Here is a 54,688-nt window from a genome sequence, read left to right on the forward strand (position 1 = left end):
TACATGCTGCCCTGCCCGGCATCCGCGGCGATCTGGATCGCCTTCGGACTCGTACCGACGTACCCACGCTCCCAAAGCAGTTCCTGCGTACTCCGAATCAACCGCTCGACCGTCTCCACCTCGCAACTGTACCCACTCGTAGGTACAGCCGACCCGCTTCGCGCAGGAGGGCGCGAAGGGGGCTGACCGAATAGCTTCCCCCGCCGCCGGAGCGCTAGTCTCGGTCGCCATGAGCATCAGCGTCGCGATCGCCGTCATCACCTTCCGGCGACCTGACCTGCTGAAGGACCTGCTGGACAGCCTGATGAGTCAGGAACTGCCCGAGGACAGCGGCTTCGCCGTACGGATCGTCGTGGTCGACAACGACGCCGAGGGTTCGGCGGGCGAGGTGATCGCCGCGGCTGCCGCCGACGCGAAGTACCCGATCGAGACGGCGATCGAGCCGGAGCCGGGGATCCCGTTCGCCCGGGAGAAGTCGGTCCAGCTGGCCTGGGACGACGACGCGCTGATCTTCGTCGACGACGACGAGGTCGCCCCGCCCGGCTGGCTGGCGACCTTGCTCGGCGCGTGGGAGAAGACCCGCGCCGACGTGGTGACCGGCCCGGTGCAGGGGATCCTGCCCCCCGACGCCCCGGCCTGGAACCGCTACAGCGACGTGCACTCCTCGATGGGCAAGCACGCGACCGGCGACCTGCTGAACAAGGCATACACGAACAACACCCTCGTCGCCCAGCGCGTCTACCACTCGGTGACGCCGGCCTTCCACCCCGCCTTCCGCTACACCGGCTCGAGCGACCTGCACTTCTTCCTGCGGGTCAACCAAGCGGGCTACCGGATCGTCTGGTGCGAGGAGGCCCGCATCCAAGAGGACGTGCCGGCTTCGCGGACGACGCTGCGCTGGCTGTTCCGGCGCGCGTTCCGCTCCGGCAGCGGTGACACGATCAGCCGGCTGCTGATCCAGCCAGGCGCGGTCAGCTACCTGCGGGTGCTGGCCTATGCTCTGGCGCGGATCGCCTCGGCCTTCGTCTACGGCCTCGGCGGTCTGGTGACCTTCCGGAAGACCTATCTGCTGAAGGCGGTCCGCCGGTTCTTCTCGGGCGTCGGCAGCCTCGCGGGCATAGTAGGGATCAACCATGACGAGTACCGGGAACGGCACCGAGCAGACGGTGGCGACGCTGTGTCAGGCGATCTGGCAGGTGGAGCGGGAGCTGGAGCTGCTGAGCTGGCGGATCCAGAAGGCGCACCCGTGGCCGATCATCCGGATGCGCGTCTTCCATGAGCTGAGCAAGCGCTCCGGCATCCACGGCGAGCCACACCCGGTACGCCGTACGCGGGCCGACGAGCTCAGGCTGATCGGCAAGCACGTGACCGGCGTGGCCACCCGGAATCCCTTCCTGGCAGGCGGATCCGTCGACTCGCTGGTGGTTCCGCATCCGCGCAAGCCGGGCGGAATCGAGATCTACACCGACCGGCTCCGTACTGCGTTGGGCTCGTCGGCGCTCGTGCTCGACTCGGGCATCAACGGGACGCCGTTGCCGCGGAGTACGAATCTCGACTTCTTCACCTCCGCGGCCGGCGCCGTGCGAAGCCGGATCGTGGACGAGCGCAGCCGCAAGGTCGCGGACGCGCTGGAAGCCCTGACCGGAGTCAAGGTCCCGATCGCGGCGCTGGTCGCCCGCGAGGTGCCGAAGCACCTGCGCTTGCGGGCGCTCTATCGCACGTTGCTGAAGCGGCGTGGGATCAAGACCGTGTACGTCGTGGTCGCCTACTTCCATCAGCACATCGTCGGCGCGGCTCGCGATCTCGGGATCCGGGTGGTCGAGCTGCAGCACGGTGCGATCTCGCCGTTCCACCTGGGCTACAGCTATCCCGGACGGCCCGCGGTGGCGGACCAACCGGATGAGCTGTGGTGTTTCGGGTCGTACTGGACCGACGTCGCCGAGTTGCCCGCGGGGATGGCGACGGCGGTGGCAGGTGCGCCTTTCATCCAGCCGCTGTCGGATCCGGAGCTAGCGGCCAAGGAGTCGCAGCGCGTGGTTTTCCTATCCCAGGGGACGATCGGGCCGTCGCTTTTCGAGTTCGCTGCCTCGCTGGCGGAGGCGCGGCCGGAGTACGAGATCGTCTTCCGGCCGCACCCGAGTGAGCATGCGTCCGACTACTCGGCGCGATCCGGCGTACGGATCTCTTCCGGGCCGGGCGAGTCCACGTTGGGGCTGCTCGCGTCGGCCGGCTACCAGGTCGGCGTCGCGACGACGGCGCTCTTCGAGGGCATGGTGCTCGGCTGCCGCACCGTCGTCGCGCAACTGCCTGGCCACGAGTACCTGCAACCGGTCGTCGACCGGGGCGACGCAGTACTGGCCAACTCGCCCTCGGCTCTCGCGAGTCTGTTGCCTGTAGCACCTATTTGCCCGGATAGCACCGACTACTACGCCCCCGACAACCTCGCGGCCCTGCTCAAAGGGTAGTTCGGCTGATCTCTGCTTGCAGGAGCTTGGCGTTCGGGGCTATCTCGGCGTAGACCCCTGGATAGTTGGGCTCGGCGCAGCCCTCGCCCCAGGAGACGGTGGCGAGGAGACGGCCGTTGAGGACGAGCGGACCGCCGGAGTCGCCTTGGCACGAGTCACCGGTGCCGTCCAGGTAGCCGGCGCAGACGTTGGCGCTCGCGGCGTACCCGTAACCGACGTACTCCTTGTTCGCCAGGCAGACGGCATCACCGAGGTCGGGGGCCGCCAGCTTCTGCAAGGTGTCGTCAGGGCCGGTCTCAGCGGTGTCGCCCCAGCCGTAGACCGTCGGGACGACACCCTTGCGGTCGGCCTTCGGGTTGGTCTCCAACCGGATCACGGGTACGCCGGTCATCGGCTTGGCCAGCGTGAGGATCGCGAAGTCGTTCCGGTTGTTCGTCCGGCTGTAGCCCGGATGGATCCAGCTGCCGGTGATCCTCGAGGTTCGGCCGATCCTGCGATCGGTCAGGTCGGCACGACCCTGGACCGCGGTGTAGGTGCCGATCGGTTTGGTCATGCAATGTGCCGCCGTGATGATCTTGTCCGCCCGGACCAGCGCGCCACCACACCAGCGATTGGTCGCGGTCGCGGAGGTGGTGTTGGTCAACGCGATCGCCCACGGCGCCTCGGAGGTGCTCGTCAGCGTTCCGCCGATGATCAGCGGATGTTCCTGGGTCATGGTTGCTGCTGCCGCGCCCGCCGAAACAAGGACCAGTATGCCCGCGATCGCCGCTGCCCGAGTGAACATGCGCCGAACCTACTCCAGGTGATCTCCCGATCGCGGTAAGTCGTCCTGAGGAAGGCAGGGAGAAAATTGTCCGCCGGATGGGATGGGCCGGTGCCAGGTGGGGCAGACTGGGGGCAGGCTGCCGGGGCTGGGGGCGGCATATGTGGAGGGGACGAACATGATTGATTCCGAGGCCGTGCGGCTCGACGAGCCGGTGAAGGCGCTGCACCTCGAGGTCGCCGAGGCGATGTCCGAAGTGGCCGCCTCGCTGCAGGCACCGATGGACCTGGACAGCACGCTGGAGTTGATCACCCGCAGTGCCGCCGACACCATCCCCGGCATCGTGGAAGCGAGCATCTCGATCACCACCAGGGACGGCGAGATCCAGACGCTGGCGCCGACCGGTCCGCTGGTGAGCCGCGCCGACGCCCTCCAGTACGAACTGGGCGAGGGGCCTTGCCTGGACGCCGCGCTGGAGGAGCCGGTCGTCGTGGTCGAGGATCTCGCCACCGACAATCGCTGGCCGGACTTCGGCCCGAAGGCGGCGGCCCTCGGCTTCGGCTCGCAGGTCGCCTTCCAGTTCGAGGCCGCGCAGCCGAACGCACGCGGTGCGCTCAACCTGTACGCCGGTGAGCCGGGCGCGATCGACCAGGACTCGATCCAGCTCGGCAGCATGTTCGCCGCCCAGATCGCGGTCGCGCTGGGCTGGGCCCGGCAGGACCGGACGATGACCGAGGCGCTCGCCACCCGGAACGTGATCGGCCAGGCCGTCGGGATTCTGATGGAGCGCTACAAACTCGACTCGGAGCGCGCCTTCGCCTTCCTGGTCCGGCTGTCCCAGACCAGCAACACCAAGCTCCGTCAGATCGCCGACGCCGTGGTCGCCCAGGTCAACGAGAACGCCGAGCACTAGGGCCCGACCGGGCTGACCTCAGCCTGGGCCGCTGCCATAAGCAGTAATACTCAAGCGCTTTAGAAAGCTTCTCTGTAATACTCACCGTCGGCCCGATTTGCCGCGATGAGGAGCTTTCTTGTGAGGTTGTGGAAATTCGTTCTGCCCGTTGTGGTTCTTGCGACCGGGGTGACTCCTGCTCAAGGGGTCAGCGACCAGACGGTGTCGTACCGCGGATACCAGGTGACCGTGCCTGCCGGCTGGCCCGTGGTCGACCTGGCGAAAGACCCGACCGCGTGCGTCCGGTACGACCGCCCGGCTGTGTATCTGGGCACCAGCAAGTCGCAAGCCGACTGCCCGGCGCACCTGGCCGGTCGCAGTGAAGGAATCGTTCTCGAGCCGCTGACCAAGCCCGCGCGCTCCACTGATGGTGAGATCCAGGTCGCCTCGCAGGACGCCGGCGTACTGGCGACCGCGTACTACGCGCCTGGCGGCGAGCAGTCGGCTCGCAAGGTCCTCGGCACTGCCCGTGTGACCTCGAAGTCGTTCCGTACCGCGGTGGCTCCCAAGGCAGTCGCCGCGCCTTCCGTAGTCGCCACCGGCGCGATCACCGGCGCCGCCTTCGACGCCTGCACAGCCCCTAGCCAGACCACCATGAACGCGTGGGCCGGATCGGCCTACAAGGCGGCCGGCATCTACATCAGCGGCGGACTGCGCGCCTGCGCGCAGCCGAACCTCACCCCGGACTGGGTGGCCGCGAACTCCGCCAACTGGCAGTTCCTCCTGATCGACGTCGGTATGCAGGCGCCCTGCACCACCTTCTCGAGCAAGATGTCCGCAGACCCGGCCACTGCCCGCAGCCAGGGACGCACCGCAGCTGCCAATGCCATCACCGCGGCCGAGGCCCTCGGCTTTACCCAGCGCAGCGCGATCTACAGCGACATCGAGGCGTACCCCTCGACCGCCGCGTGCAAGGCGTCCGTACTGTCCTACCTGAGCGGCTGGACCATCGAGCTGAACAGCCGCGGCTACCTCGGTGGCGCGTACGTCGGTGCTGCCTCTGGCGGCATCGATCTGAACGCCGCGTACAACGACACGGCCTACACCCGGCCGGACAACCTCTGGTTCGCCCGCTGGAACAACCTGCAAGTGATCACCGACGACAAGTACATCTCCAACAATTACTGGACGAACAGCCAGCGCGTGCATCAGTACGCCGGTAACCAGTCAGAGACGATCAACGGCGTCACCATGAGCATCGACAAGAACTGGGTCAAGCTCACACCGCCGCCCGCGGCACTCACCAGCTTCACCGGCACCGGCGCGTACCTGTCCGCAAGCCTCCGCTGGCCAACACCGGCCGGCAGCCAGGTCGTAGTACGCCGCAATGTCGGCACGACCCCGCCCGCACTCCCGACTGTCGGAACTGCGGTCTACGCGGGAACAGCCAGCAGTGTGACAGCAACCGGACTCGGCAACGCGACCAGCCAAGCCTTCCGCGCCTGGGTGAAGGACAGCACCGGCAAGTTCGGCCCGCCGATCGACCTGCGTCTGACCGGTACCGGCTCGACCGTCGCCGCCAGCTCGTCGTCGATCGCGTACGGCGCCTCGGCAACCCTCTACAGCCGGGTGACCCGGGTGGACACCAAGGCCGGGCTCCCCGGCGTACAGATGTCGCTGTATGCGCGGGCCAAGAACGGCACCACCTTCGTCGAGGTCGCCAAGGCCACCTCGGATGCCAATGGCTCGGTCAGCGCAGTGGTCAAGCCGACGGTGTCCACTGTCTACGTGTGGGGCTACAACGGCTCGTCCACGATGCTGGGCTCACGGAGTGGCAACTACACCGTCGAGGTTCGCCCGACGATCACGGCGAACATCGGCTCCCCGTCGATCAAGCTGGGCGCGGCCACCGCGTTCTACGGCTACCTGCGGCCCCAGCACCCGGGCACCACTGTCTACCTGCAGCGGCTGACCGGGACCAGCTGGCCGACCGTGGCCACCACCAAACTGAACACGACCGGTAACTATGCGTTCAGCGTCAAGCCGACCGCTCGCGGCACCTTCAGCTACCGCGCCGTCTGGCTGGCCGACGCCGACCACGCCACCACGGTCAGCGTCACGAAGGTGCTCACAGTCGGCTGAGAAGGATCAAGGAGTAGCGCCGGCAGACCTCGGTGGAACGCCGAGGCTGCCGTAGCGCTCCATCCGTTGCCACCGGAGCCGCGAGCCTGCCAGTGCGGTGAAGACCGACTGAATGACCACGAGATACATCAGCTGCCGGTAGACGAGCTGCTGCAGCGGCAGGCTCCACAACGGTCCCCACTTCTCTCTGTCCAGCCAGAACGCGTAGACACCCATCCCGAACTGCAGAGCCAGGAACCCGGCCCACACCAGGCCGACCCGGACCGGGTCCAGGAAGACGAGTCCGTAGATGGCGAACACGTCCACCACCGGGGCCAGCAACGGCAGGAGAACCTGGAAGAGCAGCAGGTAGGTCAGGCCCCGGCGGCCGAGCTTGCCGGCCTGGCCGCCTTGGACCAGCGCGCCACGGTGCTTCCACATCGCCTGCAGCGTGCCGTAGCACCAGCGGTACCGCTGCCGCCACAGTGCGCCGAGCGAAGCAGGTGCCTCGGTCCAGGCTCGCGCGCGCTCCTCGTAGACGACCCGCCAGCCATCCCGGCACAGGGCCATCGTCAGGTCGGTGTCCTCGGCCAGGGTGACGTCGCTCAGTCCACCGATGCGATCGAGCGCGCTCCGCCGGAAACCGCCGACGGCGCCGGGGACGGTTGGCATGCACTCGGCCAGGTCGAACAGCCGCCGGTCGAGATTGAACCCGACGACGTACTCGATGTGCTGCCACCGGCCCAGCAGGCCACCGCGGTTGGCGACCTTCGCGTTGCCGGACACTGCTCCTACCGAAGGATCGGCGAACGGTTGTACCAGCATCCGGACCGCGTCCGGCTCGAACACGGTGTCGCCGTCCACCATCACCACGAGTTCGTACGACGACGCCTGCAGGCCGGTGTTCAGGGCGGCCGGCTTGCCCGCGTTCGCCTGCCGGATCACCCGTACGCCGGGCAGCCCCAGCGACTCCACCAGCTCCGCGGTGCCGTCCGTCGATCCGTCGTCGACGACGATCACCTCGATCGGGTGATCCGAGGCGACCAGCGAACGGACCGCCGCCTCGATCCCCGCGCTCTCGTTGTAGGCGGGCACGATGACGGTGATCGGCTCAGTCACCGGATCGCCCCACGACCAGTACCTCTCGCGCGCATGCCGCCGGGCTGCGATCACCGTGGTCAGCGCCCGGAGAACGCTCAGCCCGCCGGCGACGTACAGCAGCCAGGTGATCACGTCGAGTGTGCCGTCACTCATCCGCATCGCCCCGATCACGGCCAGCCCACGGCCGCGCTCGACGGCGCCTGCCGAATGCACCGGCTGGGGCAGGCCGACGGCATCGCTGACCGTGGCGAACTGGAATCCGCGAGCCTTCAGAGCCGGGATCAGTTTCTGCAACGCCGCCAAGGTCTGGCTCCGGTCGCCGCCGGCATCATGCATCAGCAGCACCTGCCCGGCGGTGCCGCGCGGTGTCGAGTTCGCGATCACGCGGGCCGTGCCGGGGCCGGCGCCAGTCCTCGCTGTCCTGCGTGGTCAGGACGGTCAGGTAGCCCGCGTCCCTGGCGTGCTTGATCGACGACCAGTCCGCATTGGTCAGCGCGTCGGGTTCGGACGAGTACGGCGGTCGCAGCAGTGGCGTACTGACCCCGGTGGCGCCGGCCAGAATCAGCTGGCTCTGCCGGAGCTCGAGGGAGCTCCGCCAGCCCGGCACGGTGCTCAGATTCGCGTGGGTGAAGGTGTGAACACCGATTTGGTGGCCCTCAGCAACGATTCGGCGAGCGAGCTCCGGGTGTGCGGCGACCTCGGCGCCGACCACGAAGAAGGTCGCCTTGACGTGCTGGGCGCGGAGCAGGTCGAGCACTTCCGGGGTCCAGGTGGGATCCGGCCCGTCGTCGAACGTGATCGCGATCGTTCTGGCCTTCGGCCGTACCGAGCGGACGTCCCCGGTGCCGGCATCGATCACCGGGCCACCTCTGGCGACGGCTGCCGGTACTGCGTTGTGCGGACCCTTGGCGACCGCCTCGCCGTCCGGTGTGGTGCCGTACAAGTGATGGGTGTAACCGTGCAACAGCAGCGCGCCTGACAGACAGGCGAGGAGGACGGTGAGCATCACCCAGTGGGTCCGCAGCGGGACCTGACGGGCCCGCCGGGCGACTCGGCGGCTCACGGCTTGGACGGCGACTTGGTGCGTCCGGGCGGCGCGGTCGGCTTCCCGTGCCCCGGTGTCTGCTCCGGCGGACCGGGGGTGATGGTGGGCGTGACGCTGCTGGTCGGCTGCGGCGTCGTGGTGGGCTGCGCCGTCGTGGTCGGCTGTGTCGAGGCCGGACCGGCGGGGGGCGGCTGGGTCGGGTGGTCCCCCGCCGTCGGCTCGGTGGAGGACCGGGCGGTCTCTCCGGGCTCAGGAGTCTCCACAGCCCGGATCGGCCCCGGCGTGACCCGTGGCGCGGGCTGGTGCTTGGCGGCCTCGGGCAGTGGGATCAAAGGTGTGTCCACCCGTGGCCCACCCAGCAGGCTGCTGGTCAGCAACACCAGATAGCCGACCGCCGGTACGGCGAGCCAGACCGCGGTTCGACGGATCCTGCGGTGACGCTGCCCGGTCGAGTCGACGAATACCGGACTGCGGGTGGAGGGCGACTTCACAAACGCGGGATCATACTCGGTTACTGCCAAGTCAGGCAGTCGTCAGCTGAGGGGTTCCCCGCGGCCGGCCTTCGCCGGTGAACTTTCGGGACGAAAACCCGCCGCGGTTCTTCGTGTGGGGGGAGGGGTGGCTACTGTCGTCGGGTGCAGAAATGGCCTGGTCGTCCCTATCCCCTCGGAGCCACGTATGACGGTTCCGGTACGAACTTCGCGTTGTTCTCGGAGGTTGCCGAGCAAGTCGATCTGGCGTTGATCGGTGATGACGGTTCCGAGCAGTTGATCCAGTTGACCGAGGTGGACGGGTTCGTCTGGCACGCGTATCTGCCCTCGGTCCAGCCGGGGCAGCGCTACGGCTACCGGGTCCATGGCCCGTACAGCCCGGCGGAGGGGCATCGGTGCAACCCGTCGAAGCTGCTGCTGGATCCGTATGCGAAGGCGATCGACGGGCAGGTCGATGCCGACGAGTCACTGTTCAGTTACCGGTTCGACAAGCCGGCCGAACTGAACACGATGGACAACCGTGGTCACACCATGTTGTCGGTGGTGACGAACCCGTTCTTCGACTGGGGCAACGACCGGCCGCCGGGCCACGACTATCACCAGACGGTGATCTACGAGGCTCATGTGAAGGGCCTGACCAAGACGCATCCGGGCCTGCCGGAGGAGATCCGCGGCACGTACGCCGGGATGGCGCATCCGGCGATCATCGATCACCTCAAGGACCTGGGGGTGACGGCGGTGGAGTTGATGCCGGTGCACCAGTTCGCCCAGGACGGTCATCTGCAGGAGAACGGCCTGTCGAACTATTGGGGCTACAACACGATCGGTTTCTTCGCCCCGCACAACGCCTACTCCTCGAACGGTACCCGCGGCCAGCAGGTGACCGAGTTCAAGACGATGGTGCAGGCGCTGCACGAGGCCGGCATCGAGGTGATCCTCGACGTGGTCTACAACCACACGGCCGAGGGCAACGAGATGGGCCCGACGCTGTCGTTCAAGGGGATCGACAACGCGGCGTACTACCGGCTGGTGGATTCGGACAGGTCGCACTACTACGACACCACCGGCACCGGGAACAGCCTGCTGATGCGGCACCCGCACGTGCTGCAGCTGATCATGGACTCGCTGCGCTACTGGGTGACCGAGATGCACGTGGACGGGTTCCGGTTCGACCTGGCCTCCACGCTGGCCCGCCAGTTCCACGAGGTGGACCGGCTGTCGGCGTTCTTCGACCTGGTCCAGCAGGACCCGGTGGTGAGCCAGGTGAAGCTGATCGCGGAGCCGTGGGACGTCGGTGACGGCGGCTACCAGGTGGGGAACTTCCCGCCGTTGTGGACGGAGTGGAACGGCAAGTACCGCGACACCGTGCGGGATTTCTGGCGCGGCGAGAAGTACACGCTGGCCGAGTTCGGGTCGCGGCTGACCGGCTCGTCGGACCTCTACCGCGACGACAGCCGCCGCCCGCTGGCGAGCATCAACTTCGTCACCGCGCACGACGGTTTCACCCTGCGTGACCTGGTCTCGTACAACGACAAGCACAATGACGCGAACCACGAGGGCGGCAACGACGGCGAGAACCACAACCGCTCTTGGAACTGCGGTGCCGAGGGCGAGACCGACGACGCCGAGGTGCGCAAGCTGCGGGCCAAGCAGCAGCGCAACTTCCTGACCACATTGATGATCTCGCAGGGTGTTCCGATGCTCGCGCACGGTGACGAGCTGGGCCGCAGCCAGTCGGGCAACAACAACGTCTACTGCCAAGACAACGAGCTCGCCTGGGTGAACTGGGACCTCACCGAGGAGCAGAAGGACCTGCTGGAGTTCACCGGCAGCCTGGTCCGGCTCCGCAACGACCACCCCGTACTGCGCCGGCGCAGATTCTTCCACGGCGACACGGGGGTCGACGGGCTGGGCGACCTGGTCTGGTTCACCCCGGCCGGGCAAGAGATGCAGGCCAACGACTGGAGCCGCGACGACGCCCGGGCTGTCGCGGTCTTCCTCAACGGCGACGCCATCTCCGAGCCCGACCCGCGCGGGGAGCCGGTGGTGGATGACTCGTTCCTGATCCTGCTCAACAGCAACTACGAAGCACAAGAGTTCCTGCTGCCGCCGAAGGAGTACGGCGAGGCATGGACGGTTGTGGTGGACACCATCCGCCCGACCGGCCGCGCCAACGAGGAGGAACACGCCGCCGGCAGCACGGTCCGGATCGAGGCCCACGGCACGCTGGTTTTGACCCGCCCGCGGCAGGGCACCGCATGACGGTGCCCTTTCCCACCCCACCCCACCACTCCGGTCACCCGCAGGCCACCTACCGACTGCAGCTTCACGCCGGGTTCGGGTTCGACGACGCCGCCGAGGTCGTCTCGTACCTGCACAATCTCGGGATCTCGCATGCCTACCTGTCCCCGATCCTGCAGGCCGCGCCCGGGTCCACGCACGGGTACGACGTGGTCGACCATTCCAGGTTGTCGGAGCAGGCCGGTGGTCGCGAGGCCTTCGACCGGCTGGCCGCGGCCCTGGCGGATCACCGGATGGGCGCGATCGCGGACGTAGTACCGAACCATGTCGCGGTGCCGACGCCCGCACGGCTGAACGCGGCGCTGTGGTCGGTACTGCGCGACGGCCCGACTTCGCCGTACGCGGAGTGGTTCGATGTCGACTGGGGTGCCGGGAACCAGCCGCTGCTGATGGCAGTGCTCGGGCAGCGCATCGGCAAGGTGCTCGCTGACGGTGAGCTGTCGGTCGATGGCGATGTACTGCGGTACTACGAGCACGAGTACCCGCTACGGCCTGGTACCGAGACGCTACCGATCGCCGAACTGGTCACCGAGCAGTGGTATCGCCTCGCGCACTGGCGGGTCGCAGACGAGGAGCTGAACTACCGGCGCTTCTTCGACGTCGACACGCTCGCTGCTGTCCGGGTGGAGAACCGCGAGGTCTTCGAGGCCACCCACGAGCTGCTGTTCGAGTTGCTGCACGAGGGGAAGCTCAACGGTTTCCGCATCGATCACCCGGACGGCCTGGCCGATCCGCGCGGCTATCTGCGCCGACTGGCCGAGCGCACGGGCGGTGCGTGGGTCGTGGTGGAGAAAATCCTCGAAGGCGACGAGGAGCTGCCTGGTGATTGGCCCTGCGCCGGCACTACCGGGTACGACGCTCTGCTGCGAGTCGGCGGGCTGTTCGTCGACCCGGCCGGAGCCGCTCCGCTCGCCGCGTTCCACTCGGAGCTGACTGGCGAGCCGGCCGACTTCGCCCCGGTGGTGGAGCAGGCCAAGCGCGAGGTGGTGCGGCACGGGCAGTACGCCGAGGTGCATCGGCTGGTGGAGCTGCTGGCCCGGATCTGCCAGGACGACGTCCGGCTGCGTGACCACACGCGGCGGGCCTTCCATGAGGTCGTCGTCGAGCTGCTGGTGAACTTCGACCGGTACCGCGCGTACGTAGTACCGGGTGAGCAGCCGCCGCCGACCGCGATACATGCACTGGATCACGCGGTCGAGCTGGCGCGGCGCAACCTGGACGACGAGCAGCAGGAGACGCTGGAGCTCGTGCGGGATCTCTTGCTGGGCAGGGAAGCCGGTACTGCGAGCCGGATCGACGAGGATGCCAGGCATGAGCTGATCGTCCGGTTCCAGCAGACCTGTGGACCCGTGATGGCGAAGGGGATCGAGGACACCGCGTTCTACCGGTGGTTCCGGCTCTCGTCGCTGAACGAGGTCGGTGGGGATCCCGCCCACTTCGGCGTCTCGCCGGAGGAGTTCCACGCGTACGCGGCCCGTCTGAACCAGCGCTGGCCGCGCACGATGACAACGCTTTCCACGCATGACACCAAGCGCTCCGAGGACGTTCGGGCCCGGCTGGCAGTGCTCTCGGAGCAGCCTGCCGCCTGGGCGGAGGCGGTGCGCTCGTGGCGATCACTGGCGGACGACCATCGCGATGCCAAGCTCGACGGCAGCACGGAGTACCTGGTCTGGCAGACGTTGTTCGGCACCTGGGACGACGGGCCGCTCGCCGAGGACCGGCTGCAGGCCTATCTGCAGAAGGCGATCCGCGAGGCGAAGCGCCATACGAGCTGGACGTCGGCGGACTCGGAGTACGAGGAGGCCGTCGCTGCCTTCGCGACGAGGGTCCTGGCTGACCAGGCGGTGCTGGAGTCCGTACGCCGGTTCGCTGACTCGCAGGCGGAGTACGTCAGGGCAGCCACGCTCGGGCAGAAGCTGGTGCAGCTCACGATGCCGGGTGTCCCAGATGTCTACCAGGGCAGCGAATTCGTGGATCTGTCGCTGGTCGACCCGGACAACCGCAGGCCGGTGGACTACTCGCAGCGGATCGCTCGACTGGCCCGGCTCGACGACGGCGCTCGTCCTGATGGGCTGGCCGACGAGAAGCTACTGGTCACCTCACGAGCCTTGCGGTTGCGGCGGCAGGAGCCAGAGGCGTTCGCAGGGTCCTACAAGCCACTGCCGACCTCCAGTGGGCACGCTGTCGCGTTTGCTCGCGGGGACGCGACTGTGACGATCGCGACCCGGCTGCCGGTTGCTCTGCATCGGCTGGGCGGGTGGGGCGACAGCACCGTCGTACTGCCCGAAGGGAGCTGGCAGGACGTGTTAAGTGGGCGTCCGATGGGTAGTGGAGCGGCTCGGATTCACGAGCTGCTGGCAGACTTCCCGGTGGCGTTGCTGGCTAGGAGCTGACTTGCTGCACACCTTTACTGTCTGGGCTCCCGCCGCTTCGACGGTCTCGCTGGTCCTTGGCGCCGATTCGGTGCCGATGTTGGCGCGGCCAGCTGGCTGGTGGTCGGTTGAGGCCGAGGGTGGGCACGGGACGGACTACGCGTTCTCTGTCGACGGCAGCGACCCGATGCCAGATCCGCGGAGTCCCTGGCAGCCGGACGGCGTACACGGCTCCAGCAGGGTCTTCGACTCCAGCCGCTTCGCTTGGAGCGACGCGGACTGGGCCGGGCGAGACGCCCGGGGGGCTGTCTTCTACGAACTCCACCTGGGCACCTTCACCCCCGAGGGGACACTGGAAGCCGCTGCCGGCCACCTGGACTACTTGGTGGCGCTCGGTGTCGAGGTGGTGTCGCTGCTGCCGGTCGCTGCCTTCCCGGGGCGGCACGGCTGGGGGTACGACGGTGTGGACCTCTACGCCGTCCACGAGCCGTACGGCGGTCCCGAGGCGTTGCAGCGGTTCGTCGACCAGTGCCATGCGGTGGGGCTGGCCGTCTGCCTGGACGTCGTCTACAACCACCTCGGACCCAGCGGGAACTACCTGGACTCGTACGGGCCGTACTTCACCTCGCGGCACAGCACACCGTGGGGTCCGGCGGTCAACCTGGACGACGACGGCAGTCACGAAGTACGGCGGTGGATCTGCGACAACGCGCTGCGCTGGTTCCGCGAGTTCCACCTCGATGCTTTGCGGCTGGACGCAGTACACGCGCTGGTGGACGACAGTCCGACTCACCTGCTGGCGCAGCTGTCTCTCGAGGTGGCCTCATTGAGCAAGGAGCTGGGGCGGCCGCTGGGGCTGGTGGCTGAGTCGGACCTCAATGATCCGCAGACGGTCGAGCCGGTCGCTGACGGTGGGCTCGGGATGACGGCACAGTGGAGTGACGACTTCCACCACGCGCTGCACACGCTGCTGACCGGCGAGCGGGCCGGGTACTACGCGGACTTCGCGGAGCCTGATGTCTTCGCGAAGACGCTCACCCAGGTGTTCCTGCACGACGGGTCGTACTCGAGCTTCCGCGGTAAGGACTGGGGCCGCCCGGTGGATCCCGCACGGCACCGCGGCTCGGCGTTCCTCGCCTACACCTCGAACCATGACCAGGTGGGCAACCGCGCTCTCGGCGACCGGCCCGCGTTGACGCCGGGGCAGTTGGCGATCGGCGCCGCGCTGGTGCTCACCTCGCCGTACACGCCGATGCTTTTCATGGGGGAGGAGTGGGGCGCCTCCACGCCCTGGAGGTACTTCACCGACCACACCGAGCCCGAGTTGGCCGAGGCTGTGCGGAGCGGGCGGCGGCGGGAGTTCGCCGCGTACGGGTGGGACGCCGCGGAGATTCCCGATCCGCAGGATCCGGAGACCTGGCGGAGCTCGGTGCTGGACTGGACCGAGGTCGACGAACCGCCGCACGCGGAGTTGCTGCGCTGGTACCGCGACCTGGTGGCGTTGCGGGCGCGGAACGAGGACCTGCGCAACGACCGGCTGGACTCCGTCGGGGTGGTCGCGGGCGACGGTTGGCTGGTGGTCAGCCGGGGTTCGTTGCGGGTGGTGGTGAACCTGTCGGCGGAGACCACGGAGATCCCGCTGGACGGCGTACCGGCGTACGAGGTGATGTCGTTCGGCTCGACCGAGCTGGTCGCGGAGGGTGTTCGCCTCTCAGGTCACGGCGTCGCTGTCTTCGCGGTGTGAAGTAAAGCGTTTGAGATCTCGCCGAAACCCCTTTGTGGGTAGACAAGTCTGGACAAATGCGGACAAATCTGTCGGCTGAGTCCGGTTGTCGGTGGGTACTTGAAGAATCGCTTGTATTTCAGGTGCTTGGTGACGGACTGTGGACGAGGCATCGCAACTCGCGGGGGTAGACCGGGAGGACACCAATGGCAGTCGGAGGCGTCGACACCTACTACGACTACGAAGAAAAGCAGTGGAAGAGCAGGCGACTAGGAGGCGGCCCCATCCGCCGAGGCCCGGTCTGCCCAGCCCCCCGCGCAGCTGACCACCCACCGGTCGACCGCCGAGCCGCCGGCCGGGACCATAAGTCCCGAACCACCGATCCCACTCCAGCCTGACCTCACCCTGCTCGGCAGTCTGTCTACCAGTCCCGCCAGACCCGGCCAGCCGGCGTGCCGAGCGGGAGTACGGCTGTCCGAAGGGGATCAGCTGGCTCGGGCGAGTAGCCAGCCGGCCAGCGGGATGGCGGCGGGCCATACCCGCACAGGCCGACGAAGTCAGTTCTCCGGGGTCAGCAGGGACCAGTCGGTGGTGATCGGTAGGAGTGCGCCCTGCAGCCAGTGGGGGAGTTGGTCGTGGTGGTGGGGGTTACCGAGGATTCCGGAGGAGCCTAGGGGGACCGACCAGGCGCTGTTGGTGCGGTCGGCCAGGTCCCAGGCGTAGCGGGCGGCTGAGGAGCGGATGCACTGGTCGGTGAGTCCGGGGATGGGCGACGTCGACATCACGCAGTGGTGGTCACCGGACAGTGCGAGGTCGATCGGCTCCTCCGTCGGGGTGAAGAGCGGGCCGCGCAGGGCGTGCAGAGGAGTGAGTTGGTGGGTTTCGCCCCACGCCTTCCGGGGCTTGCTGTGGGCAACTTCTTCAAGGGCTTCCCGGGCGAGCCAGCGGATGTTGACGTCCGGGAGCAGATGGGTGGTGACCAGGCTCTCCAGCGCGGCGGCGACATGGGTGAGCGTGTCCATCCAAGGCTCGAAGAACTCGGGGCAATCGAGGTCGTTCTCGAGTACGGCCAGCGAGGGATGGTCGGCGAGGCGATGAATGAGCGCCTTGCGATAGGCCGCGTACGTTGAGGCGGTGGTGCTGTCGGCGTCCATCCGCTGGTCCCACGCCGTAAGCTCCGCACGCATTGAAGTTGCCTTTGGTGACAGATCTTCCAAGCCTGCAAGGAGATCCAGCAGCAGCGGAGCCGAGAGGAGCTTGGTGTCGCGGTGGATCAGCGGCATCTCGGCCGCGGTCCAGTCGGAGCGCGAGCTGACGAGCTGCCGGATCCGGTTGGATCGGTGCGGCGCGGCGAATTCCGTGCCCAGGGGCTCGGCCACCTCGCGAGCGTTCGCCATCACGGCGAACCCGTCAATGGTTGCCCGCGGCATCGGGTCGTGCCGGCCTTGCCATTCGTATTTCGGCTCCCAGGCCGGTACGACGCGGAGCTGGTTCTCCGGATCGCGCTTCGGCACCAGGCCGGCGGTCCGATGCAGCAGCCCACCCCCGGTGTCGGCCGCGAGAAGGACGTTGACCGGCTCCACCCAATCGCCGACCGCGGCGTCGATGTCGCCAACGGTGGTTGCTGCCAGCAACTTCGGAAGTACTTCGAAGCCCAGTCGCCCGGTGACCCGCGGCGGGTACCGCAGGCTGATCGCGTGCTCGCCCGGACCGCCGATGATGACCGGACCACGGTCGGTCTCGATCACCTCGACCTCGACCGATGCGGCCCCGGCGACCTCGATCACCTCGGTCTGTACGGAGGTCGCCCGCCATCCGTCCGGACCGAGTGCCTCGACGCCATCCTCGGTGCGCCGGAGCTGTTCGGCGTACAGGTCCTGGTAGTCGGCCATCGCGTTGGTGATCGCCCAGGCCACCTTGCCGGCGTGGCCGAAGTGCGCGATCCCGGGAATCCCCGCCACGGCCAGCCCAACCACGTCGTACTGCGGGCAGGCGAGCCGCACCTGCTGATAGATTCCCGGGCTCTCGATGTATCGATGCGGGTCGCCCGCGATCACCGGTGCACCGGTCGCGGTGTTGTCTCCAGCGATGAGCCAGCCGTTGCTCCCCGCGGTACTGGGGCCTTCGGTGTCGAACAGGTCGACGGCTGCGTCGCCGAGGTGGTGGACGACATGCTCGCGCCAAAGCTTGCTCGGGAATCCGGCGAACAGGACGTGGATCGCCAGCCAGTTGCCGAGCGGCGCCCACGGCTCCCACTCCTGCACGGTCAGCCCTGTCTTGGCGAACTCCGGGGCGCCCCCCGCGCCTGCCGGCATGCCTTCGTTGACGCCTGCAACGTACGCCGTGAGCCAGGCGCGCGTCTCGTCGTCGAGGTTGCGGTAGCAGCGCTCAGCGGTATCGGCAAGGCGCGCCTGACGGGCAAAGGAGTCCCAGCCGATCGCCTCGGTGCCTAGGAACGCCGCGCTGGTCCCGAGGAACCGCCGCCGATGCAACTCGATCTGCCACGCGCGATCGGTGGCCGCGTTCCGGCCTTGCAGGTGAGCCAGCTCCAGTGGATCGGCTGCTCTCAGGTGCGGCACGCCCCACGCATCCCGGAAGGTCTCGGCGCTCACTCAACATCCTCCGCTGGTCGGGGCCACCAACCTACCGTCGCGCTCCGGGCCCGGCACGGGGTTTACACCCTCGGGGACATGTGACGATGAGTCGTGAGCCAACAGATCCGAACCATCGACGTGACCGATGCCGAGACCGCGAAACAGCTGCTGACCGTCCAGCACCGCGCCTACGCGGTCGAGGCCGAACTGATCGGCTTCGACGGCATCCCGCCGCTCCACGAGGATCTCGCCGGCCTGATGGCGTCCACCGAACACTGGCTCGGCCGGTACGACGGCACCTCGCTGGTCGGCGCCGTCGCCTACGAGTTCCCCGACCCAGACACCGTCCTGATCAGCCGGCTCATCGTCGACCCGGCTCACGCCCGCCAGGGCCACGGCCGAGCCCTACTCGACCGCCTGGACGCCCTGGAACCCCGCCCAACCAGCCTGGTCTCCACAGGCACCAAGAACACCCCAGCGACTCAGCTCTACCTCTCCCGCGGCTACCAGGAAACCGAACGAATCACAGTCGCCCCCGGCGTACAGGTCACTCACTTCCGAAGGCTTCTAGAGCTCTGATCTTGTTCGTCACATCGGGCGTCGCGACCCTTGTAGGCCCCTTCAGAGTCCTCGCGGCTGCTGGCAAGCAACCCCGGGAGAATCCTCGGCGAAGCTCAGCTGCTACTGCGGGTGCGGAGCTGCTCGAAGCCGTAATACGCGGCCAGCAGGAACTGGACGAGCAAGGTCAGCGGCGCCGAGATGAAGGACAGGCCGATGCACGCGGCGTAGAACGCGGTGCCGATCGAATACCGCAGTACGGACTTGCGCTCCTCGGCCTTGGTCAGCTCGTGGTCGACCAGGTGCTTGCGGAGGACGTGCCACCAGATCGCGCTGAAGGCGATCGCCGCCAGGGTGAGGTTGGCGCTGTAGACGGCCGCCGCGACGTTCGCGTCGATCGAGTGCTCTCGCAGCTTCTCGGCGACCAGGTTGGTCGGGAACGGCAGCAGCGCGGTCCAGAGCAGCAGGAGGAGGTTCAGGAACATCAGCCCGCGGTCGGCCCGCTTGATCTGCTGGAACATCGAGTGGTGGTTGACCCACATGATGCCGAGGATCGCGAAGCTGGTCAGGTACGCACCGAACTGCGGCCACTCCTCGCGCAGGGCATGCCAGAGCTCGCCGTCGGGTGCTTCGGGAACGTGCAGTTCCAGCACCAGCAGGGTGATCGCGATCGCGAAGACGCCGTCACTGAACGCTTCGATCCGGTTGGTCTCCGCGAGGGCGGAATCGTTGGCCACGGCAGAGTTCTACACCGTCGGGGAGGTCCCGGCGACTGGTTTCGCCGCCGGCCGAACCGAGTACCGCGGCTGGGTCAGTGCGCCGGGTCTTCGTGCGCGGGGTCGTCCACCGGCTGCGCTGCCTCATCCGCCGGCCGGGCCGGCCGCCGCGGTGGGTTCGGCACCGGGCCCGCCGAGATCGCGCCGGGATGGTCGATTCCGTCGAGGCCGCCGTCGGTCAGGTCGATCCCTTCCTCGGCCAGCGTCTCGTCGATCTCGACCTCGTGCGCCTTGTGTCCGGGGTGCGGCAGTTCTGGCCTGTCGAAGCTCATGGTCATCCTCCTCGGTGGGCCCGGGGGACCCCAGGACACGCAAGCCTCAAGCTAGCCGCGTCCTGGTCGCCGCAACAGTCCCCTCGGGTCTCAGTAGGACTGAATTTCGACGAGAGTGCCGTCGGGGGCCCGGAGGTGGGCGGTGCGGAGAGTGGGGCCCCACTGGGGGCGGTCCTGGGCGGGCGCCAACACGCTTGCGCCGAACCTTTCGAAGACGGTGACCGCCGCGTCCACCGAGTCGACCTTGAAGACGAGCATCGCGCCGTCCTGGGACTCGGCCGCCACGTGGAGCGCGGTGGTGCCGATCGTTTCGGCCATCACCGCCTGGCCGTAGAGGACCAGCCCGGTCTGGCCGTCGATATCCCAGTTCGCGTACGCCGCCTCGGGGATCACCTTGACCGGCTGGATGTCGAACAGCTCGGCCAGTACGCCGCGGTAGAAGTCCACGGCGGCAGGGAAATCGCGAACCAGGAGGCGGGGGTACAGCGCGTCCATCGTCAGCTCCAGATTAGTGGGGATCTTCCAACCATTGGTGAGAGCCTACAATAGCGCGATGGAGACGCTGCTCGGGATGACCACGTTCGTGCTGCACAAGGTGGGAGTGGCCGGTCGTCGCGCGACCGCCGAGCGGCTGGCGATCAAGCCGGGGATCAGCCTCTGGCAACTGGCCGCATTGGCCGAGCTCGGCGACCAGGGTCCCGCGGCGCAGAACGAGTTGGCGGCCGGGCTGGCGGTCGATCCGAGTGACATGGTGCGCCTGATGGACGGCCTCCTGGCGGACGGCCTCGTCTCGCGCGACCGGGATCCGGCCGACCGCCGCCGGTACCGGATCTCGCTCACCCCGAGGGGGAAGAAGGCGCTGGCGACCGCGCGAACCGTAGTACGGGAGGTTGAAAAGGCAACTCTGCACCCGCTCACGGCGACCGAGCGGGCGACGTTGCACCGCCTGGTAACAAAGATCCACCAAGACTCCGCCAAACAGTAACGAAGAGCCGGAACGGGGCGCGGGGCCTGTTGGCTCTTCCGTTGAACCGGTTGTCGGTTGTAGACGTACTGCCCTATACGACGCCACCGAGGGGGTTGCGTCACAGAGGGGCGGAACCTGCGATGGACGCGAAGAGTGGCAGCACGGGTACTGCGGTCGTCGACGACGGTGCAGGAGCAGCGCGGGGGGCGCTGCTGCTGTTGGTGTTCGCGGTGGCAGGAGCGCTGGTCGCCTTGTCACTGGGGGTTTACGGGAAGGTGCATGAGCCGACCGGACGGCCGTTGGCGCTGCTGGTCGGGTTCACTTCACTGACACCCATGAAGGCGTGGCTGGCGACAGCGGCCGTAGTACTGGTGATCTTCCAGGTGGTGTCGGCCTTGTGGATGTACGGCCGGTTGCCGGTCAAGCGGCAGGCACCGGGATATCTGTCGCAGCTCCACCGGTGGAGTGGCTCCATCGCCTTCGTCGCGACCTTGCCGGTCGCCTACCACTGCTTGTGGAGCCTCGGCTACAGCACTTTCGATACCCGGACCGCACTGCATTCGCTGTTCGGCTGTGCCTTCTATGGCGCCTTCACGACCAAGATGCTCGCGCTGCGCGCCAACAAGATGCCCAACTGGGCGCTTCCGGTCTCCGGCGGTCTGTTGTTCTCCCTGCTGGTCGGAGCCTGGGCCACGGCCGCGCTCTGGTACTTCACCCAATCCGGCGTCCCGCTGCACTGAGCGCTGCCGTTTCCCGAACAGGAGCTGGAAAATGAGCAAGTCTGAGAAAGCAGTCGAGCGGCGGACGGTACTGCTCGCCGGTGGTGCCGCGGCGACCGTAGTACTGGGTGGCTGTGTCGTGCAGCGGGCGCCCGTCGCGACTCCGGCCCCGCAGGCGTCGAGCGCGCCGGCGACACAACCCGCGCCAACCGCGCCGGGAACGCAGCCCGCGACCTCCGCACCCGAGCAGCCATCGCAGCCGGCGCCGAACGCGTTGGCGCAGGTAGCGGACATCCCGGCCGGTGGTGGGGTGATCCTGAAGGACAAGAACGTGGTGCTGACCAAGGACCAGAGCGGCAAGGTGTCCGCGTTCTCGGCGATCTGCACGCACCAGGGCTGCTCCGTCACCGCTGTCGAAGGCGGCACGATCAACTGCCCGTGCCACGGCAGCAAGTTCAACGCCACCAGTGGCGAGCCGGTCGCCGGACCGGCTCGGAAGGCGTTGCCGGCGATCGCCTTTCAGCAGCGCGACGGCGCCATCTTCCAGGCTTAGGGGCGGCTCATGTTCAAGAATCTGCCCACGATGCTCTGGGTGATCGGAGCGACCGTCGCGGTCGCGGCCTTCAGCCCGGCGGTCGGCAACGTCGCCACCAGCGCCCCGGCCGCAGTACTGCCGCCGGCTACGCAACCTCCCGCAACTCAACCACCCACTGTCCAACCATCCACCGTCCAGCCGTCCGCAACCGAGCCGTCCGGGACGCCGTCCGCGAGCCAATCGGCCACGCCTTCCACACCGCCGAGCGCTGATGCACCGGTAGTGATCAAAGCCGGTACTACGAAGTTGGGGCCGACCGCGGTCAACGCTGACGGGCTCACGGTCTACCTGTCGGTCCTGGACAGCACCGACCCGCCACGGTCGGTCTGTGTGAGCCAGACCTGCCTGACCGCGTGGAAGCCTGTGTACGTAGGGAAGGGCGGAGTCGTCGCCGGCGCCGGCGTGGAACAGGCCAGGCTCGGCAAGGTGGTCCGCCCGGACGGTGACGTGCAAGCCACGCTCGGCGGCTGGCCGCTCTACTTGTTCATCAAGGACAAGGTTCCCGGCGATGTCCTGGGCGAGGGCGTCAAGGGAACCTGGCACGCCCTCGATCCAGCCGGCAAGCGCGCTGTGAAGTAGGCCTCGTAGAGTCGTAGCCGTGTCCAGAGGCAGGAGTGGAAGATGAGCTCGGTTGGCGACTTCGCAGGATTGTGGGAGCCGCGGCCCGGGTGGCTGAACACGGCGTCGTACGGGCTGCCGCCGCGGCCGGCCTGGGAGGCGTTGCAGGCGGCGCTCGGCGACTGGCAGGTCGGTGCGACGAGTTGGGAGCCGTGGGACGAGTCGACGACCCGCGCTCGCGAGTCGTTCGCCCGGCTGGTCGGGGCGGATGCGGCGGACGTCTTCGTCGGTAGCACGGTGTCGGCGGCGCTCGCGCCGATCGCGGACTCGTTGCCGGACGGATCGACGGTGCTGGTGGATGACATCGAGTTCACCTCGAACGTGTTTCCGTGGAAGGTGCACGAGGACCGCGGCATTCACGTCGTCTCGGCCGGTACGGACAAGCTGCTCGACGCGATTCGGCCCGGTATCGACCTGGTCGCGGTCAGCGCGGTCCAGTCGGCCACCGGTACCGTGCTCGACCTTGCCAAGGTTGTTGCTGCCAGCAAGGAAGTTGGCGCGCTGCTGGTCGTGGACGCGAGCCAGGCGGTGGGTTGGCTGCCGCTCGATGTCGCCGGGGTCGACGCGTTGGTCGCGCATGCGTACAAGTGGATGATGTCGCCGCGAGGGGCGACGCTTGGGTACCTGTCACCGCGGCTGCAGGAGCGATGCCGTCCGATGGCCGCCGGCTGGTACGCCGGTGAGGATGTGCACAGCTCGTACTACGGGACGCGGATGCGGCTGGCCAAGGGGGCGCGGAGGTTCGACCAGTCGCCGGCGTGGTTCTGCTTCGTCGGGGCGGCGCCGGCGCTCGAACTCATCGAGCAGATCGGGGTCGAGGAGATCTACCGGCACAACCTTGGGCTGGCGAACGAGTTCCGGGCGGGGCTCGGGTTGCCGCCTGGTGATTCGGCGATTGTCAGCGCTGAGCTGCCGGGGGCCGAGGAAGCGTTCGCGGCGGCGGGGATTCGGGCAGCGGTTCGTGGCGGGCGGCTGCGAGCGTCGTTCCACGTCTACTCGACCGAGGCCGATGTCCAGCTGGCGCTCAAGGCGCTGGAGGGGTTAATTACCTAGAGCCGGGTCTAGGAGTCGGGCTACCTTGGGCCGTATGACTGCGGATTTGAGTATCGGACAGGTCGCCGAGCGGACCGGGCTGAGCGTGCACGCGCTGCGGTTCTACGAGCGGGAGGGCATTCTCGCGGAACCGGTACGCCGGGAGGCGAACGGGCGGCGGGTGTACAGCGAGGACGACGTGGACTGGCTGGACATGTGCGTCAAGTTCCGCTCGTCGGGGATGCCGCTGGAGACGATCCGGCGATACACCGAACTGATCCGCCAGGGCTCAGGGAACGAGCAGGAGCGCCTCGAGCTGCTCCGCAGTCACCAGCAGCACGTCGCCGAGCAGATCGAGGAACTCACCGAGTGCCTGCGGGTGATCACCTACAAGGTCGACATCTACACCGACCACCTCAACCAGGGCACCGCAGACACCCTCTGGGTAGGCCCCTCGACCAACCCCAACAACTGCGAAGAAACAGCCTGACCCAGGCAGGCAGGAGGCTCAGGGAAGGCGTGCACAGTTCAGGACTTGCGGAGACCAAGAACAGCCTGTCGGGGGGCTGGGACATGAAATAGCTTGTCCGAGGACCTGGCATCTTGTCCGAGGTCACGCCACCAGCCCGGTCGGGATCAACGGACCCCCCGGAGCAACGCAGGTCACCTATATCTAAAAGGTCATTCGGCCGGGGTCGAGAGGCTTGACAGCTCTGGTGCGACGGTCGGTCCGTAGATGGCGTTCGGCTGCTTCTCGCAGTACGCCCAGTAGCGGTCGCCGAAGGACCAGTGCCACCACTCGGTCGGGTAGTTCACCAGCCCGGCGGAGGTCAGCACGTCGGCGAGCAGGGACCGGTTGGTGCGGGCCTCGCGGCTGATGTTGGTGGCGTCGAAGAAGCAGGCGCCGTCGCTCTGCTCGGGTGTCGCGTCGATCGGCGTACCGAGGTCGAACGGCCCGTTCTCACCGACCAGCGTCAGATCCACCGCGGCGCCGGCCACGTGCGGCGCGACCTCGACCGGCGAGACGAACCGGCTGGCCAGGACGTGCGCCTCCCGGTCGGAGATGCCCGGGTTCAGCTTCTCGAGCTCGGCGCGGTAGCCGTCGTAGATCTCCTGCTGGCTCTCGATCGGCCGGAGACCTTCGACGATGTGCAGCCGGACTCCCGTCGGCAGGAAGGTCTGCGCCACCGCGAGCCGGTCCGCGAGGCCCTCCCGGACGTACTGGCGTCCCTCGGCGGAGAAGCCGCGCGACTCCAGCTCGACCAGTGGCTCGCCGCTCTCGATCGCCGGGATCCGGGTGATGCGCTCGTCGCTCAGCAGGACGTGGGCCGTCACGCGGTCGCCCCTTCATTCTTGGCGATCGCGGTCTGGATCAGGGTGTCGACCACATCGGCGTACGACAGGCCGGCCGCCGCCCACATCCGCGGGAACTGCGAGGCCGGGGTGAAACCGGGGAACGTGTTGATCTCGTTGACCAGCGGCGGGCCGTCGGCCGGGACGAAGAAGTCCAGCCGGGCCAGTCCGGCGCAACCGAGAATGCCGAAGACCTCGAGCGCCGTACTGCGCAGCCTGTTCGCCAGCTCGGCGTCCATCGGCGCCGGGACGACGAACTCGGTGGCGGTGCTGTCGTACTTCGCGGTCGCGTTGAAGAACGGCTGGCTCGGATCCGCGTGGATCTCCAGCGCCGGGCCGACCTCGACCCGCCCGTCCGGGAACTCCAGCACCGACAGGTCGATCTCGCGGCCGACGATCTCCTGCTCGACCAGCACATGGGAGTCCAGTGCGGCGGCCGTGGCGAGCGCCTCGGCCAGGGACGGCAGATCCGTCGCCCGGGACGCGCCGATACTCGAACCGCCGCTGTTCGGCTTCACGAACACCGGGAACCCGATGCCGGCCGCCTTCAGCTGCTGGATGGCCGACTCGGCGTCGGTCAGATCCGCACCGCGCAGGGTGATGCCCGGCGTGACCGGGATGCCGTGCGCCTCGAGGACGGACTTGGTCAGCTGCTTGTCCAGCCCGACGGCGCTCGCGGTCACCCCACTCCCGACGTACGGGACCTTCAGGGTCTCGAGGAAGCCCTGCAGGACACCGTCCTCGCCGCCCTCGCCGTGCAGTGCGGGGATCGCGACGTCGCAGTCCAGCAGGACCCGGATGGCCTCCGGCAGACCTGCTGCCCAGCTGCCGTCCCGCTCGATGACGAGCGGTGCCACGGTGTGTCCCTTGCTCGCGGCGGCATCGGCGATGCCTTTCCCGCTGCGCAGGGATACCTCGTGTTCCGGGCTGGCTCCGCCACTGATCACGACCACCTTCACCGCTGTGCCTCCTCGATATAGCGACGCGGCACCCGGGCTCCGAGGCCGCAGTAGATCTCATGCGGAATGGTCTGGGCCCACTCCGCCCATTCGGCGATCGTCGGCTCGCCGGAGCCGCCGTCGCCGAAGATGGTCACCGGCTCGCCCGGCTCCACCGCCAGGTCGCCCGCGTCGACGACGAACTGGTCCATCGTGATGCGCCCGAGCACCGGCATCCGGATGCCCCGGCAGAACACACTGGCCTGCCCGGCCGCGATCCGCGGGATCCCGTCGGCATAACCGATCGGGACCAGCGCGATCGTCGTGTCGCGCGGCGTCACGTAGGTATGACTGTACGAGACGCCTTCGCCGGCCTTGATCCGGCGGACCTGGGCGACCTTGCTCATCAGCTTCATCGACGGCCGCAGCCCCGCGCCGGTCTCGTCGATCCCGAACAGGCCGGCGCCGATCCGGGCCAGGTTGCACTCGGGCGCGTCGAGCGTGATCGCGCCGGCGGAGTTGGCCAGGTGGACGTACTGCGGGGTCAGCCCGGCTCGCTTCGCCAGCGCGACGCCGGTGGTGAGCAGCTGGAGCTGGCGGCGGCTGTGTGACGCGTCGAGCTCGTCGCCGTGGGAAAGGTGCGACCAGACCCCACGGACAGCGATGGATCCCTGCGCCTCGTGGTACGCCGCCGCGCGGGTCAGCTCGATCCATTGGTCAGGGGTGCTGCCGCCGCGGTGCATGCCGGTGTCGAGCTTGAGATGCACGTTCCGCACGTTCGGCGCGGCGATCACGTGGTTCAGCTCCGCGACATTGGAGACGCTCACATCGACGTCGGCGAGCCAGATCAGCTCGGTCTCGTCGTACAGCCAGGTGAAGATCGGTGCGGTCAGTCCAGCGGCGCGCAACTGCATCGCCTCGCCGGCTCGCGCGACGCCCAGCCAGGTCGCCCCGGCGTCGAGCGCCGTTCGCGCCACGCGAGCGGCTCCATGCCCGAATGCGTCCGCCTTGACCACGGCCATGACCTCGGTGCCGGTGTGCACGCGGCGCTGGAAAGTCCTGACATTGTGGCGGATCGCCGACAGGTCCACGACAGCTTCGGCCAGGCCGAGCACGCGCTCGGCCGAGGTCCGGACCAGGTTCATATCGGTCATTGTTGTTGGTAGCAACGAGGCGCCGCATCGGACATTAGGGGGAGGTTCTCCGTCATCGGTACGACCCTGGTAGCACAGGCTTGCATAACGCAGTCTGACCCGGTTGATGCCGGAGAAGGAAATCCTCCGCCTGCGGGACACGTGTTCTAAGACGCCGCCGACAGCGAATTGGTTGACCCCGATCGGCTCATCTGATCCGGCCTGGACCAGTTCGACTTGGAGGTTGAACCCGCCGATGGCGCGCACCTATCCGTCGCATCCGCGGCGCATACCTCGCGGCCTCGAGGAGTTGATCGAGGCGGCCCGGGATGGCGGCCGGCTGCTGCGGCGGGCGGCGCGTCCGCTGTACAGGCTGCGCCCTGCCCTGGCTCAACCGCCGGCACGGGGCCGGCGCTGGACCGCGAGTAGCTCGGGGATACTTGCCCGGTGGACGCGACCGATCACCTGAAGGCTTCGCTCGAGGCGGCGGTTGCGTTGGCCAACGCGACCGGTGCGGAGTCGAACCAAGGGCGCGCCCGCGAGGCGCTGGATCAGGCGACCGTCGAGGCGGTTTTGCGGCTGACGACCAACCAGCCGCTCTCGATCGACGAGGTCGCGGTCGGTGAGTTCGCGACCGGGGGTGAGCAGATCTATCGCGCCCTCGTGCTGCTGGCCGAGGAGGAGACGGATGCCGCGGCTTCGGCGCTCAATGCGTTGCTCGCTTCGACCCGCGCTGCGCCGATGCTCAGGCGGCATCCGGAATCGGCGTGGCATCTGCACTTCGCCAGTGAAGGAGTGTCGGTCGCGACCGGCTGGCTGGCCGAGTTCGGTACCGCGGCGGCGATGCTGCTCGGCAGTGACGAACTCGACCGGCTCAGGTCCTGCGCCGCCGGGCGCTGCGACAACATCTTCCTCGATGCCACCCGCAACCACCGGCAACGCTTCTGCTCAACGGCTTGCCAGAACCGGACGAAGGTCGCCGCCTTCCGTTCCCGCGGCACGCAGACCTGACCCGGTCAGCATGGTTGCTCGCGGCAACCACTCGAGTCGCCGGTAGAGCTGCACCCCGTCGTACGTCGCCATCAGCAATCCGGTCGTCGCGCCCCGCTCGACCGCCCGCCGACTGAGCGCCGCCATCACCACACTCCCAAGCCCTCGCCGCCGATGCGCCGGCTCGGTATGAATGTCATGCATCACCGCATCCATCCCCACCACCCCCACCATCCCCCGAGCAGCCACACCCCCCGCCTCATCAACCACCCGCACCAACTCCACCACCCCGTACTCCGCAGCCGCCACTCCCCGCTCCACCCCGTGCTCCGCCGCTCCCGCCGCCGGCTCTGCCCCGTACTCCGCCGCCCGCTCCACCCCGTGCTCCGCCGCTCCCGCCGCCCGCTCCACCCCGTGCTCCGGCCCGGCCGGCTCCGCGCGGTCCGGCGACGCCACGGTCTCGAACTCCACGCGGTAGCCCGGTCCTGCTGCCGCAGTCGGATGATTCGCCAGGGCGATCGTCATCAGTGCCTTTCGCTCGGCGAACACGTCGAACCCGAGTTCGGTCAGCTCGGCGGCGACCTGACCTTCCCGATCGGTCGTCGTCACGGTCACCCAAGTATCCGGACCCGCGCCCGCGACCAGCCGCCGTACCGCCGCAGGCTCGTCGCTGAGTGCGAACAGCTCCCGCTCCCGCCCGGGCAGCCCGAGCACCACCTCGAGTCCGTCCCCATCCAGTAGCCGCGCCGGCGGTAGCCCCCGGCACAATCCCCAGCCACGCTGCCAACGCCTCACCAGTTCGTCCATGCCAACTAATGTAACTGCTTATCGCAAGATAGTCAGTTACAGCGCCATCTCCCGCCCGAGTCCCGACCCGCCACCGGTGACCACCGCGACCTGCCGCATACGCGCATTCCTCCAACGAAAGCTACTGGCCGAGCACGAAGGTCTGGATGGCGGTGACGGCCGCGCCGCGAGCCCAATCGGTGAAATCCGGAGCCAGGTGCACGATCGGGGGATCGACGGCCAGCAGTTCGCGGCCGGCATGCAGACCCTCGAGCAGATCAGCCTTGGCGACCTCGGCGAGACGGATCCCCTCGCCGCCGAGGATCACGCGCTCGGGCAGGGTGAAGTTCGCGGCTGCGGCTATCAACCGCCCGAGCGCCTGCCCCGCAGTACCGACGACTTCCGCGGCGACCCGATCGCCCTGCGCGGCGAGTTGGAGGCACTCTTCGTACTCGACCGCCCGGCCCAGCGCAGTACTGATCTGTTCTGTGATGGCCGCCGAGCTGAGCAGGACCATGGCGCAGCCGCGATGGCCGCGCTCGCAGAGTGGGCCGTCCGGGATCAGCGGGATGTGGCCGATCAGCCCGAGGCTCGCGTCGGCGTTGTCGACGACCTTGTCGTGCACCACCAGCCCGTACCCGATCCCGGCGCCGATCGTCAGCAGACAAAACCGGGTAACGCCACGGCCCGCGCCGAACCAGTGCGTTGCCTCGGTCAGCGCGAGCACGTCGTTGGCGACCACCACCGGTACGTCGGTGTGGGCCGCAAGCAGGAGCCCGAGCGGCACATCGGTCCAGTCGAGGAACGGCGCCCACCGGACATCAGCCCGTCCGGAAACCCGCCCGCCCAGCGTCACCCCGATTCCGCTGAGCTCGCTCTGCACCTTGCCGGCCAGGGATGAGGTCAGCTCGGCGATAACGGCGGCGACGTGCTCCGGGGTGTGGTCGGTGAGTGGGCGCTCGGCGGTCGCGATCACTTCGGCTCGCAGGGTCGTCAGTACGCCCACAGCCGCGTCCGCCGTGAGCTTGATCCCGGCGAAATGGTGTGAGCCGGGGATGATGTCGAGCGGCTGGGACGGGCGGCCGACCCGCGGATCGGTGGGCCCGGCGGAGACCTCGACGAGCAGGCCGGACTCGACCATCGGCTTGGTGATCCGGGTCAGGCTGCCGGGGGACAGGCCGACCCGGCGGGACAGTTCGGCTCGCGACAAGGGGCCGTCCAGCAGGATCTCCAGCGCGACCTGATGCGACGCTCCGGTCAGAGGTCGCCAGACACCCTTCGCCAACGGAGCTCCTTCCCTCGCTCGGCAGCCTACCTGCGCGTCGCCGCCCCCTCCCGGCTTCCTCGCCCCCTCCCGGCTTCCTCGCCCGTCGCCCTGCTCGCCTCGCCCTGCTCGCCTCGCCCTCGCCCTGCTCGCCTCGCCCTCGCCCTGCTCGCCTCGCCAGGCGCCCCCCTGGACGCAGATTGGGTTGTGGCTCCCAATTTGGGCAGTAGGATGACCGGCATGAGCGACTTCGCGGCCCGGTGGAGCGGCCGGACGAACTGGACCCGCGAAGTCGCAGCGCCGATGCGCGCGTTCCTGACCACCGAGGCCGGCAGTTCCGGCGTACTGGCGGCCGCGATCGTCGCCGCCCTCGCCTGGGCCAACCTCGCCCCCGGCTCGTACGACGCGTTCTGGCACACCGACCTTTCGTTCTCCTTCGGCGGCCATGATTTCGGCCTGGAGTTGCAGGAGTGGATCAACAGCGGATTGATGACGCTGTTCTTCCTCGTCGTCGGCCTGGAAGCGCGCCGCGAGTTCGACCTCGGCGACCTCCGCGACCGGACCCGGTTCGTGCTGCCGGTGATCGCGGGTGTCGCGGGCATGGTGACGCCAGTACTGATCTACCTCGCCTTCAACCACGGCGACGTCGGCGCGCACGGCTGGGGCGTCGCGATGTCCACCGACACGGCGCTGGCCCTCGGCCTGCTCGCGCTGGTGGGCCGCGGTGTGCCGGATCGCGTACGGGTCTTCCTGCTCACCGTCTTCGTCGTCGACGACCTGATCGCGCTGCTTGTCATCGCTGTCGTCTACAGCGAGAACATTTCCCTGCTGCCGTTGATGATCGCGATCGTCGCCTTCGCGGCGGTTCTGGCGGCGGCCATGCTCAAGGTGCGCCGGCCCTTCGTTTATGTTGCCCTCGGCATCGCTACCTGGGCCGCCCTGCTCACCAGTGGCGTGGACCCGGTCGTGGCCGGCCTCGCGATCGGCCTCACCGCATCGGCCTACTCGCCCGGCCGCGACGAACTGGAGCAGGCGACTGGCCTTTTCCGCCTCTTCCGCGAGCAGCCAACCCCAGAGCTGGCCCGTACCGCGACCGTCGGTCTCACCTCGACGCTCTCCCCGAACGCCCGGTTGCAGCACTTCTACCACCCCTGGACGAGTTACCTGATCGTTCCGCTCTTCGGTCTGGCGAACGCCGGCGTCGCGATCGGCATGAACTTTCTCTCGCAGGCGTTCAGCTCCCCGATCACGCTGGGGATCATCGTCGGGTACGTCGTCGGCAAGCCGCTCGCGGTGATCGCCACCTCGTCCGCGCTGGCCCGCTTCACCGGTGGCCGGATCCGTCCGCTGGTCGGCTGGGCCGGAGTCGCCGGCAGTGGCACGATCGCCGGCATCGGCTTCACCGTTTCGTTGCTGATAGCAACCTTGGCGTTCGACGGCCCGCAGCTGGCCGAGGCGAAGGTCGGTCTGCTCTCGGCGGTGGTGTTGTCTTCCGCGGTGACCTGGGTCGTGTTCCGGGTTGCCCGGATGCTCTCCCCGGCTCGCAAGGCGAAGGCGTTGCTCGGCGACGTGGAGCAGCTCGTCGACCTCATCGATCCGGTCGACCCCGACCGCGATCACGTCCGGGGCCCGGAATCCGCGTCGGTGACGCTGGTCGAGTACGGAGATTTCGAATGCCCGTACTGCGGGTTGGCGGAACCCGTAGTACGGGATCTTCTCCACGACGACGACCTCCGATATGTCTGGCGGCATCTGCCGTTGACGGATGTCCACCCGCGTGCGCAGCTCGCCGCGGAGGCATCGGAAGCGGCTGATGCGCAGGGCCGCTTCTGGGAGATGCACGACCTGCTGCTGGACAATCAGGAGCAGTTGCTGCCGAAGGATTTGATGGAGTACGCCGAGCGGTTGGGGCTCGATCCGCAGCGGTTCCACGATGACGTGAAGCGGCACGTCGCCGCGGCTCGCGTCGCGCAGGATGTCGAGTCGGCCGACCTCAGCGGCGTCTCCGGCACTCCGACCTTCTTCATCAACGGGCAACGGCACTACGGCGCGTACGACGTACCGACGCTCACCATCGCGATCAAGACGGCCCGGGCGCGAGCCGCCATCAAGACCGACGACCCAGGTCCGCTGCTTCGCCGCCGGTCGCGCGCCGATTCGGGCGGGCCGGTCTGAAGTTGAATGGCAGCATCTTGTAGTAGATGGTCATTTCTGCCACTTTCGGCAGGGTCGGGTGATGGCTGACGCTGAGAACTCCTGACTGAGAAGGAGTTCTGCGATGTCATCGGTGCTGAGTACTCTCCCCGCCGCCCAGGATGCGGCGGTCGCGCACTTCGCCGCCCGCTTGTCGTACGAGACCGACCCCTCCGACGTCGCCGCCGACATCGGGGCCGGCGTCACCGGCTGGGTCTTGGTCGACAGTCGCAGCCAGGCGAGCTGGGACCAGGGTCACGTGCCCGGCGCGATCCACCTGCCGACGGACGAGATCGCGGCTCGCGCGGGGTCCGTAGTACCGGATGGTGCGTCTGTCGTCACGTATTGCTGGGGCCCGGGCTGCAACGGCGGCACTCGTGCGGCGCTCGAATTCGCCAAGCTCGGCTACCCGGTCAAGGAGATGATCGGCGGCTTCGAATACTGGTCCCGCGAAGGACTGCCGGTCGAAACCGCCGCAGGCATCGACCGTCGCCCCACGGACCCGCTGTCCGCCCCGCTCGGCATTGCCTGCGCCTGCTGAGCTACAGGTTGGACAGGTGGTCGGCGTTGCCTCGGATCGCGGCTTCATAGCGTTTGATCTCTGGGGTTTCGAGGCGGTCGGCGACGAGCAGGAGCATCGTCGCCAGCGCCTTGTTCTCGCGGCCGGCCGCCTGGAGGGTGAGTGCCTTGAAGACGCGGAGCGAGTCCGACTCGGGGAACTCCTTGCAGGCAGCAACGAATACGTCGAGCGACTCGTCGAAGCGATCCAGGTTGCGCAACGTGCTCCCGTACTGCAGCAGGCATCGGCGCTTGGTGTCGCCGCTCAATCCGGGCAACGCCTGCTCGTAGTACGGGATCGCCTTTTCTTCCTGGCCGTCCGTGTCGTACGAGCCGCCGACCTCGTACAGCACGTACGGATTCCCCGGATGCTTCGTCAGCAGTTCTTCGAAGAAGTCGATGGTCGGCTGCATGTTCTCCCGGTCCCGCTTCGCGAACGCATCCGCGATCGTCGCCGCCAGCTCCGGTGTCAGGTTTTCGCTCACGCTTCCATCATGCCGCGCCCGGCATCACGCGCGGAGATCGAGGTGGGTGCGCGTCGGGTGGAAGCGCACTCGGCGGCCCGTGCCGCTTTCGTCGGGAGGTGCGTTCCAGTCGATGGTGGCGGTGCCGGTGAGGTGAAGGGTGGTTCCGGTGGCGAAGTCGATGAAGAGCAGTGCTGTCGTGGGATCGACGGCGATGTTGCCGAGGCTGTTGAACATGTTGTTGCCGGCATAGTCGGGCCACCACAGGTCCGGCCCGTCGATCCGGACGAAGCCCGGGGTGCCACCCTTGTGTGAGGTGTCGACGCCGCGCCCGGGATGCGTAGTACCAAGGAAGAAGGTGTCGGCAGCCTCGATCAAAGCAGCCTGTACTTCGCCAAGTTCGCCATCGGTTACCACCGACTCGGTGCTCGCCGCCGCTGGTGGTCTGTGCTCCGGATCGATGTACTGGGGGCAGTTCCCATAAGCCTGGTCCGCGTCGATTCGCAGTACGTCGGTCGCCGTCGTCAGATGGCCGTTCACGCGAACCCGGCGGCGGATCGCGAACTCGATCACGATCAGGCCGACTTCCTGGTCCGCGGGGAGTTCGTGCAGCGGGTCGCCCTTGGGAGGCGTCGCGTGGACGGTGAGAGTGGTGCCCTTCGCCTCGAGGAAACCAGCCGGTCCCTGCAGCGGCGAGGTCCACAGCAGGCCGTCCCGGTCGCGAGCCGTGATCGCGGCGAACTCACGCTGCGACAGGAACTTGGCGGCCCCACCATCCAGCAACGGCGGCCTGAGCATCCCCTGCAGCCTCGCGGCGTCGTGAGCGACCCCGGCCAGTTTCTGGACCTCGAGCTCGCCTTCGTGGAATCCGCTGGTCATGACTGCTTCGTTCGCTGGTAGTGACGCGCCACCCGGGCGCGATTTCCGCAGACGCTGCCGACGCACCACTGTCGGCGCTTGTGCTCGGCCAGGAAGAGCATCGAGCAGTTCGGATTCGCACACCGGCGCAGCGTGCTCAGCCGCTCCGGATCCGCCATCAACTCGATGACCTCTCCCGCGATCGCCGCCAGTGCCGCGCTCCCGCCGTACTCCGAATGCCACCGCGTCTCGGCATCCAGCTCGCGCCCCCGCAACACCAGCCGCCGACTACTCGGAGCCCCCGCCGAAGCCGCATTGATGTCCTCGACCGAGGTCGCCAACGGCCGCACCCCTGCCAGCTGCGAATCCAGCACATCCCGGATGGCCGTCCGCAGCCGCCGCGTCGCCGCCAGCTCGGGGAGCGGCCCGGATGGCAGCCGCCCCTCCTGAAGCTCCCACCACCCGGCGTACCGCTCAGGCGACTCGATCAGATCCACAGCCGGCTCACCTGCCAGCACCACCGTGTCCACCAGATCAAGCGCCACCAGCCGCTCCCCACCCATCATGAACCCAGCCGTCAGCACGTCTTCAACGCTCAGATCGGCATTAGCCATCAGCTGAACCTTCTTCCAGGTCTTCGGTCAGCTAGCACATACTAACGCCCAGGTTCAATTTTTACCATTAGTCGGCTTCGCGAAGGCCCGACTGAGCGGTACGGTCATCGCCGGTGTCGCCCGGATCGCTGACCGGACGGCGATGGAGCTCATGGTTCGCTAACCCGCTGGCGGGCCAAGCTCCGGCCGCTGCCCTCGCCGCTTCCGTCGCGTCTATTGATGTCCCCGCGGGATTCATGTGCCTCGGCGCCTGAATCGGCTGGCTCTGGCGTTTGGTTGCCGGGCGGCGCATGATCGGGCGCATGGGGGCAAGAGACGAACTACAGGCGATGGTGACTGGTTTCCGGCTGTCGGCGGCGCTGAGCGTGGCCGCGGAGTTGGCAATCTCCGATCTGCTGTCCGACGGACCACGAACAATCGATGATCTGGCGACTGAGCTGAAGGTGGACGGCGACTCGCTGCTGCGGTTGCTGAGGGCACTGAGCGCCGTGGGGGTGTATGCCGAGTTCGACGGCTCGTACACCAATACCTCGCTCGGGGAAGGCCTGCGTAGCGACGTACCGGCAAGCCTGCGGCCGTTGGCCAGGTTGAGTCAGGATCCAACCGTCTGGGCTGCGTGGGGGCATCTCCTGCACAGCGTCCGTACTGGCGAGAACGCGTTCAAGGCCTTGCAGGGGGTGGATGTCTGGGAGCATCGGGAAGCGCATCCCGAGCAGAACCAGATCTTCAACGACAACATGGCGGCACTCAGTTCGGCGGTCGCCGGTGGTGTCGCGGCGGCGTACGACTTCGGCGAGTTGTCGACGGTTGTCGATGTCGGCGGAGGTCAGGGCGCGCTGCTGGCCGCGGTACTGGCGAAGAATCCTCAACTGGCCGGGATCGTCTTCGACCAGGAGCACGTGGTCGGCCATACGGCGCCGATCGGTTCGTCGGATTCGGTCGCGGAGCGCTGGTCATTTGCCAGCGGCAACTTCTTCGATTCGGTCCCCGCGGCGGATGCCTATCTTCTCAAGTCGATCCTGCACGACTGGCCGGACGAGGAATGTGTGACGATCCTGCGCGCTTGCAGGAAATCGCTTGCACCCGGCGGCGTGGTACTGGTCGTCGAAGGGCTCCTCGGCCTGCCGGGCCACGAGGCTGAAGCCGCCTTCTCCGACCTCAACATGATGACCCTGCCAGGTGGCCGGGAGCGCACCGAACCGCAGTACGCGGCCCTCTTTGCCGCAGCCGATCTGGAGCTGACCCGGGTCATCCACACCCGCACCCGGTTGTCGATCCTCGAGGCGCGATGATCGGTTGCTGCTAGCAACTGATTCAGAGGGATGGCTCGTCGGGTGCCGAGAGGCTCAGTACCGCACCGGCGACGGCGGGGGAGGCGCTGATCTTCGCTTCGAGGGCTCGAAGGCGTACGGCGACGTGGGCCTCGGTGTCGTCACCGGTCAGATCGACGTCGCCGATGACCGAGATCATCCGCGGGCCGACGATCTCGAGCCGGAGATAGGTGACTCGGGCAACTTCCGGCGCGGCGAGCAACGCCTGCAGGGCGGCGTCGCGAACGCGGGGGTCGGCCTCTTGCCCGACCAGGAAGCGTCGGTTGCGGTTGATCAGGAGCAAGGCGACCCAGGCGAGCAGGATGCCGACCAGGATCGACCCGATCGCGTCCGGAATCGACGAGCCGGTCAACTGATGCGCGAACAGACCGGCGGTGGCGATGACGAGACCTGCCAGCGCTGCGGCGTCCTCAACGAACACGGCCCTGAGAGTCGGATCGGAGGTCGCCAGAACGTGTTCGATGAGATCGCGCTGCAGGGTCTTGGCTTCGGCTTTCGCCTGCCGGGTCGACTGCAGGAAGGAGACTCCTTCGAGCAAAAAGGAGACCGCGAGTACGACGTACCCGATGACGTAGTGCCCGGCAGGCTCTGGGGCGATCAGTTCCTGGATGCCGTGGGTGATGGAGACGGCCGCACCGGCGACGAACAGGCCCAGCGCGGCGAACAGTGACCAGACATACGCCTCCCGCCCATGCCCGAGCGGGTGCACCTCGTCCGAAGGTTTCTGGGATCGCCGGTTCGCGATGAGCAGGAAGACCTCGTTCCCCGCGTCGGCCCACGAGTGCGCCGCCTCCGCCAGGATCGACGCCGACCCGGTCACGATGGCGGCAACCGACTTCGCGATCGCGATCAGGACGTTCGCCCCGAAGGCGACGAGCACCGTCGTCACGCTCTCGGACCCGCCTGCCCCCGCCGCCCCCGGTACCGCCCCGAGCAGGTCGTGAGACTCAGCGTCTGTACCGCCCGGAACCTGCTCGTTCTCCTGCTCGCGCGCCATCAGCCAGTGGTAGCACATCCCCTTGTCCGGCCGCTGGATTTGCAGCTTTCGCCAGCCCGGGGCGCACTTCGGCCGGATCGACTCGATCTTCCTGGCCGGCGCCACCCTCGTCCTCTGCGCCTACTTCGCCTTACCCCCGATCACCACCGACACCTGAGCCTCAGGGTGTTGTGCGTGGTCGTCCGGGGTTGATCCGGGGATTGACCGCACTGTGCGGGGGAGTCCTGACGAGGACTATCAGGTTTGTCAGCTATCGGGTCGAACCGGATGAGGCCGGGGTCCGTGTAGAGGGCATACCGAACCCGTAGAGGCAGGCGATCATGAGAGCAGTCGCGGTGTTGGCACCGGCGATCGTGAACTCAGGGCGCCTGGTGGCCGGTCGGTATCGCTTGCAGGCGCTGCTCGGTCGCGGCGGGATGGGCCGGGTTTGGCTCGCCGAGGACGAACTGCTTCGGCGGAAGGTCGCGCTCAAGCAGTTGGTGCTCAGCGGTGAGGCCAACCAGGTCCGCGCCAGCGCGCTGGCCGAGGCGCGGTCGCTGGCGCGATTGGATCATGCCGGCGTGGTCAAGGTGCACGACGTCATCGAGGATTCCGGCGACCAATGGATCGTCATGGAGTACCTGTCAGGGCGAACCCTGGCCGAGACGGTCGCGGCGGACGGCCCCCTACCAATTCCCGACGTACGGCGAATGGCGCTGCACCTGGTCGACGCGCTGCGAGCGGTCCACGCTGCGGGGCTCGTGCACTCCGACGTCAAACCGGCCAACGTCCAACTGTGCGACGACGGGCGCGTAGTACTGACCGACTTCGGCATCGCCACCACCATCGACGACGAGCAGACGCTCCCGAGTGAGGTTCTCGCCGGCAGTCCGGCGTACATGTCACCAGAACGAGCCCGCGGCGACGCGGTCGGCCCGGCATCCGACCTCTTCTCCCTCGGCGCGACCCTGTTCGCAGCCGTCGAAGGCAGCTCTCCCTTCGGCGCCGGCGACCCCTTCACCACCCTGGTCGCGGTCGTAGAAGCCCGCCCCGCACCCTTCACCCACGCCGGCCCCGTCCGCCCGATCATCGAAGCCCTCCTCACCAAGAACCCGGCCACCCGTCCCACCCCAGACCAAACCACTGCAGCCCTCCTCGCCCTCTAGTCGGGCCATTGTCGGCGCCGGAACTGGAATTAGTCTTTTAATTGATATATATCGATGAACTGACTATATTGCCGTGCATGACAGTTTCCGAGATGCGTGAGCCGACCTTCCTGATCCTGGCCGCGCTGGCCGATGGCCCCAAGCACGGGTACGGAGTGATCGCCGAGGTGGCGCAGCTGTCCGGCGATCGGGTCCGGCTCCGGCCAGGCACCCTCTACGCCGCGCTCGATCGGCTCTGTGCGGGCGCGTTGGTCCGGCCGGCAGGAGAGGAGGTGGTCGACGGGCGCCTCCGCCGGTACTACGAGCTCACCGACTCGGGCGCCACGTCGCTGGCCACCGAGGCGGCCCGCCTCCGGTCCAACGCCGAGCAGGCGCTCCGCCGCCTCCGGCTCCGCCCGGCCGGCGGTGCCGCATGAGCGCCCCGGCCCAGATCCGTGCCTGGGAGCGGGCCGCTCTCCTTTGCTATCCGCGGGGTTGGCGCGCGGAGCGCGGGGACGAGGTCCTTGCCGTGATGCTCGACAGTGCTGAGGCTGAAGGACGAGACCAGATCGACCCACGCGACCTGCTCAACCTGGCTGCTCATGGCCTGCAGACCCGGCTGGCCCGGCTGAATCGCGTAATGCCGAGCCGAGTTCGCGACCGCGCGGCCCTCATCGCCGCGGCCATCGGTGCAGCCTTCTGCGTCAGCCTGCTCCTCTTCGCCGAAGGCGCCATCGGAGTACCGATGCCTGCAGCCGGCCACGACTTCACGTTGAGCGCACCGATCTACCTGGCCTGGCCGTTCGCCGTGGTCCTGGCCGTTCTCGGCCACACCAGGATCGCGAGGCTGCTCCTCGTACTGACCGCACTGGGTGCGGCCGCAGTCCCATCGCTCGCCACCGCGACCCACCACGCGCACGGCCCTCGCTGGCTGATGAGCTTCCTCGCTCTGCTCTGCCTGCTGGCCGTCTCCGGGAACCTCGGGCAAGACCGCACCGCCCAGCGCCGCCTGCTCTGGCTCACCACTGCCGCGACCATCTCGGTAGCAGCCGCCTTCGCCCTCTACTTCCAGACCGTCACATTCTCCGACGGCCTGTACCACGGCTACGAGCGGTACAACTGCTCGTACTTCACCGTCGCAGCCTTCGGCGTCGCCGTAGTGCTACTGCTCACCGGGCATCGGAGCTGGTCCGCGGCGTTCGCCTTGAACGGCATGGTCGGACTCGGCCTGCTCGCCCTGTTGCCGGGCCCTGGTGGCATCCACAGCACAGCATCAACCATCACCCCGCTCCCGCTACTCGTTCTCAGCACATTCCTTGCAGGAGGGGCCGCCGTAAGTGTCCAACAGCGCCGACGAACCAGCTGATTCGTCGACGCGGCGCCATCACTCCCACGCGGGCGACCGCAAGCGGGTCGGAAGACCCTGGTGACGTAGTGCTCGTCGTCGCCGGACTGGTCGCCGATAGCACCCGCAAAGCCAATAGCCCAGGGCCCGACCAGATGACACTCATCGAATCGCAACACGTGCGGGCCTGCCTCGCCGTCAACGGGGGAATCGACGAGGCAGGCGCTAGCGGCGGCGGACAGGCCGGCCAAAGTGCGTGTGGTCTAGACGGCTCAGCGACTGCTCATCGATGGCCTGGCCGTCCTGCCCGGGTGCCGGAACCCGTCTGGTTCGCCGTTGGATTCCTCGTTGAGCCACTTGGTGCTGAGGAAGACGATGCGGGTCCAGGAGCCGGAGGGTTCGGTCACGATCAGCGCCTGGCCGGCGAGCAGGCTGATGTCGGGACAGGTAGTCAGTGGAGTCGTCATCTGCAGGGACACCTGCGGCGTGATGCCACCCGAGCGTGCAGGGTACGTTGCGGGACATGCGCCGTGCACTGGTCGTGGACTTGTTCAGCACTCTGATTCCTGGTGGTCATGTCGAGCGCGAGGTGGTGCACCGGGAAATGGCGCATCTTCTTGGCGTGGAGCCGGAGGCATTCGCAGGGGCGTTCGAGGCCACGGCGTACGAGCGCTTCACTGGTGTGTACGGGGACCTGCCCAGCACGCTGCGGGAGATAGCGCGCCGAAGCGGAGGACAGCCGAGCGACGACCAGGTGCGTCGGGCGACTGAGCTGCGCCGTGCCCTCGCGCGTCAGCTCATCGGAGCTGTTCCGGCCTCGACATTGAGCGCGCTGGCGGCGCTGCGGGCCCTCGGATGGCGCACTGGTCTGGTCAGCAACATCACTTCCGAGACTCAGTTGCAGTGGCCGGACAGTGCTCTGTCGCCGTACTTCGAGGTCACCGCGTTCTCTGCTGAGGTCGGGGTGGCCAAGCCTGAGGCAGCGATCTATCTTGCGGCTTGCGAAGGGCTCGGCGTGGCCCCGACGGAATGTGTCTACGTCGCAGATGGCAGTGACAATGAACTGTCGGGAGCGGCGGCGCTTGGCATGCACGCGATTCGCACGACCGAGCACGCGAATAGCGACCCCGCCTGGGACGGCCCGACCATCAGTTCGTTCGCCGAGCTCCCCGCCCTGCTCGGAGCACCGATCTAGCGTTCCAGCTCTCTACCGGGTGTTCGAGGGGGCGTTTGCCGTACGGCATCTGAGCCCGTGGACGCCGTCCGGGTCATTGGCAGCTCTGGGCGTCCTGTCGCCGGCAGAGCAGCCGGACGGTTGAGTTCTGCGCCGATCGTGGCTGCCTGTACGCGGAGGGCCCGGTCGGCGAGCAAGGGATCGGCCAGGCGCACGACAGCGGCCGCCTCGAGGCCGGCAACAGCTCGGATCTCGGCCGGCAGTCGCTGGACCAGGTCTTGAATCCTCTTGAGAGTCCCGAGGTAGCGCAGTGCCTCGCGGTCGGACAGCGGTGGTTCGCGTTCTCGCGTGACTGCGTCGCGCGTGCCGGCCAGATGTCGCCTCGGCCTTCTCCATCCATTTGTGGCCGTCGATGCTCGTGTAGGCACCGACCGTGCGGTCGTCGTTCGCGACCAGTTCCTGGTACTTCGGGTGATGCGGTTTGCAGGTATCGAGGTCGAGGTTGATTGGGCGGCCCCGTCGCCTGGTCGGGTGTCGGTGGTTTCGCCTGCTTGGGCTTCTTGCAACAGTCGCTGGGTTGATCTCGATCCAATCCCACCTGAGTGCGAGATCGAGTGCGCCGCTGATGATGGCGCGGATTTGGCGGACACTTGAACGCCTCATTGGCTCGCAAACGCGCGGCTTGCACTCGACAACAACGCAGCCGGGCCTGGGCGCAGTCGTGCTCAACGACCGCCCTTCGCTGAAGGTCGCCCTGGCTTGCGCCGATGTCGGACTACCCGGCACTCGGGCGATCTGGTGGTCGACCATGTCTGCGCCCCGACAGATGGCCGAGCATTTCCGCAGTCGTCCATAGAACTGTTCCAGGACCTTGGCTGTGATCTGCGAGGTTGCCTGGTTGCCCAGCTGCGGTTTGATGCTCCGTCGGTAGTAGCCGCGATAGGTGTCGAGGGTTGTCTCGTCGCCGTCGTGCTCGGCCAGGTAGGTCTCGATGACGTACCCGAGCGTGGCCTTGGTCGAGGGCATTCCGCTGGCGATCGACCTGGGCCAGAAGCCCGGTCTGGATCTCGCTGGCCTTCTTCTCGTCGGTCGACTCGACGAGGTAAATCTCCTTGTCTGTGACGGGGCGAGGCCGGCGTGCACGAACACCTGCTCGGAGTCCCTCGCGTGACTCGCCTCTTGAGCCCAGGCAGAAGACGACCCGCACCTGGGCACGAGCCGCGACGGAGGAGCGGCGGACAGGGGCGGGCGGGAGCGCCGACGTAGGAGGTGCGTTGGGGGAGCTTTCCCCGGCGTACAGGACTGCTGGTAGGCCCCGTCGGACTCGAACCGACAACCCGCGGATTAAAAGTCCGCTGCTCTGCCAATTGAGCTAGAGGCCCCTGGGTGGTGGGGACAGTGTGTCAGGTTTGGGGGGAGTTTCGCTCGTTGGGGGGCACTAGCGGGTTCCAGTACCCGAAGTCAATGGATTCGGAGGGTGATTAAAAGGTTACGTACGGTTGAACCGGATCAGTCGAGCGCTCGTTCTACGGGGTGAAGGGCGCTGCTGGGCGGGTGAGGCCGGCTGGTGGCGTGGAACCCGTCCGTTCACCTGAGGAGTGAGTTATGGCTGTGTTGGAGCGCTGGCAGGACCAGGTCGTGGGGTTGTTCCGGATCGTGGTGGGGTTCATGTTCGCCACGCATGGGGTGGCTGCCCTGTTCGGGGTGCTGGGAGTGGAGAGGATCGAGCCGCTGGTGTGGCCGGGGTGGTGGGCTTCGGCGATTCAGACGGTGGGTGGGTTGTTGGTGTTGCTCGGGCTCGGGACTCGGTACGCCGCGTTGTTGTGCTCCGGGTCGATGGCGTACGCGTACTTCACCGTGCATCAGTCCGGGGCTTTGCTGCCCGTGCAGAATGGCGGGGAGAAGGCGGCGTTGTTCTCGTTCGCGTTCCTGTTGATCGCGTTCCTCGGGTCCGGAGCGTGGGCGCTGGAGAGCAGCCCGCTGCTAAAGAGGACAGAAAGAAGCGAGCTGGCGACAGCGTCAGACTGACGGCCCCGAGTAGCAGCCGATATGAAGTTCCATGACGACGGAGCAGGAGTGCCGATGGCTGACGACCGGGCGGCGCTGCTGCGCGAGTTGCACGATGTGCACGCGCCTTCGTTGTGGCGGTTCGTGGTCCGGCTGACGGGGGACGACCGGTTCGCCGAGGATGTCGTTCAGGAGACGTTGCTGCGCGCTTGGCGCCGGCCGCAGATCCTGACCGAGGACGAGGCGGGGGCCCGGGCCTGGCTGTTCACGGTGGCGCGCAATCTTGTCATCGATGACCGGCGGAGCGCCCGGGTCAACCGGGAGGTGGCCAGTGACGATCTGCCGGAACGGCCGAGCGCCGACCATGCGAACGCCGTACTGGACGCGTGGCTGGTGTCCGATTCGCTGGCGCAGTTGTCGGACGACCATCGCCAGGTGATCGTGCGCGCGTACTACGGGCGCCGTACGGTCACCGATATCGCGGCGGAGCTCGACATCCCGGCCGGGACGGTGAAGTCGCGGTTGCACTACGGGTTGCGGGCGCTGAAGCTGGCGTTGCAGGAGAGGGGGGTGACGAAGGAATGAGCGATCGGTACCGGGAGTGGGACGCGGGGTACCTGCTCGGCGCTTTGTCGGCGCAAGAACGGCGCGAGTACGAGGAGCATCTGCGGACCTGTCCCGAGTGCTCGGCGGAGGTGGCGTCGCTTGCCGGCGTACCGGGCACTCTCAAGGTGCTGCCGGACGACCGTGCGCTCGCGACGATCGCGGCCACTCCGCCGAACCTGCTGCCCGGTCTGGTGCGGACGGTGCAACGCGACCGTCGGCGCCGCCGGGTCCGGTTCGCCGGCGTGATCGCCGGGGTCGCCGCCACCGCTGCCGCGATCGGCGCGGTGGTGGCGATCCCGCTGGCCCGCGATGATCCGCCCGGCGACTACGTGGAGCTGGTGCAGACGGTGGCGAGCAAGTTGTCGGCGGATGCGCGGCTGGTCGACGAGCGGTGGGGTACGACGATCGAGATCAGTTGCCGGTACGACGAACTCGCGACGCCGAGCGAGCGTTCTCGCGGGTACGAGCTGTTCGTGACGGACGGTTCGGGGAAGGCGACGCTGATCGCGAGCTGGACCGCCGCACCCGGTACGACGGTGAAGCCCGCCGCCACCACCAAGCTGCATCGCGGCGAGATCCGTGCCCTCGACATCAGAAGTTCCGAGACCGGCCGGATCCTCCTCGCCGTGCACTTCTGATCGATCAGGGCCGGAAACGAATGGCTGGGACCGAATCGGGCACCAGTGAACTCAGGAGCGGCCAGTCGCTCGAGAGGCAGATCGGCTCCAGGTCCCGGCGTTCAGCCACGTGCGCCGGGATCGCCCTTTTCCCGGCGGATCTTCGGTCATAGCTCTGGTGTTAAGGTCATCCCGGTTGGGAAGTCAGCCGGCGGCGCAGCATGCCGCCCTGAGCGACTTTCCAAGGACCTACCCCCGTGACGACATTCCCCCTGACGCTTCCGGGCCGGGCAGCGTGAAGGACGAGTTCGCCCAGGAACTGGCCCGGATGGCCCAGGTTCTGCACGAGCGGCCCGATGTCGAGCAGACCGCCGAGCGGTTCCTCGAGTACGTACTCGCCGGGCTCGCCACCAGCCATGCGAGCGTCGTACTGACGCATCGCGGCGGAAGGCTGGAGTCTGCGGTCAGTACGGACGCGCTGGTGGAGGAGGCCGACCGGCTGCAGGTGGAGCTGGGCGAGGGGCCGACGTACGACGCTGTGCAGGAGGAGCGGAGCATGCTCAGCGGCGACGCGTGGGCGGACGAGCGTTGGCCGCAGTGGTCGGCGGGGATGGCGACCGTCGGGCTGCGCAGTGTCCTGTCGGTACGGCTCCGTACGCCGAGCAGCACGGTCGGCGTACTCAACCTCTTCGACCCCGCCGTAGACCGGTTCAGCGAATCCGACGACCTGACGGCCCAGGTGTTCGCGGATCACGCGGCGGTCGCGGTCGCGAACGCCCGGAGCGAGTCCAGTCTCTGGCAGGCGATCGAATCCCGGCGGTTGATCGGCCAGGCGCAGGGGATCCTGATGGAACGCTTCGACCTGAGCGAGGAGCAGGCGTTCGCCGTACTGCGGAGGTACTCGCAGGACAGCAACGTGCGGTTGCGTGAGATCGCCAAGCGGTTGATCCAGACGAGGAAACTTTCCTGATCCGTGTAACACCTGGGCTGTGATCGCCGATACACCGTCTGTAACGCCACTGAGGATCCCGCCCCAGGTCAACCGCCCGAAGGGCCTGGGGCGGGGTTCTCGTCAGTTGCTTGAGGTGCCCCGACCTGTGGTTACGTGCGAAGGCCCCCGGAGATTTCTCCCCGGGGGCCTTCGCGCGTTGCCTCCCCTACGATGCTCGCTCAGTCGGTCGGTCCGACTCCGGCAGGGCGATCCGGTCCGCCGGCAGGCTTTCCGTCTTCTCCGTACCGTCGTCGCCCTCGTACTGCACCATCCCGGTCCATCCCGTCTCCTCGTGCTCGCGGCCGATCAACCAGCCGGGGTGCCAGCGGCCGTCCACCAGGACGACCACATGGCTGGGCAGAGAGAGACGGGACACCAGTTCGGTGTCGGGCTCGAAACCAGTCATGGCCGAAGGGTAAGCCGGATCGGCGCAGAATGCCCACCGAGTGCGTGTTCGCTGTCGTGGATCTCACGAGGTGGAACAGCAAGGGAAGGAAGGGAAAGGGGGAGTGGAACGGCAAGGCAAGGACGGAAACGGGGGAGCTTGCAGGAGATGGGCTCAGCCTCGGGAGAGGAGATCCTGTACTACGCCGGCGGGCAGGCCGAGGTCTCGTACCGAACCGGTCACCTTGAGAGCGCGACCACCGGTGATGTGGCTCACCCAGCCTTGTTTCAAAGCGTGTTCGCACAACGCGGCCCCGACCCGGCCGGCCAGGTGCGGCCGACGCTCGGTCACATCCAGGCAGGACCGGACCAGCGGCCGCCCGCTTCGTCCGCCGACCGAGATGCCGAGATTCTCCAACCAGCGTTGGCCTTCCGGCGTCAGCACGACGCCGTCCGACCAGTCGAGCAGCCCGCGTTCGGTCATCGCATCCGTCAACGCGACGCCGAGCCGCCCGGCGAGGTGGTCGTAGCAGGTGCGCGCTCGCGCGAAGGCATCTCGCTTACTCGCCGCGGCGAGGCTGGTAGCGACCTCCGTACGACGGGGTGCCAGCGCCGCCAGTCCCTCCAGCAGTTCAGCCGTCTCAGGCCCGGCCAACTTCACGTACCGATGGCGTCCTTGCCGTACTTCGGTGAGCAGCCCGCCGGACACCAATTGATTCAAGTGTTCGCTGATGGTCGGTCGCGAAACCCCTGCCAGGCGGGCGAGCTCGGTGGCGGTCCAGGCGCGGCCGTCGAGCAGCGCGAGGCAGACCGTGGCCCGGGTGCCGTCCGCGAGCATTCGCGCCCAGGCGGCGAGCTCCTGCCCTTCGCTAGCTATGTTCACCCGACCATCCTGCCTCGCCGATGGTTCGGCGCACACCGAAGCGTCCGGCTCGTAGCGTCAAACGTATGACGCACCTGACGATCGAACCGTCCATCCTGTACGTCGGAACGCCGGTCGAACTGTTGTCCACCGAGAACTCCGACGGCACCTTCAATCTCGCCCCGATGTCGTCCGCCTGGGCGCTCGGCGAGGTCGTCGTCCTCGGGCTGGGCGCGGAAGGCCAGACAGTCGCCAATCTCCGGCAGCGTCCTGACCTGGTGATCAACTTTCCCTCGCCGGAGTTGTGGCGCAACGTCGAGCGGATCGCCGGCTGTACCGGGCGCGGGCCGGTTCCGGAGAGCAAGCAGGACCGGTTCCGGTACGAGCCGGCCAAGTTCGAGACCGCCGGGCTGACGCCTGTCCCGTCCGAGCTGGTCCGGCCGCCACGGGTCGCCGAATGTCCCCTGCAGTTCGAGGCGCGAGCGGTCGACGTACGACTGGATGCTGCGGGCAACTTCTTTGTGGTACAGGCGAAGGTGCTTCGGGTGCACGCGGACGAGCGCGTCGTAGTACCGGGCACGTCGTACGTCGATCCCGCCGCCTGGTCGCCGCTCATCTACAACTTCCGGCACTACTTCGGCCTCGGTCAGGAACTCGGCGAGTCGTTCAGGACCGAGACGCCGCGAGCACATGCTTCAGCCGGTCCGGCTCTTCACCGCTGAGCACCACGTCGAGCTCGGCCAGGCATTCATGCGAAGTATGCGGTGGTGTGGCTTGCCTGGTTCGGCGAGGATGGGGGTCTGTCCGCAATTGGAGGAATCTTGACGAATCTCTCGTATCCGAAGCCTGAAGGTGTTGCCCCGGGCAACGGATATAGCCATGTCGTGACCGGTCCGGGACGCTGGGTGGCGATCGCCGGTCAGGTCGCGCTGGATGCCGACGGCAAACTGGTCGGCGACGGCGATCCGGTAGCGCAGGCGCAACAGATCTTCGCCAACCTGGACAGCTGTCTCGCTGCGGCCGGGGCGACCTTCGCGGATGTCGTGAAGCTCAACTTCTTCGTCACCGACATCGCCTTCCTGCCGGCTCTGCGAGTCGCGCGTGACGCCTACGTCGACACGGCCAACCCGCCCGCCAGTACTGCGGTGCAGGTGGTCGCGTTGTTCAGCCCGGAGGCGCTGATCGAGGTCGAGGCCTACGCGGTGGTGAACGACTAGCGCAGTAGGTCGACCGCTACCCGGGCGGCTTCGCCGATGGCGGCGTCGACCCGGGGGAGGCGGCGGTCTCCCCTTGCGGCGAGGGTGAGGACGGCGACGGCGTACGCGTCTCCGCCGGCCAACGTCACCACGGCCGCTTCGTGCCGGAGTGCTCCGAAGGTGCCGGTCTTCCCGGCGACACGCACCCCGTCGTACGGGAAGCCGGACGCGATGCGGTGCTGGAAGATCTGCCGTTCCATTGTGGTTCGGGCGAAGTGCGTTTGCTCTGGTGAGAGCAGTTGGCCGGTCCACAGAAGGGCCAGGAGGCGCGTGAGTTCGCGCGCTGTGCCTGCTGAGGCGTTGGCCGCTTCGTAGACGCCGGCGGGGTGGGTTTGATCGTTGTCCGCCAGTACTGCGAGCGCGGCGGCGGGGTCGGGTGCTCCGGTACTGCGTTGCAACGCGCGGAGGCTGTCGGCGGCTCCTCGTCGGATCCGGGTCTTCTCCAAGCCGAAGTCGCGCAGGATCGTAGCGAGCCGGTCGAGGCCGACTTGGTCGAGGAGCGCGTCCGCGGCGGCATTGTCGGAGACGGTCATCATCATGACGGCGAGATCGCGGCGCGAGAAGGTGACGGGATCGGCAAGCAGGGAAAGGCCTGTCGGCCCCGGAGTCCTTGCTGCTGGCAACAGTGTGATCTGCTCTCGCGGGTCGAGCTCGCCTTGGTCGACAAGGCGGCAGAAGCCGGTCAGCAGTGGCAACTTGTAGACGGACGCCAGCGGTACGACGACGTCGGGGTCGAGCTCGACGCTCTCGTCCGGCCGGTCGAGCGGAGTCGCGTGCAGCCAACCGCGAACGCCGGCGTCCTCGAAGATCGCGCGAATCCGCGCGCTCGAACGCGCCGCAGCGGCGCGGCTTCCGGTCGAGTGGGTGCCGCTGGCGCGATCTACGGGCGACCGTGGCTGAGGTGGCGTGGTCATGGCGCCGTCAAGGCCTGGATCAGGTGGGGGATGACCTCGGCAGGTAGGGCGGGCGGCGTACGGGACTGTGGCCAGACCAAGCGGAGCCTGACTGGGAGCGGGTCGCCGACCAGACGATGGCGGCCGACTCCTGCTGCTTCCAGCGTCGGGTCCGGGGTCAAGAGGATCGCTTGACTCGCTGCAGCCATCGCCAGTCCAGCGCGTTCGTCTGTGACCACCACAGTGCCGCCGGTTGGGCGGTGCATCGCGAGCGTGTCCAGGAAGAGATCGCGCGCTGCTGGAGCCTCGGCACGCGGTCGGACCGCTACTGGGAGACCGCTGAGCTTCTGAAGATGCAGCGGCTCTCCGTCGTCGGGGACGAGTGAGGCCGGTACCAGCGCCCAGGTCGGCAACAGAGTGACCGGGCCAGCTTGTAGGCCGTCCAGTACTGCGGGATGCAGCACTGCGGCGAGCCCGAGCCTCCCGGTCGCTACAGCAGGCACTAGCGAGCTTGTCGGTGCAGTGACGACGGAAACCCTCGTACTGCGCAGTGCGGCGCTGCAGGCAGCAGCTAATGCCGCACCGACGGCGGCCGGCACTTCCGGGGCCAGTCCAAGTCGCAGCTCCGGCCCGTCCGGGTCTTGGACGCTAGCGGCCTGATGGAACTCGTCGAACGAGTTGAGCGCCCGCCGTGCGAACGGCAGGAGCGCAGCGCCGGCTGGAGTGAGCTCCACCTGGCCGGGGCCGCGCTCGAACAGTTTGGCGCCGACCAAGGCTTCCAGCCGCTGGAGTCCCTGGGACAGCGGAGGCTGGGTGATGCCGATGACCCTGGCAGCCGCGCCGAAGTGCCGTTCGTCGGCGATCGCTACAAAGATCTGCAAGTGCCGCTCAGTCAGCATGACCCTGCTGACCTGCGCCGATATCACCAGCAGATCGGTTCATGTGTAAGAGCATATTCGACATTGGTCGCGTTAGGCACCTTGACTGAGGTCCGTTCGCCGGGCGGTCCGGCGGACGGGAGGAGACGGGATGTCAGTCAGTCGCAGAGGGATTTTGCTGGGCGGTACGGCGACGACGGCCGCGGCGGTCGCCGGGGCGGCCGGCGTAAGGGTGGCTGGAGGAGCCGATGCGGCGACCGGTGTGAGTGGTGCCGCGACCGGGCTGAGTGCCACGGCGCGGGAGCCGGTCGAGTTCACGTGGTGGGGGAATCACGCTTGGCAGATCCGCTCCGGCGCGCACGTGGTACTGACTGATCCTTGGTTGACCCGGTTCCGGACCGGCACGTACTCGGCCGAGGCCGCTGACCCGGCGACGCGGATCGTGAGTTCGCCGGCGGTCATCGATCGGTACGTCACCACGGCCGACGCGATCCTCGTGCATCACGGTCACTACGACCACATTCCCGACGTGCCGTACATCGCGCGCAAGACGAAGGCGACCGTGCTCGGCAACGAGACTCACCTCAACCTGCTCCGGGCTCTGCGCGCACCTTCGGATCAGCTGTCGCAGGTGTCGGGTGGGGAGTACCTGCCTTTCGAGGGGTTCACTGTCGAGGTCTTCCGGTCGGTGCATTCGTGTGGCGGCAAGCGGCATCAATTCGCCTTCCCGGGGACGCGGCCGGGCGCAGTACCGGCCAGGCCGCGCACGATCGCGGACCTCGTCGAGGGCGGCACGCTGGCGTACGTGCTGACCATCGGCGGTCTGCGCATCTTGAGTCTCAGTACTGCGGGCTTCGATCCCGCCGCACTTCGCGATCTGCAGGTGGACGTCGTACTGGCCGCGCCCGGCGGCGAGCCGGGTGTCACCGATCGCCTGCTGGCCACCCTCCAGCCGGTCAAGACGGTGATCGCCACGCACTGGGACGACTTCGACCAGCCGCTGGACAAGCCGGCGGTCGACTGGGGCGGCCTGGCCAAACTCCGTACGTCGGTGGCTGCGGCCGGTGCCGAGTTCGTCGTGGTCGACCACCTTCAGTCGACCACGCTCTGACCCACCCGCAGGTCAGTGAAGGGCGGTTGCCTTGGTGGCGGGGGTCAGCCGGTAGCCCTCGTGGGCGGAGAACTCGGCGGCCAGGGCGAAGCGGTCCCCGCGGACGACGGTGTGGCGCCACTCGATCTTGCGGCCCTGGGCGTGCCCGAGGCGGTTGATCGAGAACGCCGCGGCGTCGGCGGGGCAGTGCAGGAGCGCTCGCTCGGCCGGGGTCGGGTTGACCGCGCGGATGTCCTCGCGGCCGTGGTCGAGGCGGAGCCCGGTCCGGCTGGCGAGCTCGTTGTAGAGGCTGGTATGGCTGAAGTCCGCGTCGAGCAGCCCGGCCGCCAGTGTCTTCGGCAGCCAGACCCTGTCCAGCGCGAGCGGTTCGTCGCCGGCGAAGCGAACGCGCTCGAGGTAGACGAGCGGGCTCGAGCCCTCGAGGTCCAAGCGGCTCGCGATCACGCCGTCCGCGCGGACGTCGAGCACCCGTACGACGCTGTGCTGGGGCAGCCCGGAGGCCTCGACCGAGGAGAACAGGCTGTACAGCGCGCCCATCGGCTGCCGGATCTCGGGCGTGGTCGCGACCCGCGGCTGCCGCCCGCGCTCGGCGACGATCAGCCCGTCTGCCCGGAGCTTCGCGAGCGCCTGCCGGACGGTGTGCCGGCTGACGGCGTAGTCCTCGACCAGCGCGAGTTCGCCGGGGAAGAGGTCGTCGAACTCCCCGGCCCGCAGTCGCCGGACCAGGTCCTGCTGCAACTGCTTCCACAGCGTCTGACCACCACTGCGGTCGAGCCTGCGCTCGGTCATCCGGTCGTCTGCTCCCACTGGTTCCAGGGACGGCGCAGCCCGCCGTCTTGCCAAATGTCCGGTCATCTCTTAGCGTAAATGTGCGTACATTTACTGTCGAGAGGTCCGCCGCATGCTGCACGTCGAGGTTAGGGCACCTAAGCACCGCAAGACCCCCACCTCGCTCAGCCCTGCGTCCACGCCTCCCGCTCCCACGATCGAGCACCCCCAATCAGACTCGGCGCCGGCCCCTGCAGTTAGCTGGGTCGGGCGGTTGCCTGGCGCCGGGGTGGTGTTGGTTCTGGCGGCTGTTGCTGTGCCGCTCGGGCGGCTGGTGCCGGTTGTAGGCGGTCCGGTGTTCGGGATCCTGCTCGGCGTACTGGCCGGGGTTGCACTGCCCGTACTGCGCAGCGAGCGGATGCGCCCCGGATACGACTTCGCCTCGAAGAACCTGCTCCAACTGTCGATCGTCGTGCTCGGCACCGGCCTGTCGCTCCAGCAAGTAGTACGCGTCGGCGGTAGCTCTCTTCCGGTCATGCTCGGCACCCTGACGGTCGCACTCGGCGGCGCCTGGGTGTTCGGCAGGCTCCTCGGCGTACGGGGTGACACCCAGACGTTGATCGGAGTCGGTACTGCGATCTGCGGCGGCTCGGCGATCGCCGCCGCGACAGCCGCGATCGGGGCGAAGCGATCGTCGGTGGCCTATGCGCTCGCCACGATCTTCACGTTCAATGTCGTCGCCGTGCTCGCGTTCCCGCCTCTCGGCCACCTTCTCGGCCTCAGCCCCGAAGCGTTCGGTCTATGGGCCGGTACTGCGATCAACGACACCTCCTCGGTAGTCGCCGCCGGCTACGCCTACTCCCAGTCGGCCGGCGACCAGGCGCTCGTCGTGAAGCTCACCCGCTCCCTCACGCTCGTCCCCATCGTCCTCACCCTCGTCCTCCTGAAGTCCCGCCGGGACGCCCGTACGGCGGACGCCGCCGCGGTCGCCCCGACCTCACCTCAAGGCGCCGTCGTGGACGGGCGAGCCGCAGCGACCGAGGTCGAGGGAGCCGGTGCGGCGGTCGGCGCTGCCGGTGCGCAGCGGCGGACGTTGCCATGGCGGAAGCTGGTGCCCTTGTTCCTCGTCGGGTTCATCGCCGCCGCAGGACTTCGGAGTGCCGGGTTGGTGCCCGACTCGTGGCAGTCCGGCCTGTCGCTGACCGGCACTTTCCTGATCACCTGCGCCCTCGCCGCGATCGGCCTCTCGCTGCGCCCCGCCGAACTCCGCGCCGCCGGCCTCCGCCCGCTCCTTCTGGGCGCCATCCTCTGGGTCGCAGTAGCCACCACCAGCCTCCTCCTCCAGCTCCTCACCAACACCCTCTGACGCGCCCGCCAGCTCCGTGCCGCCGGGGTCAAACTCCCCTCAGACGGCACGAACTGCTCTAGCGCCCACGAACTCCTTGCGTCCGAACAGCTGTGGGGCCCGCCCCACGGCTATTCGGACGCAACTTCGAACGCCGCAGCCTGGATCTGTACTGCGCGGACCCGGTCGACGTCGAGCTTGGTCGAGCGGTCGAAGCGGTAGATCCCGTTCTCCTCCTGGAAGACATCGGTCAGCTGCGTGTAGCAGTAGCCGAACATCAGCGGATTCCCGAGCAGCGCCTCGACCAGACCCTTGAACCGGTCGTAGAAGTCCTCTTCGTCCTTCACCCGCTGCCCGTAGCCCCACGAGTCGGCGTCGCTACCGGTGCCGGCCTTCGCCGCTTCCGGGTTCCACCAGATCCCGCCGAACTCGCTGCAGAAGTACGGCTGCCCGTTGTAGGCGAGCGAGATCGGCCGGTTGTCAGGCCCACCGGTGTTCCCGTACGGCGCTCCGTCGGCGAGGCCGGCCATCTGCTTGGCGAACTCGATCGGGTCCTGCTCGTAGTTGTGCGAGTCCCACACGTCGGTCTCGGGCACCCGATGCGAGTACCCCGACGCGTCCAGCACCGGCCGCGAAGTGTCGGCCGCCTTCGTTGCCAGGAACATCGCACGAGTCACGTCGTCCAGTTGCGTGATCTTGTCGTGCAGCAGTTGGTGCGTCTCGTTCGTCGGGCACCAGCCGATGATCGACGGGTGGCTGTAGTCCCGCTCGACCGCCTCCAGCCACTGCGTCACGAATGACGCCGTCGGCTGCTGGTTGTCGTCCCCGGTGCCGGCGACGCCCGCACCCCAGTCGCCGAACTCGCCCCACACGAGGTAGCCCATGCGGTCCGCGTGGTAGAGGAATCGCTCCTCGAACACCTTCTGGTGCAGTCGGGCGCCGTTGAAACCGGCCGCCAGACTCAGCTCGATGTCGGCCACCAAGGCCTCTTCCGAGGGAGCCGTCATCAGGCTCTCCGGCCAGTAACCCTGGTCCAGCACGAGGCGCTGGAAGACATGCTTGCCGTTGATCAAGATGGCCTGACCGTTGATCGACACGGAGCGCAGGCCCGTATAGCTTTCGGCGCTGTCCACAACGGTGCCATCGGCATCGACGAGCTCGAACCGTACGCCGTACAGGTGCGGGTCGGTCGTGTCCCATAGCCGGACTCGGTCCGCGGGGATCGGCAGTACGAGTCGCGGCGCGAGGTCCAGGTCGGCCCGGACCTCGGCGCTGACCACTTCGCCGGCGTCGTCGGACAGGATGGCTCGGACCTTCCAGCCCGGCTTGTTCGCCGACACGGGCACATCGAGGTGGAACGACGACCCGGCCACATCCGGCGAGATCCGGGGGCGCCCCAGGTGCACAACGGGGACGGCCTCCAGCCAGACGGTCTGCCAGATCCCCGTCGTGCGGGTGTAGTGGCAGTCCGCGTTGAAGTACGGCTGACTCTGCTTGCCACGAGCCTGTACGCCGTACCGGGTGTCGCGGGCGCGCACGACGATCACGGCCTCCTCGCCGGGCTCGGCGACGCCGGCCAGCGAAGCGCAGAACGGCGTGAAGCCGCCGCGGTGCCGGACCACCTCGACGCCGTTCACCCAGACGGTGGCGTCGTGGTCGACGGCCTGGAAGTGCAGGACTGCCTGCCGGTCGGACCAGTCGGCCGGAACGGTGACGGTGGTCCGGTACCAGACGGCTTCGAGGAAGTCGACGTTCTCGATCCCGGACAGCTGGGATTCGGGGGCGAACGGGACGACGATCCGGTCCGGCAGGTCGCGGTCGCGGACGCCGCGCTCCAGGCCGGAGTCGGCGGTGTCGATCTCGAACTGCCACTCGCCGTTCAGATTGAGCCAGTCGGGCCGGACGAACTGCGGCCGGGGGTGTTCGCCGCGGGGGACTCCGGGCTGGGCTGGGGTGGATGACATCGAGGGGCCTCCGGTGAGGTCGCGTGCGCGGTCGCGATGACACTACAACGTTGGAATTGGCTCAGCAATCGCTCGAGCGCCGACTGAGACAGCGTTGTCAATACTTTTCCCCAAAGCTCGAATTGCAGCAACCTGCAGCCGTCGGAATGACCGAAGAGGTCCGAGCCTCGTTAGAAAGGAGGTGGGCACCGAACCAACTGTGGGTTCGAGGCATCATCTGAGGAAGAGCAGGATCGACAACGGGGAGAGGCGTGGAGGTCGTCGGGTGGGAATCGAGCGAACTGCGGAGGTCCGGGAGCTCCGGCTTCGGGTGCCGCAGGCAGACCTGGAGTCGCTGTACCAGCGGCTCCGGGCGTTCCGCGACGGCGGCGCCTACATAGCGGCGGGCCTGGACCGGATCGTCCCGCTCGCCTATGCCGACGATCTCCTGGACTACTGGGTCGGCGGGTACGACTGGCGCGCGCATGAGCGCCGCCTGA

59 protein-coding genes and 1 tRNA gene (2 of these 60 cut by a window edge) are annotated in these 54,688 nt (G+C 67.8%); 33 read left to right on the top strand and 27 right to left on the bottom strand.

The features are described 5' to 3' along the window. Positions 1–119, bottom strand: partial view of a TetR/AcrR family transcriptional regulator gene (locus F1D05_RS24235; RefSeq protein ID WP_185442675.1) — the beginning only. The gene continues 442 nt to the left of window position 1, outside the view; 119 of the gene's 561 nt are visible here — the first part of the coding sequence; its start codon is at positions 117–119; the stop codon falls past the left edge of the window. A 110-nt stretch (positions 120–229) separates the two neighbouring features. On the opposite strand from F1D05_RS24235, the gene F1D05_RS24240 reads away from it, so the two are divergent. Both F1D05_RS24240 and F1D05_RS24245 read left to right on the top strand, forming a co-directional pair. Beyond that, positions 230–1,279: a glycosyltransferase gene (locus tag F1D05_RS24240; RefSeq protein ID WP_185442677.1), complete on the top strand. Its 1,050-nt coding sequence runs from the start codon at positions 230–232 to the stop codon at positions 1,277–1,279. After that, positions 1,263–2,465, top strand: a complete 1,203-nt coding sequence (locus tag F1D05_RS24245; RefSeq protein ID WP_185449395.1) for a hypothetical protein — start codon at positions 1,263–1,265, stop codon at positions 2,463–2,465. The genes F1D05_RS24240 and F1D05_RS24245 overlap by 17 nt, the downstream gene beginning before the upstream one ends. Here the strand turns inward: F1D05_RS24245 and F1D05_RS24250 are convergent. Next, the gene (locus F1D05_RS24250; protein ID WP_185442679.1) at positions 2,455–3,249 is read right to left on the bottom strand and encodes a S1 family peptidase; all 795 of its coding nucleotides are present in this window, start codon (positions 3,247–3,249) and stop codon (positions 2,455–2,457) included. The two genes, F1D05_RS24245 and F1D05_RS24250, sit on opposite strands and share 11 nt — an antisense overlap. Before the next feature lie 157 nt (positions 3,250–3,406). Between F1D05_RS24250 and F1D05_RS24255 the strand changes: the two genes are divergently transcribed. Continuing rightward, positions 3,407–4,141: a GAF and ANTAR domain-containing protein gene (locus F1D05_RS24255; protein ID WP_185442681.1), complete on the top strand. Its 735-nt coding sequence runs from the start codon at positions 3,407–3,409 to the stop codon at positions 4,139–4,141. A 120-nt stretch (positions 4,142–4,261) separates the two neighbouring features. Then, a complete protein-coding gene (locus F1D05_RS24260; protein ID WP_246485926.1) occupies positions 4,262–6,262 on the top strand; it encodes a DUF1906 domain-containing protein in 2,001 nt (666 codons plus the stop codon). Between the two features lie 6 nt (positions 6,263–6,268). Here the strand turns inward: F1D05_RS24260 and F1D05_RS24265 are convergent, their stop codons facing one another. Genes F1D05_RS24265 through F1D05_RS24270 form a run of 3 tightly spaced genes read right to left on the bottom strand, consistent with a single transcriptional unit; the run spans position 6,269 to position 8,878 of the window. Then, entirely contained in the window at positions 6,269–7,678 is a 1,410-nt protein-coding gene (locus F1D05_RS24265) for a glycosyltransferase (RefSeq protein ID WP_246485927.1), read from the bottom strand. Further along, positions 7,671–8,405, bottom strand: a complete 735-nt coding sequence (locus tag F1D05_RS40755; protein ID WP_246485928.1) for a polysaccharide deacetylase family protein — start codon at positions 8,403–8,405, stop codon at positions 7,671–7,673. Before F1D05_RS40755 ends, F1D05_RS24265 begins: the two co-directional genes overlap by 8 nt. Continuing rightward, a complete protein-coding gene (locus F1D05_RS24270; RefSeq protein WP_185442685.1) occupies positions 8,402–8,878 on the bottom strand; it encodes a hypothetical protein in 477 nt (158 codons plus the stop codon). Before F1D05_RS24270 ends, F1D05_RS40755 begins: the two co-directional genes overlap by 4 nt. A 144-nt stretch (positions 8,879–9,022) precedes the next feature. Here F1D05_RS24270 and glgX point away from each other — a divergent pair, with 144 nt between their 5' ends. Genes glgX through treZ form a run of 3 tightly spaced genes read left to right on the top strand, consistent with a single transcriptional unit; the run spans position 9,023 to position 15,295 of the window. After that, the gene (gene glgX / locus F1D05_RS24275) at positions 9,023–11,140 is read left to right on the top strand and encodes a glycogen debranching protein GlgX (RefSeq protein WP_185442687.1); all 2,118 of its coding nucleotides are present in this window, start codon (positions 9,023–9,025) and stop codon (positions 11,138–11,140) included. Continuing rightward, complete coding sequence (treY, locus tag F1D05_RS24280; RefSeq protein ID WP_185442689.1) at positions 11,137–13,572, top strand: malto-oligosyltrehalose synthase; 2,436 nt, start codon at positions 11,137–11,139, stop codon at positions 13,570–13,572. Before glgX ends, treY begins: the two co-directional genes overlap by 4 nt. A 1-nt stretch (position 13,573) precedes the next feature. Further along, the gene (gene treZ, locus F1D05_RS24285) at positions 13,574–15,295 is read left to right on the top strand and encodes a malto-oligosyltrehalose trehalohydrolase (RefSeq protein ID WP_246485929.1); all 1,722 of its coding nucleotides are present in this window, start codon (positions 13,574–13,576) and stop codon (positions 15,293–15,295) included. A 536-nt stretch (positions 15,296–15,831) separates the two neighbouring features. On the opposite strand, the gene F1D05_RS24290 is transcribed toward treZ, so the two are convergent. Continuing rightward, positions 15,832–17,886, bottom strand: a complete 2,055-nt coding sequence (locus tag F1D05_RS24290) for a penicillin acylase family protein (RefSeq protein WP_185442691.1) — start codon at positions 17,884–17,886, stop codon at positions 15,832–15,834. 93 nt (positions 17,887–17,979) lie between these two features. On the opposite strand from F1D05_RS24290, the gene F1D05_RS24295 reads away from it, so the two are divergent. Further along, positions 17,980–18,447 carry a GNAT family N-acetyltransferase gene (locus F1D05_RS24295; RefSeq protein ID WP_246485930.1) on the top strand — a complete coding sequence of 156 codons (468 nt, stop codon included), beginning with the start codon at positions 17,980–17,982 and terminating at the stop codon, positions 18,445–18,447. A gap of 95 nt (positions 18,448–18,542) precedes the next feature. Here the strand turns inward: F1D05_RS24295 and F1D05_RS24300 are convergent, their stop codons facing one another. The 3 genes from F1D05_RS24300 to F1D05_RS24310 form a co-directional block, all read right to left on the bottom strand. Further along, positions 18,543–19,163 (bottom strand): TMEM175 family protein, encoded by a 621-nt coding sequence (locus tag F1D05_RS24300; RefSeq protein WP_185442693.1) that lies wholly within the window; start codon positions 19,161–19,163, stop codon positions 18,543–18,545. A 74-nt stretch (positions 19,164–19,237) separates the two neighbouring features. Beyond that, positions 19,238–19,474: a hypothetical protein gene (locus tag F1D05_RS24305; protein ID WP_185442695.1), complete on the bottom strand. Its 237-nt coding sequence runs from the start codon at positions 19,472–19,474 to the stop codon at positions 19,238–19,240. A gap of 90 nt (positions 19,475–19,564) precedes the next feature. Then, on the bottom strand, positions 19,565–19,969 hold the full coding sequence (locus F1D05_RS24310; RefSeq protein WP_185442697.1) for a VOC family protein: 405 nt from the start codon (positions 19,967–19,969) through the stop codon (positions 19,565–19,567). Positions 19,970–20,027: 58 nt separating this feature from the next. Here F1D05_RS24310 and F1D05_RS24315 point away from each other — a divergent pair, with 58 nt between their 5' ends. The 6 genes from F1D05_RS24315 (at position 20,028) to F1D05_RS24340 (ending at position 23,895) form a co-directional block, all read left to right on the top strand. Beyond that, positions 20,028–20,459, top strand: coding sequence for a MarR family winged helix-turn-helix transcriptional regulator (locus F1D05_RS24315; protein WP_185442699.1), 432 nt, complete (start codon positions 20,028–20,030; stop codon positions 20,457–20,459). Between the two features lie 122 nt (positions 20,460–20,581). Next, a complete protein-coding gene (locus F1D05_RS24320) occupies positions 20,582–21,181 on the top strand; it encodes a DUF6529 family protein (protein ID WP_185442701.1) in 600 nt (199 codons plus the stop codon). 31 nt (positions 21,182–21,212) lie between these two features. Further along, positions 21,213–21,713 carry a Rieske (2Fe-2S) protein gene (locus F1D05_RS24325; RefSeq protein ID WP_185442703.1) on the top strand — a complete coding sequence of 167 codons (501 nt, stop codon included), beginning with the start codon at positions 21,213–21,215 and terminating at the stop codon, positions 21,711–21,713. Between the two features lie 9 nt (positions 21,714–21,722). Next, complete coding sequence (locus F1D05_RS24330) at positions 21,723–22,334, top strand: hypothetical protein (RefSeq protein WP_185442705.1); 612 nt, start codon at positions 21,723–21,725, stop codon at positions 22,332–22,334. A 42-nt stretch (positions 22,335–22,376) separates the two neighbouring features. After that, the gene (locus F1D05_RS24335) at positions 22,377–23,426 is read left to right on the top strand and encodes an aminotransferase class V-fold PLP-dependent enzyme (protein WP_185442707.1); all 1,050 of its coding nucleotides are present in this window, start codon (positions 22,377–22,379) and stop codon (positions 23,424–23,426) included. A gap of 34 nt (positions 23,427–23,460) precedes the next feature. Continuing rightward, positions 23,461–23,895, top strand: a complete 435-nt coding sequence (locus F1D05_RS24340) for a MerR family transcriptional regulator (RefSeq protein ID WP_185442709.1) — start codon at positions 23,461–23,463, stop codon at positions 23,893–23,895. A 191-nt stretch (positions 23,896–24,086) separates the two neighbouring features. On the opposite strand, the gene F1D05_RS24345 is transcribed toward F1D05_RS24340, so the two are convergent. From F1D05_RS24345 to alr, 3 genes are read right to left on the bottom strand one after another with little or no spacing between them, the layout of a single operon-like run. Next, the gene (locus F1D05_RS24345; RefSeq protein ID WP_185442711.1) at positions 24,087–24,740 is read right to left on the bottom strand and encodes a M15 family metallopeptidase; all 654 of its coding nucleotides are present in this window, start codon (positions 24,738–24,740) and stop codon (positions 24,087–24,089) included. Beyond that, positions 24,737–25,717 carry a D-alanine--D-alanine ligase family protein gene (locus F1D05_RS24350; protein ID WP_185442712.1) on the bottom strand — a complete coding sequence of 327 codons (981 nt, stop codon included), beginning with the start codon at positions 25,715–25,717 and terminating at the stop codon, positions 24,737–24,739. Before F1D05_RS24350 ends, F1D05_RS24345 begins: the two co-directional genes overlap by 4 nt. Continuing rightward, positions 25,714–26,841, bottom strand: a complete 1,128-nt coding sequence (gene alr, locus F1D05_RS24355) for an alanine racemase (RefSeq protein ID WP_185442714.1) — start codon at positions 26,839–26,841, stop codon at positions 25,714–25,716. Before alr ends, F1D05_RS24350 begins: the two co-directional genes overlap by 4 nt. Before the next feature lie 435 nt (positions 26,842–27,276). On the opposite strand from alr, the gene F1D05_RS24360 reads away from it, so the two are divergent. Further along, positions 27,277–27,840: a CGNR zinc finger domain-containing protein gene (locus F1D05_RS24360; protein ID WP_185442716.1), complete on the top strand. Its 564-nt coding sequence runs from the start codon at positions 27,277–27,279 to the stop codon at positions 27,838–27,840. Here the strand turns inward: F1D05_RS24360 and F1D05_RS24365 are convergent. Both F1D05_RS24365 and F1D05_RS24370 read right to left on the bottom strand, forming a co-directional pair. Beyond that, entirely contained in the window at positions 27,778–28,626 is an 849-nt protein-coding gene (locus F1D05_RS24365) for a GNAT family N-acetyltransferase (protein ID WP_206685818.1), read from the bottom strand. The genes F1D05_RS24360 and F1D05_RS24365 overlap by 63 nt on opposite strands. Before the next feature lie 121 nt (positions 28,627–28,747). Next, entirely contained in the window at positions 28,748–29,890 is a 1,143-nt protein-coding gene (locus F1D05_RS24370) for an ROK family transcriptional regulator (RefSeq protein ID WP_185442717.1), read from the bottom strand. A 219-nt stretch (positions 29,891–30,109) separates the two neighbouring features. On the opposite strand from F1D05_RS24370, the gene nhaA reads away from it, so the two are divergent. Together nhaA and F1D05_RS24380 are read left to right on the top strand one after the other, a co-directional pair. After that, entirely contained in the window at positions 30,110–32,044 is a 1,935-nt protein-coding gene (gene nhaA / locus F1D05_RS24375; RefSeq protein WP_206685819.1) for a Na+/H+ antiporter NhaA, read from the top strand. A gap of 103 nt (positions 32,045–32,147) precedes the next feature. Next, positions 32,148–32,603, top strand: coding sequence for a rhodanese-like domain-containing protein (locus tag F1D05_RS24380; RefSeq protein WP_185442720.1), 456 nt, complete (start codon positions 32,148–32,150; stop codon positions 32,601–32,603). Between the two features lies 1 nt (position 32,604). Here the strand turns inward: F1D05_RS24380 and F1D05_RS24385 are convergent, their stop codons facing one another. From F1D05_RS24385 to F1D05_RS24395, 3 genes are read right to left on the bottom strand one after another with little or no spacing between them, the layout of a single operon-like run. Continuing rightward, positions 32,605–33,105 carry a tetratricopeptide repeat protein gene (locus F1D05_RS24385; RefSeq protein ID WP_246485931.1) on the bottom strand — a complete coding sequence of 167 codons (501 nt, stop codon included), beginning with the start codon at positions 33,103–33,105 and terminating at the stop codon, positions 32,605–32,607. A 24-nt stretch (positions 33,106–33,129) separates the two neighbouring features. Beyond that, the gene (locus F1D05_RS24390; protein WP_185442721.1) at positions 33,130–33,963 is read right to left on the bottom strand and encodes a pyridoxamine 5'-phosphate oxidase family protein; all 834 of its coding nucleotides are present in this window, start codon (positions 33,961–33,963) and stop codon (positions 33,130–33,132) included. After that, positions 33,960–34,556, bottom strand: coding sequence for a CGNR zinc finger domain-containing protein (locus F1D05_RS24395; protein ID WP_185442723.1), 597 nt, complete (start codon positions 34,554–34,556; stop codon positions 33,960–33,962). Before F1D05_RS24395 ends, F1D05_RS24390 begins: the two co-directional genes overlap by 4 nt. A 302-nt stretch (positions 34,557–34,858) precedes the next feature. Between F1D05_RS24395 and F1D05_RS24400 the strand changes: the two genes are divergently transcribed. After that, positions 34,859–35,848 (top strand): methyltransferase, encoded by a 990-nt coding sequence (locus tag F1D05_RS24400; RefSeq protein WP_185442725.1) that lies wholly within the window; start codon positions 34,859–34,861, stop codon positions 35,846–35,848. A gap of 22 nt (positions 35,849–35,870) precedes the next feature. Here the strand turns inward: F1D05_RS24400 and F1D05_RS24405 are convergent, their stop codons facing one another. Next, a complete protein-coding gene (locus F1D05_RS24405; protein WP_185442726.1) occupies positions 35,871–36,884 on the bottom strand; it encodes a cation diffusion facilitator family transporter in 1,014 nt (337 codons plus the stop codon). Positions 36,885–36,906: 22 nt separating this feature from the next. Between F1D05_RS24405 and F1D05_RS42125 the strand changes: the two genes are divergently transcribed. The 4 genes from F1D05_RS42125 (at position 36,907) to F1D05_RS24420 (ending at position 39,374) form a co-directional block, all read left to right on the top strand. Next, positions 36,907–37,041 carry a hypothetical protein gene (locus F1D05_RS42125; RefSeq protein ID WP_281388737.1) on the top strand — a complete coding sequence of 45 codons (135 nt, stop codon included), beginning with the start codon at positions 36,907–36,909 and terminating at the stop codon, positions 37,039–37,041. Positions 37,042–37,204: 163 nt separating this feature from the next. Continuing rightward, the gene (locus F1D05_RS24410) at positions 37,205–38,029 is read left to right on the top strand and encodes a serine/threonine-protein kinase (RefSeq protein WP_185442728.1); all 825 of its coding nucleotides are present in this window, start codon (positions 37,205–37,207) and stop codon (positions 38,027–38,029) included. Positions 38,030–38,106: 77 nt separating this feature from the next. Continuing rightward, positions 38,107–38,445, top strand: coding sequence for a PadR family transcriptional regulator (locus tag F1D05_RS24415; protein WP_185442730.1), 339 nt, complete (start codon positions 38,107–38,109; stop codon positions 38,443–38,445). Beyond that, a complete protein-coding gene (locus F1D05_RS24420; protein WP_185442732.1) occupies positions 38,442–39,374 on the top strand; it encodes a hypothetical protein in 933 nt (310 codons plus the stop codon). The genes F1D05_RS24415 and F1D05_RS24420 overlap by 4 nt, the downstream gene beginning before the upstream one ends. A 251-nt stretch (positions 39,375–39,625) precedes the next feature. Here F1D05_RS24420 and F1D05_RS24425 read toward each other — a convergent pair whose 3' ends face one another. Continuing rightward, positions 39,626–39,820, bottom strand: a complete 195-nt coding sequence (locus F1D05_RS24425; protein ID WP_185442734.1) for a hypothetical protein — start codon at positions 39,818–39,820, stop codon at positions 39,626–39,628. 56 nt (positions 39,821–39,876) lie between these two features. On the opposite strand from F1D05_RS24425, the gene F1D05_RS24430 reads away from it, so the two are divergent. Next, entirely contained in the window at positions 39,877–40,548 is a 672-nt protein-coding gene (locus tag F1D05_RS24430; protein WP_185442736.1) for an HAD family hydrolase, read from the top strand. A gap of 12 nt (positions 40,549–40,560) precedes the next feature. Here the strand turns inward: F1D05_RS24430 and F1D05_RS43135 are convergent, their stop codons facing one another. Next, a complete protein-coding gene (locus F1D05_RS43135; RefSeq protein WP_185442738.1) occupies positions 40,561–41,553 on the bottom strand; it encodes a zeta toxin family protein in 993 nt (330 codons plus the stop codon). Here F1D05_RS43135 and F1D05_RS24440 point away from each other — a divergent pair. Continuing rightward, the gene (locus F1D05_RS24440) at positions 41,519–41,698 is read left to right on the top strand and encodes a hypothetical protein (RefSeq protein WP_185449860.1); all 180 of its coding nucleotides are present in this window, start codon (positions 41,519–41,521) and stop codon (positions 41,696–41,698) included. The two genes, F1D05_RS43135 and F1D05_RS24440, sit on opposite strands and share 35 nt — an antisense overlap. Positions 41,699–41,833: 135 nt before the next feature. Here F1D05_RS24440 and F1D05_RS24445 read toward each other — a convergent pair. Further along, positions 41,834–41,909 (bottom strand) — tRNA-Lys (locus F1D05_RS24445). Between the two features lie 223 nt (positions 41,910–42,132). Between F1D05_RS24445 and F1D05_RS24450 the strand changes: the two genes are divergently transcribed. The 4 genes from F1D05_RS24450 to F1D05_RS24465 all read left to right on the top strand — a co-directional run bounded on the left by F1D05_RS24450 (position 42,133) and on the right by F1D05_RS24465 (position 44,727). After that, positions 42,133–42,555 (top strand): DoxX family protein, encoded by a 423-nt coding sequence (locus F1D05_RS24450; RefSeq protein ID WP_185442740.1) that lies wholly within the window; start codon positions 42,133–42,135, stop codon positions 42,553–42,555. A 54-nt stretch (positions 42,556–42,609) separates the two neighbouring features. Next, positions 42,610–43,119: a sigma-70 family RNA polymerase sigma factor gene (locus tag F1D05_RS24455; RefSeq protein WP_185442741.1), complete on the top strand. Its 510-nt coding sequence runs from the start codon at positions 42,610–42,612 to the stop codon at positions 43,117–43,119. Then, positions 43,116–43,778 (top strand): anti-sigma factor family protein, encoded by a 663-nt coding sequence (locus tag F1D05_RS24460; RefSeq protein WP_185442743.1) that lies wholly within the window; start codon positions 43,116–43,118, stop codon positions 43,776–43,778. The genes F1D05_RS24455 and F1D05_RS24460 overlap by 4 nt, the downstream gene beginning before the upstream one ends. 175 nt (positions 43,779–43,953) lie before the next feature. Then, positions 43,954–44,727, top strand: coding sequence for a GAF and ANTAR domain-containing protein (locus tag F1D05_RS24465; RefSeq protein ID WP_185442744.1), 774 nt, complete (start codon positions 43,954–43,956; stop codon positions 44,725–44,727). 187 nt (positions 44,728–44,914) lie between these two features. Here the strand turns inward: F1D05_RS24465 and F1D05_RS24470 are convergent, their stop codons facing one another. Further along, positions 44,915–45,154: a hypothetical protein gene (locus F1D05_RS24470; RefSeq protein WP_185442746.1), complete on the bottom strand. Its 240-nt coding sequence runs from the start codon at positions 45,152–45,154 to the stop codon at positions 44,915–44,917. Between the two features lie 153 nt (positions 45,155–45,307). Continuing rightward, the gene (locus F1D05_RS24475) at positions 45,308–46,015 is read right to left on the bottom strand and encodes an ArsR/SmtB family transcription factor (RefSeq protein WP_246485932.1); all 708 of its coding nucleotides are present in this window, start codon (positions 46,013–46,015) and stop codon (positions 45,308–45,310) included. A 65-nt stretch (positions 46,016–46,080) separates the two neighbouring features. On the opposite strand from F1D05_RS24475, the gene F1D05_RS24480 reads away from it, so the two are divergent. Beyond that, positions 46,081–46,716, top strand: coding sequence for a flavin reductase family protein (locus tag F1D05_RS24480; RefSeq protein ID WP_185442748.1), 636 nt, complete (start codon positions 46,081–46,083; stop codon positions 46,714–46,716). A gap of 99 nt (positions 46,717–46,815) precedes the next feature. Next, entirely contained in the window at positions 46,816–47,211 is a 396-nt protein-coding gene (locus F1D05_RS24485; protein WP_185442750.1) for a RidA family protein, read from the top strand. On the opposite strand, the gene F1D05_RS24490 is transcribed toward F1D05_RS24485, so the two are convergent. After that, entirely contained in the window at positions 47,208–48,164 is a 957-nt protein-coding gene (locus F1D05_RS24490) for a serine hydrolase (protein WP_185442752.1), read from the bottom strand. The two genes, F1D05_RS24485 and F1D05_RS24490, sit on opposite strands and share 4 nt — an antisense overlap. Beyond that, positions 48,161–49,042, bottom strand: a complete 882-nt coding sequence (locus F1D05_RS24495; protein WP_185442754.1) for a LysR family transcriptional regulator — start codon at positions 49,040–49,042, stop codon at positions 48,161–48,163. The genes F1D05_RS24490 and F1D05_RS24495 overlap by 4 nt, the downstream gene beginning before the upstream one ends. 130 nt (positions 49,043–49,172) lie before the next feature. Between F1D05_RS24495 and F1D05_RS24500 the strand changes: the two genes are divergently transcribed. After that, positions 49,173–50,132 (top strand): MBL fold metallo-hydrolase, encoded by a 960-nt coding sequence (locus F1D05_RS24500; protein ID WP_185442756.1) that lies wholly within the window; start codon positions 49,173–49,175, stop codon positions 50,130–50,132. A gap of 12 nt (positions 50,133–50,144) precedes the next feature. Here the strand turns inward: F1D05_RS24500 and F1D05_RS24505 are convergent, their stop codons facing one another. Beyond that, positions 50,145–50,921, bottom strand: coding sequence for a GntR family transcriptional regulator (locus F1D05_RS24505; protein ID WP_185442758.1), 777 nt, complete (start codon positions 50,919–50,921; stop codon positions 50,145–50,147). 268 nt (positions 50,922–51,189) lie between these two features. Here F1D05_RS24505 and F1D05_RS24510 point away from each other — a divergent pair, with 268 nt between their 5' ends. Continuing rightward, positions 51,190–52,266, top strand: a complete 1,077-nt coding sequence (locus F1D05_RS24510) for a YeiH family protein (protein WP_246485933.1) — start codon at positions 51,190–51,192, stop codon at positions 52,264–52,266. Between the two features lie 110 nt (positions 52,267–52,376). On the opposite strand, the gene F1D05_RS24515 is transcribed toward F1D05_RS24510, so the two are convergent. Continuing rightward, positions 52,377–54,209, bottom strand: a complete 1,833-nt coding sequence (locus tag F1D05_RS24515; protein WP_185442762.1) for a glycoside hydrolase family 2 protein — start codon at positions 54,207–54,209, stop codon at positions 52,377–52,379. Positions 54,210–54,474: 265 nt separating this feature from the next. Here F1D05_RS24515 and F1D05_RS24520 point away from each other — a divergent pair, with 265 nt between their 5' ends. Continuing rightward, on the top strand, positions 54,475–54,688 hold the 5' portion of the coding sequence (locus F1D05_RS24520; protein WP_185442764.1) for an epoxide hydrolase N-terminal domain-containing protein. It continues 572 nt past the right edge of the window; 214 of the gene's 786 nt are visible here — the first part of the coding sequence; the start codon lies at positions 54,475–54,477; its stop codon lies beyond the right edge, outside the window.

The organism is Kribbella qitaiheensis, assembly GCF_014217565.1.
Lineage (GTDB): Bacteria > Actinomycetota > Actinomycetes > Propionibacteriales > Kribbellaceae > Kribbella > Kribbella qitaiheensis_A.

What these genes read in the sequence shown, in the direction of transcription:
- F1D05_RS24240 (WP_185442677.1), top strand. Translation starts at nt 230, where the DNA reads ATGAGCATCAGCGTCGCGATCGCCGTCATCACCTTCCGGCGACCTGAC.
- F1D05_RS24245 (WP_185449395.1), top strand. Translation starts at nt 1,263, where the DNA reads ATGCGCGTCTTCCATGAGCTGAGCAAGCGCTCCGGCATCCACGGCGAG.
- F1D05_RS24250 (WP_185442679.1), bottom strand. Translation starts at nt 3,249, where the DNA reads ATGTTCACTCGGGCAGCGGCGATCGCGGGCATACTGGTCCTTGTTTCG.
- F1D05_RS24255 (WP_185442681.1), top strand. Translation starts at nt 3,407, where the DNA reads ATGATTGATTCCGAGGCCGTGCGGCTCGACGAGCCGGTGAAGGCGCTG.
- F1D05_RS24265 (WP_246485927.1), bottom strand. Translation starts at nt 7,678, where the DNA reads ATGCATGATGCCGGCGGCGACCGGAGCCAGACCTTGGCGGCGTTGCAG.
- treY (WP_185442689.1), top strand. Translation starts at nt 11,137, where the DNA reads ATGACGGTGCCCTTTCCCACCCCACCCCACCACTCCGGTCACCCGCAG.
- F1D05_RS24305 (WP_185442695.1), bottom strand. Translation starts at nt 19,474, where the DNA reads ATGAGCTTCGACAGGCCAGAACTGCCGCACCCCGGACACAAGGCGCAC.
- F1D05_RS24310 (WP_185442697.1), bottom strand. Translation starts at nt 19,969, where the DNA reads ATGGACGCGCTGTACCCCCGCCTCCTGGTTCGCGATTTCCCTGCCGCC.
- F1D05_RS24315 (WP_185442699.1), top strand. Translation starts at nt 20,028, where the DNA reads ATGGAGACGCTGCTCGGGATGACCACGTTCGTGCTGCACAAGGTGGGA.
- F1D05_RS24320 (WP_185442701.1), top strand. Translation starts at nt 20,582, where the DNA reads ATGGACGCGAAGAGTGGCAGCACGGGTACTGCGGTCGTCGACGACGGT.
- F1D05_RS24325 (WP_185442703.1), top strand. Translation starts at nt 21,213, where the DNA reads ATGAGCAAGTCTGAGAAAGCAGTCGAGCGGCGGACGGTACTGCTCGCC.
- F1D05_RS24330 (WP_185442705.1), top strand. Translation starts at nt 21,723, where the DNA reads ATGTTCAAGAATCTGCCCACGATGCTCTGGGTGATCGGAGCGACCGTC.
- F1D05_RS24335 (WP_185442707.1), top strand. Translation starts at nt 22,377, where the DNA reads ATGAGCTCGGTTGGCGACTTCGCAGGATTGTGGGAGCCGCGGCCCGGG.
- F1D05_RS24340 (WP_185442709.1), top strand. Translation starts at nt 23,461, where the DNA reads ATGACTGCGGATTTGAGTATCGGACAGGTCGCCGAGCGGACCGGGCTG.
- alr (WP_185442714.1), bottom strand. Translation starts at nt 26,841, where the DNA reads ATGAACCTGGTCCGGACCTCGGCCGAGCGCGTGCTCGGCCTGGCCGAA.
- F1D05_RS24365 (WP_206685818.1), bottom strand. Translation starts at nt 28,626, where the DNA reads ATGGACGAACTGGTGAGGCGTTGGCAGCGTGGCTGGGGATTGTGCCGG.
- nhaA (WP_206685819.1), top strand. Translation starts at nt 30,110, where the DNA reads ATGAGCGACTTCGCGGCCCGGTGGAGCGGCCGGACGAACTGGACCCGC.
- F1D05_RS24380 (WP_185442720.1), top strand. Translation starts at nt 32,148, where the DNA reads ATGTCATCGGTGCTGAGTACTCTCCCCGCCGCCCAGGATGCGGCGGTC.
- F1D05_RS24390 (WP_185442721.1), bottom strand. Translation starts at nt 33,963, where the DNA reads ATGACCAGCGGATTCCACGAAGGCGAGCTCGAGGTCCAGAAACTGGCC.
- F1D05_RS24395 (WP_185442723.1), bottom strand. Translation starts at nt 34,556, where the DNA reads ATGGCTAATGCCGATCTGAGCGTTGAAGACGTGCTGACGGCTGGGTTC.
- F1D05_RS24400 (WP_185442725.1), top strand. Translation starts at nt 34,859, where the DNA reads ATGGGGGCAAGAGACGAACTACAGGCGATGGTGACTGGTTTCCGGCTG.
- F1D05_RS24405 (WP_185442726.1), bottom strand. Translation starts at nt 36,884, where the DNA reads ATGGCGCGCGAGCAGGAGAACGAGCAGGTTCCGGGCGGTACAGACGCT.
- F1D05_RS24410 (WP_185442728.1), top strand. Translation starts at nt 37,205, where the DNA reads ATGAGAGCAGTCGCGGTGTTGGCACCGGCGATCGTGAACTCAGGGCGC.
- F1D05_RS24415 (WP_185442730.1), top strand. Translation starts at nt 38,107, where the DNA reads ATGACAGTTTCCGAGATGCGTGAGCCGACCTTCCTGATCCTGGCCGCG.
- F1D05_RS24420 (WP_185442732.1), top strand. Translation starts at nt 38,442, where the DNA reads ATGAGCGCCCCGGCCCAGATCCGTGCCTGGGAGCGGGCCGCTCTCCTT.
- F1D05_RS24425 (WP_185442734.1), bottom strand. Translation starts at nt 39,820, where the DNA reads ATGACGACTCCACTGACTACCTGTCCCGACATCAGCCTGCTCGCCGGC.
- F1D05_RS24430 (WP_185442736.1), top strand. Translation starts at nt 39,877, where the DNA reads ATGCGCCGTGCACTGGTCGTGGACTTGTTCAGCACTCTGATTCCTGGT.
- F1D05_RS24440 (WP_185449860.1), top strand. Translation starts at nt 41,519, where the DNA reads ATGACGTACCCGAGCGTGGCCTTGGTCGAGGGCATTCCGCTGGCGATC.
- F1D05_RS43135 (WP_185442738.1), bottom strand. Translation starts at nt 41,553, where the DNA reads ATGCCCTCGACCAAGGCCACGCTCGGGTACGTCATCGAGACCTACCTG.
- F1D05_RS24450 (WP_185442740.1), top strand. Translation starts at nt 42,133, where the DNA reads ATGGCTGTGTTGGAGCGCTGGCAGGACCAGGTCGTGGGGTTGTTCCGG.
- F1D05_RS24455 (WP_185442741.1), top strand. Translation starts at nt 42,610, where the DNA reads ATGGCTGACGACCGGGCGGCGCTGCTGCGCGAGTTGCACGATGTGCAC.
- F1D05_RS24460 (WP_185442743.1), top strand. Translation starts at nt 43,116, where the DNA reads ATGAGCGATCGGTACCGGGAGTGGGACGCGGGGTACCTGCTCGGCGCT.
- F1D05_RS24470 (WP_185442746.1), bottom strand. Translation starts at nt 45,154, where the DNA reads ATGACTGGTTTCGAGCCCGACACCGAACTGGTGTCCCGTCTCTCTCTG.
- F1D05_RS24480 (WP_185442748.1), top strand. Translation starts at nt 46,081, where the DNA reads ATGACGCACCTGACGATCGAACCGTCCATCCTGTACGTCGGAACGCCG.
- F1D05_RS24490 (WP_185442752.1), bottom strand. Translation starts at nt 48,164, where the DNA reads ATGACCACGCCACCTCAGCCACGGTCGCCCGTAGATCGCGCCAGCGGC.
- F1D05_RS24495 (WP_185442754.1), bottom strand. Translation starts at nt 49,042, where the DNA reads ATGCTGACTGAGCGGCACTTGCAGATCTTTGTAGCGATCGCCGACGAA.
- F1D05_RS24500 (WP_185442756.1), top strand. Translation starts at nt 49,173, where the DNA reads ATGTCAGTCAGTCGCAGAGGGATTTTGCTGGGCGGTACGGCGACGACG.
- F1D05_RS24505 (WP_185442758.1), bottom strand. Translation starts at nt 50,921, where the DNA reads ATGACCGAGCGCAGGCTCGACCGCAGTGGTGGTCAGACGCTGTGGAAG.
- F1D05_RS24515 (WP_185442762.1), bottom strand. Translation starts at nt 54,209, where the DNA reads ATGTCATCCACCCCAGCCCAGCCCGGAGTCCCCCGCGGCGAACACCCC.